Origin of the sequence: Brevibacterium permense (assembly GCF_025506275.1) — a bacterium.
Taxonomy (GTDB): domain Bacteria; phylum Actinomycetota; class Actinomycetes; order Actinomycetales; family Brevibacteriaceae; genus Brevibacterium; species Brevibacterium permense_A.
Genome location: NZ_QYCP01000086.1, coordinates 1 through 57,671 on the forward strand (window position 1 = coordinate 1; position 57,671 = coordinate 57,671).

At 64.3% G+C, this 57,671-nt stretch carries 51 protein-coding genes and 2 tRNA genes; 26 read left to right on the plus strand and 27 right to left on the minus strand.

What is annotated here, in order from left to right; translation table 11 throughout:
- The 7 genes from D3I60_RS08925 to pknB form a co-directional block, all read left to right on the plus strand.
- Positions 1–350, plus strand: a 350-nt coding sequence (locus D3I60_RS08925) for an FHA domain-containing protein (RefSeq protein ID WP_262775779.1), incomplete at its 5' end; no start/stop codon positions are given.
- On the plus strand, positions 347–856 hold the full coding sequence (locus D3I60_RS08930) for an FHA domain-containing protein FhaB/FipA (RefSeq protein ID WP_262775780.1): 510 nt from the start codon (positions 347–349) through the stop codon (positions 854–856). The genes D3I60_RS08925 and D3I60_RS08930, both read left to right, overlap by 4 nt.
- Positions 853–2,277 carry a protein phosphatase 2C domain-containing protein gene (locus tag D3I60_RS08935; protein ID WP_262775781.1) on the plus strand — a complete coding sequence of 475 codons (1,425 nt, stop codon included), beginning with the start codon at positions 853–855 and terminating at the stop codon, positions 2,275–2,277. The genes D3I60_RS08930 and D3I60_RS08935 overlap by 4 nt, the downstream gene beginning before the upstream one ends.
- Positions 2,277–3,869: an FtsW/RodA/SpoVE family cell cycle protein gene (locus D3I60_RS08940; RefSeq protein WP_262775782.1), complete on the plus strand. Its 1,593-nt coding sequence runs from the start codon at positions 2,277–2,279 to the stop codon at positions 3,867–3,869. Before D3I60_RS08935 ends, D3I60_RS08940 begins: the two co-directional genes overlap by 1 nt.
- Positions 3,866–5,335, plus strand: a complete 1,470-nt coding sequence (locus tag D3I60_RS08945) for a peptidoglycan D,D-transpeptidase FtsI family protein (protein ID WP_262775783.1) — start codon at positions 3,866–3,868, stop codon at positions 5,333–5,335. The genes D3I60_RS08940 and D3I60_RS08945 overlap by 4 nt, the downstream gene beginning before the upstream one ends.
- On the plus strand, positions 5,332–7,149 hold the full coding sequence (locus D3I60_RS08950) for a protein kinase domain-containing protein (RefSeq protein ID WP_262775784.1): 1,818 nt from the start codon (positions 5,332–5,334) through the stop codon (positions 7,147–7,149). The genes D3I60_RS08945 and D3I60_RS08950 overlap by 4 nt, the downstream gene beginning before the upstream one ends.
- Positions 7,150–7,266: 117 nt before the next feature.
- Complete coding sequence (gene pknB / locus D3I60_RS08955) at positions 7,267–9,165, plus strand: Stk1 family PASTA domain-containing Ser/Thr kinase (protein WP_262775785.1); 1,899 nt, start codon at positions 7,267–7,269, stop codon at positions 9,163–9,165.
- A 70-nt stretch (positions 9,166–9,235) separates the two neighbouring features.
- Here pknB and D3I60_RS08960 read toward each other — a convergent pair whose 3' ends face one another.
- From D3I60_RS08960 to D3I60_RS08975, 4 genes are all read right to left on the minus strand, one after another.
- Positions 9,236–9,748 carry a GyrI-like domain-containing protein gene (locus tag D3I60_RS08960; RefSeq protein ID WP_262775786.1) on the minus strand — a complete coding sequence of 171 codons (513 nt, stop codon included), beginning with the start codon at positions 9,746–9,748 and terminating at the stop codon, positions 9,236–9,238.
- Between the two features lie 159 nt (positions 9,749–9,907).
- Entirely contained in the window at positions 9,908–10,552 is a 645-nt protein-coding gene (locus D3I60_RS08965; protein ID WP_262775787.1) for an anthranilate synthase component II, read from the minus strand.
- Positions 10,549–10,716: a hypothetical protein gene (locus D3I60_RS08970; protein ID WP_167443994.1), complete on the minus strand. Its 168-nt coding sequence runs from the start codon at positions 10,714–10,716 to the stop codon at positions 10,549–10,551. Before D3I60_RS08970 ends, D3I60_RS08965 begins: the two co-directional genes overlap by 4 nt.
- 1 nt (position 10,717) lies before the next feature.
- Positions 10,718–11,863: a class E sortase gene (locus D3I60_RS08975; protein WP_262775788.1), complete on the minus strand. Its 1,146-nt coding sequence runs from the start codon at positions 11,861–11,863 to the stop codon at positions 10,718–10,720.
- A 264-nt stretch (positions 11,864–12,127) separates the two neighbouring features.
- Here D3I60_RS08975 and D3I60_RS08980 point away from each other — a divergent pair, with 264 nt between their 5' ends.
- Positions 12,128–12,799 (plus strand): cell division protein CrgA, encoded by a 672-nt coding sequence (locus tag D3I60_RS08980; protein WP_262775789.1) that lies wholly within the window; start codon positions 12,128–12,130, stop codon positions 12,797–12,799.
- A gap of 407 nt (positions 12,800–13,206) precedes the next feature.
- Here the strand turns inward: D3I60_RS08980 and D3I60_RS08985 are convergent, their stop codons facing one another.
- Both D3I60_RS08985 and D3I60_RS08990 read right to left on the minus strand, forming a co-directional pair.
- The gene (locus D3I60_RS08985) at positions 13,207–13,908 is read right to left on the minus strand and encodes a rhomboid family intramembrane serine protease (RefSeq protein WP_262775790.1); all 702 of its coding nucleotides are present in this window, start codon (positions 13,906–13,908) and stop codon (positions 13,207–13,209) included.
- A 38-nt stretch (positions 13,909–13,946) separates the two neighbouring features.
- On the minus strand, positions 13,947–14,489 hold the full coding sequence (locus D3I60_RS08990) for a peptidylprolyl isomerase (RefSeq protein WP_262775791.1): 543 nt from the start codon (positions 14,487–14,489) through the stop codon (positions 13,947–13,949).
- 175 nt (positions 14,490–14,664) lie between these two features.
- On the opposite strand from D3I60_RS08990, the gene D3I60_RS08995 reads away from it, so the two are divergent.
- Positions 14,665–15,405, plus strand: a complete 741-nt coding sequence (locus D3I60_RS08995; protein WP_262775792.1) for a hypothetical protein — start codon at positions 14,665–14,667, stop codon at positions 15,403–15,405.
- A gap of 204 nt (positions 15,406–15,609) precedes the next feature.
- Here D3I60_RS08995 and D3I60_RS09000 read toward each other — a convergent pair whose 3' ends face one another.
- Positions 15,610–16,896 (minus strand): MFS transporter, encoded by a 1,287-nt coding sequence (locus D3I60_RS09000; protein WP_346659559.1) that lies wholly within the window; start codon positions 16,894–16,896, stop codon positions 15,610–15,612.
- Positions 16,893–18,632, minus strand: coding sequence for an arginine--tRNA ligase (gene argS / locus D3I60_RS09005; protein ID WP_262775793.1), 1,740 nt, complete (start codon positions 18,630–18,632; stop codon positions 16,893–16,895). The genes D3I60_RS09000 and argS overlap by 4 nt, the downstream gene beginning before the upstream one ends.
- 87 nt (positions 18,633–18,719) lie before the next feature.
- Between argS and D3I60_RS09010 the strand changes: the two genes are divergently transcribed.
- Entirely contained in the window at positions 18,720–22,046 is a 3,327-nt protein-coding gene (locus D3I60_RS09010; RefSeq protein WP_262775794.1) for a S41 family peptidase, read from the plus strand.
- Positions 22,047–22,217: 171 nt separating this feature from the next.
- Here D3I60_RS09010 and D3I60_RS09015 read toward each other — a convergent pair whose 3' ends face one another.
- Complete coding sequence (locus D3I60_RS09015) at positions 22,218–22,823, minus strand: hypothetical protein (RefSeq protein WP_262775795.1); 606 nt, start codon at positions 22,821–22,823, stop codon at positions 22,218–22,220.
- Positions 22,824–23,232: 409 nt separating this feature from the next.
- On the minus strand, positions 23,233–23,577 hold the full coding sequence (locus D3I60_RS09020) for a Dyp-type peroxidase (RefSeq protein WP_262775796.1): 345 nt from the start codon (positions 23,575–23,577) through the stop codon (positions 23,233–23,235).
- 236 nt (positions 23,578–23,813) lie between these two features.
- Between D3I60_RS09020 and D3I60_RS09025 the strand changes: the two genes are divergently transcribed.
- The 4 genes from D3I60_RS09025 to D3I60_RS09040 all read left to right on the plus strand — a co-directional run bounded on the left by D3I60_RS09025 (position 23,814) and on the right by D3I60_RS09040 (position 26,860).
- Positions 23,814–24,293 (plus strand): DUF488 domain-containing protein, encoded by a 480-nt coding sequence (locus D3I60_RS09025; protein ID WP_346659560.1) that lies wholly within the window; start codon positions 23,814–23,816, stop codon positions 24,291–24,293.
- A complete protein-coding gene (locus D3I60_RS09030; protein ID WP_262775797.1) occupies positions 24,290–24,808 on the plus strand; it encodes a DinB family protein in 519 nt (172 codons plus the stop codon). The genes D3I60_RS09025 and D3I60_RS09030 overlap by 4 nt, the downstream gene beginning before the upstream one ends.
- 115 nt (positions 24,809–24,923) lie before the next feature.
- A complete protein-coding gene (locus tag D3I60_RS09035) occupies positions 24,924–25,574 on the plus strand; it encodes a TetR/AcrR family transcriptional regulator (protein ID WP_262775798.1) in 651 nt (216 codons plus the stop codon).
- Positions 25,571–26,860, plus strand: coding sequence for an MFS transporter (locus D3I60_RS09040; protein ID WP_262775799.1), 1,290 nt, complete (start codon positions 25,571–25,573; stop codon positions 26,858–26,860). The genes D3I60_RS09035 and D3I60_RS09040 overlap by 4 nt, the downstream gene beginning before the upstream one ends.
- A gap of 30 nt (positions 26,861–26,890) precedes the next feature.
- On the opposite strand, the gene D3I60_RS09045 is transcribed toward D3I60_RS09040, so the two are convergent.
- Positions 26,891–27,385, minus strand: a complete 495-nt coding sequence (locus tag D3I60_RS09045) for a winged helix-turn-helix transcriptional regulator (RefSeq protein WP_139909554.1) — start codon at positions 27,383–27,385, stop codon at positions 26,891–26,893.
- 76 nt (positions 27,386–27,461) lie between these two features.
- Between D3I60_RS09045 and D3I60_RS09050 the strand changes: the two genes are divergently transcribed.
- A complete protein-coding gene (locus D3I60_RS09050) occupies positions 27,462–28,844 on the plus strand; it encodes an MFS transporter (protein WP_262775800.1) in 1,383 nt (460 codons plus the stop codon).
- A gap of 18 nt (positions 28,845–28,862) precedes the next feature.
- Here the strand turns inward: D3I60_RS09050 and D3I60_RS09055 are convergent, their stop codons facing one another.
- Positions 28,863–29,240 carry a VOC family protein gene (locus tag D3I60_RS09055; protein ID WP_262775801.1) on the minus strand — a complete coding sequence of 126 codons (378 nt, stop codon included), beginning with the start codon at positions 29,238–29,240 and terminating at the stop codon, positions 28,863–28,865.
- A 101-nt stretch (positions 29,241–29,341) separates the two neighbouring features.
- Here D3I60_RS09055 and D3I60_RS09060 point away from each other — a divergent pair, with 101 nt between their 5' ends.
- Positions 29,342–30,715, plus strand: a complete 1,374-nt coding sequence (locus D3I60_RS09060) for an aldehyde dehydrogenase family protein (RefSeq protein WP_262775803.1) — start codon at positions 29,342–29,344, stop codon at positions 30,713–30,715.
- Positions 30,716–30,951: 236 nt separating this feature from the next.
- On the opposite strand, the gene D3I60_RS09065 is transcribed toward D3I60_RS09060, so the two are convergent.
- The 5 genes from D3I60_RS09065 to D3I60_RS09085 all read right to left on the minus strand — a co-directional run bounded on the left by D3I60_RS09065 (position 30,952) and on the right by D3I60_RS09085 (position 38,359).
- Positions 30,952–31,626 carry a metal-dependent transcriptional regulator gene (locus tag D3I60_RS09065; protein WP_262775805.1) on the minus strand — a complete coding sequence of 225 codons (675 nt, stop codon included), beginning with the start codon at positions 31,624–31,626 and terminating at the stop codon, positions 30,952–30,954.
- A gap of 10 nt (positions 31,627–31,636) precedes the next feature.
- Positions 31,637–32,944, minus strand: coding sequence for a sodium:proton exchanger (locus tag D3I60_RS09070; RefSeq protein ID WP_262775806.1), 1,308 nt, complete (start codon positions 32,942–32,944; stop codon positions 31,637–31,639).
- Positions 32,945–33,084: 140 nt separating this feature from the next.
- Complete coding sequence (locus tag D3I60_RS09075) at positions 33,085–35,646, minus strand: excinuclease ABC subunit UvrA (RefSeq protein ID WP_262775808.1); 2,562 nt, start codon at positions 35,644–35,646, stop codon at positions 33,085–33,087.
- Positions 35,647–35,791: 145 nt separating this feature from the next.
- Positions 35,792–37,240, minus strand: coding sequence for an MDR family MFS transporter (locus D3I60_RS09080; protein WP_262775908.1), 1,449 nt, complete (start codon positions 37,238–37,240; stop codon positions 35,792–35,794).
- 249 nt (positions 37,241–37,489) lie between these two features.
- Positions 37,490–38,359 (minus strand): endo alpha-1,4 polygalactosaminidase, encoded by an 870-nt coding sequence (locus D3I60_RS09085; RefSeq protein WP_262775809.1) that lies wholly within the window; start codon positions 38,357–38,359, stop codon positions 37,490–37,492.
- An 80-nt stretch (positions 38,360–38,439) separates the two neighbouring features.
- Between D3I60_RS09085 and D3I60_RS09090 the strand changes: the two genes are divergently transcribed.
- Entirely contained in the window at positions 38,440–38,643 is a 204-nt protein-coding gene (locus tag D3I60_RS09090; protein WP_262775810.1) for a hypothetical protein, read from the plus strand.
- Entirely contained in the window at positions 38,640–38,849 is a 210-nt protein-coding gene (locus D3I60_RS09095) for a hypothetical protein (protein ID WP_262775812.1), read from the plus strand. The genes D3I60_RS09090 and D3I60_RS09095 overlap by 4 nt, the downstream gene beginning before the upstream one ends.
- An 82-nt stretch (positions 38,850–38,931) precedes the next feature.
- On the opposite strand, the gene D3I60_RS09100 is transcribed toward D3I60_RS09095, so the two are convergent.
- From D3I60_RS09100 to dnaA, 9 genes are all read right to left on the minus strand, one after another.
- Positions 38,932–39,004, minus strand: a tRNA-Ala gene (locus D3I60_RS09100).
- A gap of 171 nt (positions 39,005–39,175) precedes the next feature.
- Positions 39,176–39,249: transfer RNA gene (locus D3I60_RS09105), tRNA-Ile, on the minus strand.
- A 149-nt stretch (positions 39,250–39,398) separates the two neighbouring features.
- On the minus strand, positions 39,399–40,256 hold the full coding sequence (locus tag D3I60_RS19170; protein ID WP_262775813.1) for a DUF3566 domain-containing protein: 858 nt from the start codon (positions 40,254–40,256) through the stop codon (positions 39,399–39,401).
- Positions 40,253–42,820: a DNA gyrase subunit A gene (gyrA, locus tag D3I60_RS09115; protein ID WP_139467609.1), complete on the minus strand. Its 2,568-nt coding sequence runs from the start codon at positions 42,818–42,820 to the stop codon at positions 40,253–40,255. Before gyrA ends, D3I60_RS19170 begins: the two co-directional genes overlap by 4 nt.
- A 141-nt stretch (positions 42,821–42,961) precedes the next feature.
- The gene (gene gyrB, locus D3I60_RS09120; protein ID WP_262775814.1) at positions 42,962–44,959 is read right to left on the minus strand and encodes a DNA topoisomerase (ATP-hydrolyzing) subunit B; all 1,998 of its coding nucleotides are present in this window, start codon (positions 44,957–44,959) and stop codon (positions 42,962–42,964) included.
- Between the two features lie 219 nt (positions 44,960–45,178).
- On the minus strand, positions 45,179–45,691 hold the full coding sequence (locus D3I60_RS09125; RefSeq protein WP_101546518.1) for a DUF721 domain-containing protein: 513 nt from the start codon (positions 45,689–45,691) through the stop codon (positions 45,179–45,181).
- Positions 45,688–46,824, minus strand: a complete 1,137-nt coding sequence (gene recF / locus D3I60_RS09130) for a DNA replication/repair protein RecF (RefSeq protein ID WP_262775815.1) — start codon at positions 46,822–46,824, stop codon at positions 45,688–45,690. Before recF ends, D3I60_RS09125 begins: the two co-directional genes overlap by 4 nt.
- Positions 46,825–47,964 (minus strand): DNA polymerase III subunit beta, encoded by a 1,140-nt coding sequence (dnaN, locus tag D3I60_RS09135; protein WP_262775817.1) that lies wholly within the window; start codon positions 47,962–47,964, stop codon positions 46,825–46,827.
- A gap of 556 nt (positions 47,965–48,520) precedes the next feature.
- Entirely contained in the window at positions 48,521–50,206 is a 1,686-nt protein-coding gene (gene dnaA / locus D3I60_RS09140; RefSeq protein ID WP_262775819.1) for a chromosomal replication initiator protein DnaA, read from the minus strand.
- Positions 50,207–50,622: 416 nt separating this feature from the next.
- Between dnaA and rpmH the strand changes: the two genes are divergently transcribed.
- From rpmH to D3I60_RS09175, 7 genes are all read left to right on the plus strand, one after another.
- A complete protein-coding gene (gene rpmH, locus D3I60_RS09145; protein ID WP_039211706.1) occupies positions 50,623–50,760 on the plus strand; it encodes a 50S ribosomal protein L34 in 138 nt (45 codons plus the stop codon).
- 2 nt (positions 50,761–50,762) lie between these two features.
- Entirely contained in the window at positions 50,763–51,128 is a 366-nt protein-coding gene (gene rnpA / locus D3I60_RS09150; protein ID WP_101546515.1) for a ribonuclease P protein component, read from the plus strand.
- The gene (gene yidD / locus D3I60_RS09155; protein ID WP_262775821.1) at positions 51,112–51,468 is read left to right on the plus strand and encodes a membrane protein insertion efficiency factor YidD; all 357 of its coding nucleotides are present in this window, start codon (positions 51,112–51,114) and stop codon (positions 51,466–51,468) included. The genes rnpA and yidD overlap by 17 nt, the downstream gene beginning before the upstream one ends.
- Before the next feature lie 132 nt (positions 51,469–51,600).
- Positions 51,601–52,554 carry a membrane protein insertase YidC gene (gene yidC / locus D3I60_RS09160; protein WP_262775823.1) on the plus strand — a complete coding sequence of 318 codons (954 nt, stop codon included), beginning with the start codon at positions 51,601–51,603 and terminating at the stop codon, positions 52,552–52,554.
- Between the two features lie 8 nt (positions 52,555–52,562).
- Positions 52,563–53,120: a Jag family protein gene (locus D3I60_RS09165; RefSeq protein ID WP_262775824.1), complete on the plus strand. Its 558-nt coding sequence runs from the start codon at positions 52,563–52,565 to the stop codon at positions 53,118–53,120.
- Positions 53,113–53,811, plus strand: coding sequence for a 16S rRNA (guanine(527)-N(7))-methyltransferase RsmG (rsmG, locus tag D3I60_RS09170; RefSeq protein WP_262775826.1), 699 nt, complete (start codon positions 53,113–53,115; stop codon positions 53,809–53,811). Before D3I60_RS09165 ends, rsmG begins: the two co-directional genes overlap by 8 nt.
- A gap of 67 nt (positions 53,812–53,878) precedes the next feature.
- Entirely contained in the window at positions 53,879–54,775 is an 897-nt protein-coding gene (locus tag D3I60_RS09175; RefSeq protein ID WP_262775827.1) for a ParA family protein, read from the plus strand.
- A gap of 408 nt (positions 54,776–55,183) precedes the next feature.
- Here D3I60_RS09175 and D3I60_RS09180 read toward each other — a convergent pair whose 3' ends face one another.
- Complete coding sequence (locus D3I60_RS09180; RefSeq protein WP_262775828.1) at positions 55,184–55,333, minus strand: hypothetical protein; 150 nt, start codon at positions 55,331–55,333, stop codon at positions 55,184–55,186.
- 217 nt (positions 55,334–55,550) lie between these two features.
- Here D3I60_RS09180 and D3I60_RS09185 point away from each other — a divergent pair, with 217 nt between their 5' ends.
- The gene (locus D3I60_RS09185) at positions 55,551–56,783 is read left to right on the plus strand and encodes a ParB/RepB/Spo0J family partition protein (RefSeq protein WP_262775829.1); all 1,233 of its coding nucleotides are present in this window, start codon (positions 55,551–55,553) and stop codon (positions 56,781–56,783) included.
- The last annotated feature ends 888 nt before the right edge of the window (positions 56,784–57,671 follow it).

Genomic DNA, 57,671 nt, shown 5'->3' on the forward strand with positions numbered 1-57,671 from the left:
CCGCGACCTCGCGACCGAACCCTGCCGCCCGGCCCACACCGGCGCCGGCACCCGCGCGCTCAATCGAAGCCAGCGTCACCATCGACGGTCGCACACAGATGCTGCGCCAGGGCACGAACACCTTCGGCCGATCCTCGTCGAGCTCGGACTTCGTCATCGACGATCCCGGCGTCTCACGACGTCACTTCGAGATCGTCGTCGAAGGCGACCGCGCCGTGGCCAATGACCTCGGGTCGACGAACGGCACGCTTCTGCACGGACGCAAACTGACATCGGCGACCCTGTCCGACGGCGATGTCCTCCTCGCCGGAGAGGCCGAGGTCCACTACAACGAGCGGGATGCCCAGTGAGCGAATTCACCGTCACCGTCTTCCGGTTGGCATTCTTCGTCATCCTATGGCTCTTCGTCCTCGGAGTCGCCGGAGTCCTCCGCCGCGACATCTTCGGCCCCCGGAAAGCCCGGGCCGGAAAGAAAGCTCGCCGAGGCGGCTCCAAGTCCGCCCCGCCGCCACCGTCGCGGCCGGCTCCCGCACCTCGCCCGTCGGCTGCCCCGGTCGCCCACGCTCATCCGGGCACCATCCGCATCACCGACGGCCCCTTGGCCGGGCAGACGCTGATGCTCTCGGGAGCGCCCGTGACCTTCGGCCGAGCTCCGGACAATACGATCATCATCAATGACGACTTCGCCTCCAGCCATCATGCGCGGATCTCGGCGAAGAACGGAGCCTGGATGCTCGAAGACCTCGGGTCGACGAACGGCACCATCGTCGACGGCTCGCGCATGACCGGGCCCATCCAGTTGGCCATCGGCACCCGGATCACCATCGGACATACGACCCTGGAGACCCAATCGTGACGACCGGCGGTACCATCACTCTCCGTTCGGCAGCCCGGTCTCATACCGGGCTGGTTCGTAAAAACAACCAGGACTCCGGCTACGCGGGACCCAATTTCCTGCTCATCGCCGACGGAATGGGCGGTCACGCCGGCGGAGACGTCGCCTCGGCGATCACCGTGTCCCGCTTGGCCGAACTCGATCACGAGCCCGGAGGCGAGGACGCCCTCGAAATCCTGCGGACCTCGATCCTCGAGGCCAATGACCGCATCTGCCGCGGCGTCGGCGAACAGCCCGAACTCGCAGGAATGGGCACCACCGTCACCGCCGTGCTGCGCGCTCCCGGCAACCGCTTCGCTCTCGCCCATATCGGAGACTCCCGCGGCTATGTGCTCCGCGATGACAGACTCCAGCCGATCACCCACGACCACACGTTCGTGCAGATGCTCGTCGACGAAGGCCGGATCACCGCCGAGGAGGCCGAGACACACCCGCAGCGCTCGGTCGTGATGAAGGTCCTCGGCGATGTCGGGGCCTCCCCCGACCTCGACCTGTCCCTGCGTGAGGCCCAGGTCGGCGACCGTTGGATGCTGTGCTCGGACGGTCTGACCGGATTCGCCGATATCGACGACATCACCCGCGTACTCAAAGAGGTGGCTGACCCCGACGAGGCCTGCCGTCAGCTCATCGACCTGGCGCTGGCCGGCGGCGGAGCCGACAATGTCACCGTCGTCGTCGGCGACGTTCTCGAAGGCGAGGTCGAGACCACCGAAGGCGTGTCCGTCGGCTCCGTCCACCTCAACCCCCGCTACGCCGCGATCGGTGCGAACCCCGACGCCGAGGCGGCCGTGGACACCGAAGCCCATGCGACCTTCGCCGAGGACGACGTGTCCGCCGACACCGCACCGATCCAGACCGTGGACGGCGAGGACGTCGGAGCACGGGACGGAACCACTCAGCAGCTGCGGACGAACACCGCGGCAGACGAGGAGGCCGACCTCGACGATGAGGTCGAGAAAAGGTCCTACCTCGGATGGATAATCACCGCCATCGTGATCGTCGCGCTGGCCATCGGCGGATTCTTCGCCTACAACTACGTCAGCCACCAGTACTATGTCGCCGATGACGACGGCAAGGTCTCCCTCTATCGCGGTCTTGACACGACGCTCGGGCCCATCGAACTCAGCCGCCTCGTCGACACCACGGACATCGAGGTCGGCAGCCTCAACAGCTACTCCCAGGACCGTCTGCGCGGATCGATACCCGCCGGGTCACGCGATGAGGCCGATCGCATCATCGACAATCTGCGCAAGGAATCCGATCGCTCCTCCGGCATGTCCGGCGATGTCGAAGACTCGACGAGTCCGAGCGACCCGGCCCCCTCACCTCCGGATTCGAAGTCTGCCGACCCCAGTGACGCCATCACCCGGGAGTCGCAGTGATGAACCAGGCTCCCTCGCAGACCGCGCGCCCCAGAACCTACCGGTTGGCCGAGCTCGGTCTCCTGATCCTGGCTATTGCCGTCGCCACCACCGCATACGCCCTAGTCGGCCTCGGCGTCGAAGACACCATCCCGGCCAATGTCTACGGCTATGCCGCATGGCTGGCGGCCCTCGGCGTCATCCTCCACATCATCGTGTGGATCAAGGCGAAATACGCCGATCCAGTGCTCGTGCCGATCGCGGTGCTGCTCAACGGCCTCGGCCTGGCCATGATCTACCGCGTCGATCTCGGCCGCGACGAATACCTCGGTTCGGCGATGACCCAGCTGGTGTGGATGACACTCGGCGTGGGCCTGGCCATCGCCGTGATCTTCGTCGTCCGCGACCACCGCTGGCTGCGCCGCTACACCTATGTCTCGGGCTTCGCCGCCCTGGTCTTCCTTCTGCTGCCGCTCATCCCCGGCATCGGCAAGACCATCAACGGCGCCCGGATCTGGATCGGCGTCGGCTCTCTGTCCTTCCAGCCCGGCGAGATCGCGAAGATCCTGCTGGCCATCTTCTTCGCCGGCTACCTCGTCACCTACAAGGACCAGCTCGTCGCCGCCGGGCCGAAGATCCTCGGCATCCGGTTCCCCCGTCTGCGCGACTTCGGACCCATCGTCGTCGCCTGGGTCGCCAGCGTGGGCGTGCTCGTCTTCGAACGCGACCTCGGCACCTCGCTGCTCTTCTTCGGCCTCTTCGTCGCCATGCTCTACGTGGCTACCTCGAAGGTTTCGTGGATCATCCTCGGCCTCGGGTTCTTCTCCGCGGGCGCGGTTGCGGCGACCTTCCTCTTCTCCCACGTGGGACAGCGTGTGTCCGGTTGGCTCAATGCGCTGACCGCCGAGGAGTACAACAAGACTCCCGGTGGTTCCTACCAGCTCGTGCAGGGCCTGTTCGGCATGTCCAATGGCGGACTCATCGGCACCGGCTTCGGTGAGGGCCGACCGAATATGGTCCCCTACGCCGAATCCGACTTCATCTACGCCAGCTTCGGAGAGGAGATCGGACTGGCCGGACTCTTCGTCATCCTGCTGTGCTACCTCTTCATCTTCCAGCGCGGAATCCGCACCGCTCAGCAGCTGCGTGACGGCTTCGGCACTCTGCTGGCCACGGGACTGTCGTTCACGATCGCCCTGCAGGTCTTCGTCGTCGTCGGCGGCGTTACGCGCCTCATCCCGCTGACGGGTCTGACCACGCCGTTCCTCGCACAGGGCGGTTCCTCGCTCATCGCGAACTGGATGATCATCGGCCTGCTGCTGCGGATCTCGGACAATGCCAGGCGCCCCGTGGAGGAATTCCACACCGGAGTGCTCAGAATCACCGAGGATTCCGAACCCGTTCCCGCGGTTGCTCGCGCCAACGATACGCCCTCATCGGCGCTCACCGTCGACGAGGATGCCCCCACGACGAACCTGCCGCCGGCGGACTCCCGCGTGTTCGATGGCGAAGCCCCGACCACGAATCTGCCACCCGCGGGCGCACGGCCCCGCGGCCAGGCACCGAACGACACCGATGCCACCGACCAACGACCCACCGGAGGTGAACGATGAAGAAGCCATTGACGCATATCGCCGTCGTCGGATTCGTCATGTTCGCGCTCCTGTTCGGGTCGACGAGCTGGGTGCAGTACGTGACCGCGGATTCGCTGAACAACAATCCGCTGAACAACCGGCGGATCCTCGACCAGTTGGCTCGTGATCGCGGTCCGATCCTCGTCGACGGCACACCGATCGCCTATTCGGAGCCCGTCGACGACAAGTACAAGTACCAGCGCAAATACGGTTCGGACAACCTCGATCCGCGCGCCTACGCCTCGCTGACCGGCTACTATTCCGTTGTGTCCGGCGCCTCGGGGATGGAGCGCGCCGCCGGCGATTACCTCTCCGGCGATTCCGACGCCCTGTTCTATGACAAGGTCGGCAGCTTCTTCACCGGTGAGCAGCCGCGCGGCGCCGCCGTCGAGCTGACGATCGACCCGAAGGTGCAGCAGGCCGCGTGGGACGGGCTGGGCAACCAGAACGGCGCCGCCGTGGCTCTCGACCCGAAGACCGGGAAGATCCTGGCCATGGCCTCGACCCCGGGCTGGGACCCCAATGCCCTGGCCAGCCACGACTCGACCGAAGCCAGCCAGGCCTTCAAGAACCTCGAAGCCGCCGACGGAAAGCCCGCCTACAACCGCGCTATCGGCGGCAACCTGTACCCGCCCGGCTCGACGTTCAAGGTCCTCGTCGCCGCGGCCGCCCTGGAATCAGGCGACTACGAGCCCGATTCCCAGCTCAACGGACCCGCCACGCTCGATCTGCCGCAGACGACGGCCACGATCGGCAACTCGCATCCCGGTGCCTGCCGCAACGGGGGCAAGCCGACGCTGGCCGATTCGCTCGCCGAATCCTGCAACACCTCATTCGCCTCCTTGGGAATGGACCTCGGAGAAGACGCAATCGCGAAGCAGGCCGAGAAGTTCGGCTTCGGCGAGGATCTCGAGATCCCTCTCAATGTCACCCCGTCCTCGTTCCCGTCCGACCTCAATCCGCCGCAGCTGGCTCAGTCCTCCCTCGGTCAGTACGAGGTCAGGTCGACTCCGCTGCAGATGGCGATGATGACCGCGGGAATCGCCAACGGCGGCAAGATGATGAAGCCCCAGCTCGTCGACAGGGTGCTCAATGCGAACACCCTCGAGCCGATCTCCGAGACCCGCCCGAGCCAGATGTCCCGCCCCGTGTCCGGAGATACGGCCGACAAGCTCACCGACATGATGACCGGTGTGGTCGAGAACGGCACCGCCTCGGTGGCGAAGATGGGCGATACGAAGGTCGCAGCGAAGACCGGCACCGCCCAGCATGCCAAGGGCGCGGCACCCCATGCCTGGTTCATCTCCTTCGCCCCCGCCGACGACCCTCAGGTCGCGGTCGCGGTCGTAGTCGAGAACGGTGGAAACGCGGGCAATGAAGCTTATGGTGCGACGGTCGCAGGACCGATCGCGAAGAACATGATGGAAGCGGTGGTCGAGAAATGAGACCCGTCGAAGGCACCCTGTTGGGCAACCGTTACAAACTCACCTCCCGCATCGCCGTCGGCGGCATGGGCGAGGTCTGGAAGGGTGTGGACTCCGTGCTCGGCCGCGAGGTCGCGGCGAAGATCCTCAAGGACGAGTACCTCTCCGAATCGACCTTCCTCGCCCGGTTCCGTGCTGAAGCCCAGAACATGGGCCGAGTCTCCGACCCGGGAATCGCCGGCGTCTACGACTACGGTGACGAGCAGGGTTCGCCCTACCTCGTCATGGAATACGTGCCCGGTGAAGCTCTGTCGGCCATCATCGAGCGCAGTGCTCCCCTGTCCGAGACCGATACGCTCTCCATCGTCACACAGGCCGCTCAGGCCCTCGGCGCCGCACACAAGGTGGGCGTCATCCACCGTGACATCAAGCCCGGCAACATCCTCATGACCCCGGACTTCCGGGTCAAGATCACGGACTTCGGCATCGCCCGAGTCACCGATCAGGCACCGCTGACGAAGACCGGGCAGGTCATGGGCACCGCCCAGTACCTCGCCCCCGAACAGGCCACCGGAAAGGGTTCGGGACCCGGTTCCGACCTCTATGCTCTGGGCATCATCGCCTATGAGGCCCTGGCCGGCCAGCGTCCGTTCACCGGAGACTCACAGGTGGCCATCGCCATCGCCCAGGTCAATCAGCAGCATCCGCCGCTGCCGGACACGGTCTCCGAACCGCTGCGCCGCTTCGTCGACTGCCTGCTGGAGAAGAAGCCCGAACGCCGTCCCTCCGATGCCTTCAAGGTCGCCAAGGCCGCCGAGGCGCTCTCGGCCGGGGACATCGCCGGCGCCGAGGAGCTCGTGCCGCAGATGCGGCACGGAGCCGCGGCGTCCGAAGCTCTGACCCAGGTCTTCAACAACCCGGAACCGGCAGCAACGACGAAGACCCTGCCCGTCACCTCCTCGAACGATGCGACCCAGGTGTACCCGAACGGTGCCGCCGGAATCGTCGGCGCTGGTGCCGCCGGTGCCGGAGCCGCCTCGGCGAACTCGGGACAGATCGATCCCAACGATCCGCAGAATCAGGATCTGGAAAAGGACAAGCAGTCGAACAAGGGCCGCGTCCTCATCTGGATCCTTGCGATCATCGCCCTCATCGCGGTCGGTTCCCTGTTGTGGTTCTTCCTCGGCGGAGGCAATGCCGAACCCGAACCGGAACCGTCGACCTCGGCCCCCACCTCGGAGGCGGCGAAGACGATCGAGATCGATAAGAACGATTACATCGGACTCACGGAATCCTCGGCGACGCAGAACCTCGAGAACAAGGGACTCGAGGTCGAGACGACCGACATCAACTCGGATCGGGCGGCCGGAACCGTCGCAGACGTCGGCGAGGGCGACAACGGTTACACCTTCGAAGAGGGTGACACCGTGACCCTCTACATCTCCGCCGGTCCCGCCGAGCAGCCCGAAGAACCGGCCTCGGACTCCGGATCCGATTCGGGTCTGGGCAATGACTCGGAGTCGAGCTCGAATTCCGGTTCCTCATCCGATTCGCAGGATCAGGGTTCGAACTCCGGTGACAACGGTTCGTCCTCCGATCAGGAATCCTCGAGCTCGTCGAGTTCGTCGTCGGACTCCGAGACCTCGAGCGAATCGGACTCCACGTCGTCGACGGACACGTCAGGCGAGTCGGAAACCTCGGGATCGACCGATTCGGCCGACACCTCCGGCAGCTCCAACCCGAACAGCGGCAACGACGGGGCGGGCAGCAATCCGGGCTCGGCGAGCAGCTCGGAGGCCGGCGGCAACCAGAACGGAAACAACGGCAATGACTAGACAGTGATCGATACAGAGCATCGATTAAGAGAAGCGAAGAGTTTGAGATACTGAAACTCGACCCGGTTCAGGTGAGAATGAAGCCTGAAGCTCGGGTGAGACAAGCGGAGGACATACATGAGTGAACCCAAGGTGCTGTCGGGGCGTTACGAAGTTCGTGCGCTCCTCGGCCGTGGGGGCATGGCAGAAGTGCATGAGGGCGTCGACAATCGCCTCGGCCGTCGCGTGGCCATCAAACTTCTGCGCTCCGATCTCGCCCGCGATCCGTCGTTCCACACCCGCCTCAAGCGCGAGGCCCAGTCCGCGGCCGGTCTCAACCATCCCGGGATCGTCTCCGTCTATGACTCCGGCGAAGAGGAATTCGTCGAATCCGGCGGCTCGTCGGTGTCCGTCCCGTTCATCGTCATGGAATACGTCGAGGGCCAGACCCTGCGCGAAGTCCTCAACGAGCACGGCACCCTCACCGTCGACGAGGCGCTCAACGTCATCGCCGGGGTCCTGGCTCCGCTCGAATACTCCCACCGCAACGGCATCGTCCACCGCGACATCAAACCCGCGAACGTCATGCTCACCCCTGAGGGCGACATCAAGGTCATGGACTTCGGCATCGCCCGAGCGCTCAAGGACAATTCGGGACTGACGCAGACCCAGTCGGTGGTGGGCACCGCCCAGTATCTCTCCCCCGAGCAGGCCCGCGGCGAAGTCGTCGACGCCCGTTCCGACCTGTACTCGACCGCCTGCCTGCTCTACGAGCTGCTGGCCGGTCGTCCCCCTTTCGTCGGCGACTCCCAGCTGGCCGTGGCCTACCAGCACGTGGGAGAGACTCCTCAGCCGCCGAGCTTCTATAACTCGAACATCCCACCGGCCGTCGACCGGCTCCTCCTCCACGCTCTGCTCAAGGACCGCGACGCCCGCTACCAGGACGCCTACACCTTCCGCGAGGACGTGCTCGCCGCCCGCGACGGCCGTCCCATGAGCTTCGAGGACGGTGTCGAGGCCACGCAGGCGTATCCGATGATGGCCCCGCCCATGACCGCTCCGCTGGCTCATGCCAACGAGGCCGAGCCCACTCCCGAAACCGGGCCCGTATCGGCGATCATGACCAATCAGGAGGAACGTCCGCCGCAGAAGCGGTCGCGCGCCTGGGTCTGGATCGGCAGCATCTTCGTCCTCCTCGCGCTGGCCGCCGTGGCCCTGTGGGTCTATGAGATCAACAAGCCGCCTGAGGTCATCGAGGTCCAAGTCACGGATGTGGCGAACATGGACGCCGATGAGGCCGAATCCGCGCTCATCCAACAGGGTCTGCGAGTCGACCGCGACGAGAAATACAGCGCAGAAGTCGATGAGGGCAAGGCGATCGAGACCGATCCTCCCGGAGGTCAGACCGTGGAGAAGGACAGCGTCGTCAAGCTGATCATCTCCTCGGGCCCCGAGTCAGTGAAGGTCCCCGACGTCTCCGGCAAGACCGAGGAGCAGGCGCGGAAGATCATCAACGACGCGAAGCTGCAGGCCGGCACCCATATCTCCCAGAACTCCCCGGACGTGGAGAAGGGCGTGGTCATCGAGACCAAGCCCGGCGACGGTCAGGAGGTCGATGTCGATTCGAACGTCGATCTCGTCGTCTCCTCGGGCATGGTCGAGGTCCCCGATGTCACCGGCCAGACCGCCGAGGAGGCCTGCCAGACGCTCGAGGGCGATGAGTACCAGCTCACGTGCAAGACCGAAGAGGTCGAGACCGACGAACACAATGAGAAGAAGGTCTTCGAACAGTCCGCGACCGGCGGAAGCGAGGTCAAGCAGGGCTCGGAGATCACCGTGAAGGTGGCCAAGAAGCCGCCGGAGCCGTCTCCCTCGATCCCCTCGATCCCCGGTGGCATCCCGACCGCTCCCGGTGACGACGGCGGCAGTGACAGCGGAGACGACGAGAAAGACAAGAAGGACAAGGATAAGAAGGACAAGGACTCGATGGGCGGAGGGCTCTTCGACAACTGGTCCGAAGGCATAATCGGCAACTGAGCGCCATGGTCCTCGAACGCACAGCGGTCGGGTCAGTCTTCGACTGGCCCGGCCGCTGCGTCGGTGTTTCTCATTCCAAGGTGAGGAACAGGTCGGTGCGCATATCGGCGGGGTCCTCCTCGGGGCTGGGCTCGGTGACATAGAGTTCGATGAACGGCAACCCCGGATGGTGACCGGCCGCCATCACGTCCTTGAGCAGCTGCGCCCAGGATTCACCGAGCCCGTCATATCCGCCGAGATGGCTGCGCACGGCCATGGATCCGCCGGGCAGCTCCGCAGGGATGACGAGTCGACCGCCGGCGATCGGCTGCGCACTCTTCAGCCCCGCCGAGGTGGGGATACCGACCTGCAGATCCACCGTTTCGCTCGGCTGTCGAGTGTAGAGGGCGAAAGCCGGTCCCGCGGGTTGGAGGCCCGCTTCGGAGAGCACGGGGAAGAGACCGGAGAACGAGGCGTCGAAGAGTTCCGGCAGGTCTGACATGTGCACTTCACGCGCCTCGACCACCGCCGCCGGAGTGGCAGGGACCTCGATGACGGTGAGTTCGGTGAACGGTTCGTCGCGCAGATAGGTCGGCTCTGACATCGTCGGTGTCTCCTGTTCGTCGGCAGTGCACGGCTCCTGAGGCCATGCACGGATCCCGGCGCGGATTCGGATCATCTGAGCACAGGGATCACTGTGCTCACGATCATAACGATGGGCCGCCTCGGCGAGAACCCTGAGAACAGGGATCGGCGGGAATTCTCAGGCGATCGCGGTCGCCAGCGGCGACATGCCCGCCGCCGCCTGGGCGGCGCCTTCGAGACCGCACACCTCAAGCCAGTTGCCGAGCATGAGGTAGCCGCATTCCGTGAGCACGGATTCGGGGTGGAACTGGACGCCGAACAGGGGCTTCTCCCGATGTTCGATGGCCATGACGATGCCGTCGTCGGTGCGGGCGGTGACGGCGAACTTCTCGAGGTCGAGGGTCTCGTCGACGATCGCCAGCGAATGGTAGCGGGTGACTGTCAGCGGGCTCGGACAGCCGAAGAAGATGCCTTCGCCGTCGTGGGTGATGACCGAGGTCTTGCCGTGCATGAGCACGGGAGAGTGGGTGACCTCGGCGCCGAACACCTCGCCGAGTGCCTGATGGCCCAGGCAGACGCCGAACACGGGCATGCCGGCCGTCTCCGCCCAGGACAGAAGGGGCGGGCAGACCCCGGATTCTGCGGGCACGCCGGGGCCCGGGGACAGGAGCACGCCGTCGTAGGCGCTCACGGTCTCAGCGATCGCGGAGGCGGGGATGTCGTCGTTGCGGACGACGTCGACATCCGCGCCGAGCTCACGCAGATAGGACACGAGCGTGTAGACGAAGCTGTCGTAGTTGTCGATGACGAGGATCTTTGTCATTGTCCGCCTTCGGTCACTGTGGCGTTGTTGAAGGGCATGTACGGGGCGATCACGGGGAAGACGTACTGCATGAGCAGCAGCACGACAGCCGCGATGAGGATGAGGGCGAGGATGAGCTTGACCACCCAATTGCCCGGGAGGATCCGCCAGATGAATGCGTACATATCAGGCACCGCCGTTCTTGCTGACCTTGTCATAGGCCTTCGAGTCCTTGATATTGTCCGGCGCTCCGTCGCCGGCCGGCGTCCAGTCCGTGAGTTCGGCGTAGGCGACGTAGCGCTCCCGGGCGGAGAACATCGGGTTGCAGGCCGTCATCGTCAGGATCCGGTCCTTGCCCTTGAAGTCGGGAGCGTCGGGCACGGGTGAGAGCACTTCGACGGCATCGGGGAGGATGATGTCGAAGTTGCGGAAGGTGTAGGTGTAGAAGCCGTCCTTCGTCTGGACGATGATCTCATCGCCCGGGCGCAGATTCGCGATCTGGTTGAGCGGCTTGCCGTAGGTCACGCGGTGGCCGGCGATGGAGAAGTTCCCGACTTCGCCCGGCATCGCCGAGTTCGGATAGCGGCCCACACCCATCCGGTTGAGCACGGGTTCGAGGTCGACGCCCTCGGCGACGGTGCGGTAGTAGTCGTCGCCGAAGCGCGGGATGTAGAAGATGCCGAAGGCCTCGTTCTTGCCCACAGGGTCGGAGACCACTGGTTCGTCCGGGTCGTCGGGCAGCTCGTTCGGATCCTGGTTCGCCCAGTCCTGAGTGAGTTCGTCGGCGAGCACTTCGTTGTCGCGGTTCGCCTGGATATCCGTCCACCACAGCTGCCAGACGACGAAGAGGATGAGGACGAGACCGGCCGTGATGCACAGTTCGCCGAAGGTGCGCACGGTCCCGCGGATCGGGCCCAGCGGTTCCTTCTCCACGGGCTGGCGTCGCCGCTGGCGGCGGGTCTGAGGCCGGCCCTGAGGTTGGGGTGCGGCCTGCGGTTGGCGTTGATCCTCGCCGACGTGGCCGTGCGTCTGCGGTCCACCGTGACCCTGGGGGACCGCGGGCATGGCCTGTGTAGCCTGCGCGTGCGTCGGGTGGGGCTGTTCGTAGACGGGTGGGGCGTCGGAGTAGACGGCGGTCGGTTCGCCCTGGGCTGCGGCGGCTTCGGCTTCCCTACGTCGCAGCTCGCGTCGGCTGGGCAACGGCTGATCGCCGGCGGCACCGGAACCACCTGCAGACTGATCGGCGGAGTGACCGAGCTGCTGGTCACCGTAGTCAGATGGAGCCTGCCGTCTCTGAGCAGGACGGATAGTGGGTCGCGAGGGCGGATTCACGCCCGGTTCGTTACCCGAGGAGGAACTATTCACCACTTCTGCTCCGTGACTGTCACTGCATTGTCGGGGGCCGTCGAAGAAGACAGGCGGGGACACCCCTATGCACTTTATCCTATGAGAATCATTGTTCGGGGCGCGCTCGGGGCGCTTTCAGGGTAGTCGGAGTTTTTCACTGTGACCCCCGCCCCGAGTAGACTGGTCTGCGATCGTCCCCAACCATTCATTCGGCGACCTCAACGACGGTCGGCCGACAAAGGAGTACTTGTGGCCAAGTCCAAAGGACGCCCCCAGCGCACTTCTCGCACTTCGTCGGCGGCCAAGGCGAAGCAGGCCGAAACCGCAGAAGCGGTCGAAGCGACCGAGGCCGAGGAACTCGAGACCGAATCGCTCGACACCGATGCCGCCGAGGTAGCTGACACCGAGTCGGATGCGACGGAGTCTGCTGCGGATGATCTGAAGGACGATTCCGCGAAGGACTCAGCGACCGCGGCAGCCGGGAAGAAGGACAAAGCGTCGAAGGAAGAGAAGTCGGCCACGAAGTCCGACTCGACCAAGAACGAGAAGTCGGCCAAGGATGCCAAGTCGTCGAAGACATCCGACTCGAAGGCCTCTGATTCCAAATCATCGGCCTCCAAGACAACCGGCTCGAAGAGTGCGGCCGCCAAGCGCACGTCCCGCTCGGGCAATCCCGCCAAGCGCCCGCAGGGTCGCAAGACCGCGAGCTATACCTCGACCTCGGGCCAGCAGACCATCAAACCGAACCCGAGCTGGTTCCTGCCGGTCCTCATCGGCCTCCTGCTCATCGGCCTGATCTGGCTCGTCACCTTCTACATCACCCAGGGCGCTTTCCCCGTCGAAGCGTGGGGCAACTGGAACATCCTCATCGGCTTCGCCTTCTTCGTGGCGGGTCTGATCATGTCCACACGCTGGCGGTAGCCGACCCCGGCCGCAATCGCTCCGATTGTCTGGTCGATCCGCGGTGATTCCGAGCTCTGAATCACCGCGGATCGACCAGACAATCTGCATTCACCGGTCCCCCTCGCTCCGACAGCGGCGCCCCGGTATCAACAATCCACAAGCGACGAGTTATACCCAAGCTGGGTGAGTCGCTTGTGGAAAACTTATTTTGAGCCTCTGACCAAGCTAAACACACGAGTGTAAGTTATCCACGTTGTGGATAGAGCTTGTGGACAAAGAATTTTCCACTGCAGAGTGCACACAAAACGGCTTTTGTCTGGTAGAAGCCTGATAGCACCTGTGCGACTCCGCCCAGCAGTCGAAATCGTCGCACTCTGCGACTGAGTCCAGGGGCCTCAGCCGAGTTCGGAATCCGAGCTCCGAGCTCAGGGCAGGGCTGAGAGGCTGGCCAGCTTCCACGCTCCGCCGGCCGCCAGGAGCACCACCAGACCAACCGAGGTCGACGTGAACACGAGCGTCCGTGAGCGCTGCGGCCCGAGCAGCCCCGCACAGCCGAGCACGAATCCGGTGAGCAGACCGCCGAGGTGGGACTCCCAGGACACGCCCGCGACGAGGAATCCATAGCCGAAGTTGAGCGCGACGAACACGAGCACTCCGGCGATGTTCCGGTCGAGCCGACGGGTCGGGGCCAAGAGGACACCGACGATCGCGAACACTGCGCCCGAAGCACCGATATGATGCGTCACCCAAGCGACGCTGAGGGGATCGGCCAGCAGGAGCACCACGGCCGAACCGCCCGCAGTGCCGATGATGTAGACGGTCAGGAACTTCCAATGCCCCAACGCCCGCTCGACGAAGGATCCGAAGAAGAACAGTCCGATCATGTTCGCCAGCAGGTGAAACGGTGAGGGCTCTTCGTGAACGAGGGCGACCGTGAGCACCCGCCACGGCTGTTCGAGCGTGAGTGCAGGCACGAAGCTCAGCCGGCGCAGCAGGTCGAGGCCGGGAATGAGCTCCGCGAGGAACGCCACGATGGTGACGATGAGGAGCGTGCGGGTGATCAGCGGCGGGGATGCAGAGAGGGCCCGGCCGGTTTCCCGTGCCGAGCCCTCCTCAGGTGTGTCCATCACACCATGGTACTCAGCGGTCCTCTACGGACAGTGACTCACTTCGCGGTGACGTCGACCTTCTCGATGACGACCGGCTCGACCGGCTTGTCCATCGCAGCGGTGCGCACACCCTCGATCTCGTCGACGACCCCCTGCGAGGCTTCGTCGGCAACCTCACCGAAGATAGTGTGCTTGCCATTGAGCCAAGGGGTCTCGGCGGTGGTGATGAAGAACTGCGAGCCGTTGGTGCCGCGTCCCATCTGCTTGCCGGCGTTGGCCATGGCCAGCAGGTACTTGCGGTCGAACTGCAGTTCGGGGTGGATCTCGTCATCGAAGGTGTAGCCGGGTCCGCCGGTGCCGGTGCCCAGCGGGCAGCCGCCCTGGATCATGAAGTTCGAGATGATGCGGTGGAAGCCGAGTCCGTCGAAGAACGGGCGCTTGGTCGGCTCGCCGGTCGAGGGATCGGTGAACTCACGCTCACCCTGGGCGAGTTCGACGAAGTTGGCCACGGTCTTCGGAGCATGATTGCCGAAGAGGTTGATGGTGATGTCACCGTGGTTGGTGTGCAGGACTGCGGTATGTGTCGAAGCTGTAGTCATGCCTTCATTCTTCCACGCCGAGGCGGCGAATGCAGTTTCGCACCAGGTCCATTGCCCAACCTGTCAGGCGATCCGCAGACAATTCGATGACGTCCGCTGTCCACAGGGTTGCCCCTAGGCCGTAGACTGGTCAATGATCACCTGACCACAGACATCTAAGGATTGGGAACTGTTTATGTCGAAGAAGCCCACTCGAGATCAGCTCACTTCGAAGCTCGATTCCGCGAAGCAGACGTCGCTCCGAGTCCTGGCAGATGCCAGCGAGAACGCAGCCCCTAAGCTGCGTGAGGCCGCAGACAAGGCTCGCCCCCAGGTCGAGGCTCTGGCCGGCAAGGCCGAAGAGTTCGCTGAGAAGGCGCGTCCGCAGGTCGAAGCTCTCGCCGACAAGGCCAATCATCGGGTCCACGACTGGGCCGACAAGCTCGAGTCCTACCGCCCCGAAGCCACCGAACGCGCCGGCAAGTTCGCATCGAACGCCGCGACTTCGCTGTCCGCTGCCGAGACCCCGAAGCTCATCGATGACCTGGCTGTCCGCCTCACCGGTGACAAGAAGGCCATGAAGAAGGCCCGCAAGGCTCTCGCCAACGCCGGCAAGCGCATCGAGAAGGACACCGCTCGCAAGTCCGGTGGCGGAAAGGCCGCACTTGTGTGGACCCTCGTCATCGGTTCGGCCGCCGGAATCGGCTACTACGTGTGGAAGAAGGCCCAGCCGGTCGAGGATCCCTGGTCGACCCCGCTGCCGAACAACCGTCCCGCCGATGCCCGTCCGGTCGGTTCCACCCCGGCTTCGCGCCAGGCCGCGGCCACCGAGGTCTCGCAGACCGCTGTGCCCTCGACCAAGGCTGAGGCCGCGGACGAGGTCCCCGCACCGAAGCCGGCCGTCAAGCCTGCCGAAGGCTCCGACGCCAAGCACTGAGTCACTGACGACTGATCAGTCACGCTGGTCAGTCACCAGGCGAATCCACGGATTCGCATCACCGTCGCCGAGGCGGCCCACCATTACGGTGGGCCGCCTCGGTGTTTCTGTGGGTGTTGCCTCCTTCTTGCTACCCGACGGCGGCCCAGCAACCTGGCGCGAGGTTGCTGGGCCGCCGTCGGGTAGCAAGAAGGGAGGGAGAGCCTATTCGGGGTCGAGGACCTCGCGCCCGCCTCGGGGGAAGCCTCCGGCACGGCGAGCGGCCACGAGACCGGTGATCGTGAACGCGAGGGTGGCGGCGAGGATGAGCAGCAGCGGTGCCGTCCACCCGCCAGTCGCGGTATTGAGCCAACCGGCGAACGGCGGGGCCAAGGTCGCTGCGAGGTACCCGCCGAACTGCACGCGCGCCGATGCTGACGCGGTCTGGGCGTCGCTGCCGGCGGTACGGGCGATGATCGAGAAGATCGCCGTGAACCCGCCGCCCTGGGCGATGCCGCCGGTGGTCGCCCACAGCCAGTACGCGCCGGGGGCCGCCAGCAGACCCACAGGCAGGGACAGCCAGAGCGCGGCGACGATCGCCACGGGCACCCACGGCTTCGCCTTCACAGCCAGCAGCGGCACTCCGAAGGCGCCGAGGATCGCCGCGATCTGGAACAGAGATGCCGTGCCTCCCGCGGCGGTCGGGGCGAGCCCGATCGTGTCGCCGAGGTAGCTCGGCAGCCAGGTCGTCGTCACGTAGTAGGCGGTCGACTGCCCGGAGAACGTGATGATGAGCAGCGCGATGATCACTCGGAAGGAGCCGGGAGCCTCGGCCCACGACTGCTTCGCGGCGGGGGCGGCCGCCTCGGCGAGTGAAGGGTCAGTCGAATCGACGGCCTCCGCGGCAGCTCGGGCGGCTTCCCCCTCGCGGCGCACGCGCACGCGGATGAGCACCATCCAGAAACCGAGCCCAGCGAGGGCGAGAACGCTCCATGCGGCCAGCGCCCAGCGCCAACCGAAGGCCGCGGCCAGCGGGCCGGTGCCGATGAGGGTGGCCATCGACCCGACGTTCATCATCGCCGAGTACAGGCCGGTGACCATTGACACCTGTTCCCACGGGACCTCGCGGCGGATGAGGACGGGCACGACTATATTGCCCAGGGTGATCGCGAGGCCGATGATTCCGGTGCCCACGAGCACGAGCCAGGACGGACCGACCGACCTCAGAACTGTGCCCAGCAGGACACCGGACAGACAGGCGAGAACCGTGGCTTCGGCCCCGAGGCGGGTGATGAACTTCCCCGCCAGCGGCGTGGCCAGGGCGAACAGCAGAACCGGCAGACCGGTGAGGAGACCGAGTCCGGCCGCGCTGAATCCCGTGCCCTCCTGGATGTCGGGCAGGATCGCCGTCGGCGCGATGATCGGGGTGCGCAGGTTGAGGGCGAGGATGACGATGCCCAGAACGATCCAGGGCAGCATCCTCTTCGCGGAGGGCCGGTGAGGCGAACTCACATCCGCTCGGGAACGCGGATGCCGAGCACACCGAGACCGGCCTGGAGGACCTCGAGCACGATCGCCGAGAGCCGCAGCCGGGAGTCGCGCAGCTCTTCGGTCTCGGCGATGAGCACCGGGCACTGCTCGTAGAACGAGGTGAATGCCTGGGCGAGATCGAACAGGTAGGTGCACAGGCGGTGGGGCGTCGACCCGGCGGCCACCTCGGTGACCACATCGGCGAAGCCGAGGATCGACAACGCGAGTTCACGTTCGGCAGCCTCACCGAGGCTGATCGCAGCATTCGCGACCTGGGAGGCATCGACGCCTTCTGCCTCGGCTTTGCGTCCGATCGAACGGATGCGGGCACCGGCGTACTGGAGGTACGGGGCGGTGTTGCCGATAGGGGCGAGCATCCGGTCGAGGTCGAAGGTGTACGAAGTGTCGTGAGCCACGGAGAGGTCGGCGTACTTGACCGCACCGATGCCGACGATGCGCGCGACCTCGTCGGCCTCCTCGGGGCCGAAGTCAACGCTCGACTCTGACAGGGTCGTCTTCGCCCGGGTCACGGCCTCTTCGAGGAGTTCGGCCAGGCGCAGCGGGGCACCGGAACGGGTGCGCAGGATCTTGCCGTCGGATCCGAGCACATTGCCGATCTTCACGTGTTCGGGGCTGAAGGTCTCCGGCAGCCAGCCGGCCGCGCGGGCGACGGTGAAGACCATCTCGAAGTGCATGGCCTGCGGGGTGCCGACGACGTAGAGCGCCCGGTTCACACCGAGGTTGATCGCCCGGTTGCGGACGGCCGCGAGGTCGGTCGTGGCGTAGCCGTACCCGCCGTCGGACTTGCGGATGATGAGCGGCAGGGGTTCGCCCTCACGGCCGGTGAAGCCTTCGGGGAACACGCACAGCGCTCCATCGGAGATCGTGGCCAGACCCTTCGCCTCGAGCTCGTCGCAGACCTCGGCGAGCATATCGTTGTAGGTGGACTCTCCGGCGAGGTCGGCGTCGGTGAGGGTGACGTCGAGGAGGGAGTAGATGCGGTTGAAGTACTCGCGGGAGTAGCCGACGAGCGTCGTCCACAGTCCCAGGGTCTCTTCGTCGCCGCCCTGGAGTTTGACGACGCGGGAACGGGAGCGGGTGGCGAAGGCTTCGTCGGAGTCGAACTTCGCCCGGGCCGCCTGGTAGAAGGCGTTCGGGTTCTCGGACACTTCGGAGGCCTCGTCGGAGTCGACTCCCACGTCGATGAGGTGCTCGATGAGCATGCCGAAGGGGGTGCCCCAGTCGCCGATGTGGTTCTGGCGGATGACCGTGTTGCCGAGGAATTCGTGGGTGCGGGCCAGGGCGTCGCCGACGACGGTGGTCCGCAGGTGCCCGACGTGCATCTCCTTGGCCACGTTCGGGGCCGAGTAGTCGATGGCGATCTTCTGTGGGGCCTCGTTTGCCGGTGCCGCTGCGGCATCCCCAGTTTCGAGGGTGGAGGCGAGGAAGTCGGGGGTGAAGGTGAGGTTGATGAACCCGGGTCCGGAGATCTCCGGGGTCTCGCACACGCCCTCGAGGTCGAGATTCTCGACGATCTGTGCGGCGATATCGCGCGGCTTCGACTTCAGCTCCTTGGCCAGCGGCAGGGCCACATTGGCCTGGAAGTCTGCGAACTGGCTGCTGCGGATGACGGGGTCACGTCCGGCGAAGTCCTCACCGAAAGCCTGGGAGAGGGCGGCGGAGAAACGGTCCGTGAGCACAGAAGTCAGAGATGGCATGTGCCCATTCTATTGCCGGGTGCAAGTTGCCTGGGCATCGGTTCCGGCCCGCGGTCGCCGCACAGTCGAGCTTGTAATGTGGGTCACGTGACTTATCTTCGCTATCCCCATATCCAGTCCGATCTCATCACCTTCACCGCCGACGACGATGTCTGGCTCGTTCCCTCCGCCGGCGGTCGCGCCTGGCGCCTGACCTCTGATCATGCGCCGGTCCGGTCACCGAGGATCTCCCCAGATGCAGCGCACGTCGCGTTCGTCTCCTTCCGCACCGGCCAGGCAGAGCTCATGGTCGCCGAGGTGGCCACCGGGTCCCTGCGTCGGCTGACCTGGTTGGGGTCGAGCGCGATGACGATGCTCGGGTGGGCCGATGCCGCCCGTGTCCTCGTCGGTGCGAATGCCGGGGAGTTCGAGGTCCGCAACCATGTTGTGAAGTCCGTGAGCCTCGACGGTGAGGTCGATCGGCTGTCGTTCGGTCGTGCCTCGGGTCTGGCCAGGCATCATTCGGGAGTGACAGCTCTGTCGACGCCGTTCTCCCGTCCGCCCGCGCACTGGAAGCGCTACCGGGGTGGGACTGCGCCGAGGCTGTGGCTCGATCGGGTCGGCAACGTGAACGCTGCCGGCATCGGAGATGGGTCCGGGGCCCGGTGGCAGCGGCTGCTGCGCGAGGACGGGGCCTCTCTGACCGATCCGCTGTGGGTCGGCGATTCGCTCGTGTTCACCTCGGACCGGGCAGCGACCTTCCCTCACCATGCCGATGAACAGGCGAATCTGTGGATCATCGACGGACTGGCCACCTCGGCGAGTTCGGGTGATGACTCGGTCGAACCACGGCAGCTCACGCACCAGGTCGAGGCCGAGGGCTATGTCCGTGACGCCACGACCGACGGCACCCGCATCGTCTGGCACTCCCGTGGGGCGATCAAGATCCTCGACAGCCTCGACGCCGAGGTCCGCACCCTCGCAGTGACACTGCCGGGCACCCAGGTGCAGCCGCTCAGCCTCGACCCGAAGACCGGGCTCAACCGCATCAGCCCCGACGCGGAAGGCAATGCCTCGGTGGTGGAATGGCGGGGCAAGACCTTCTGGCTCGCCCACCGCGAGGGCCCGGCCCGGGCGCTGTGCGCGGATTCGTCGATCCGCACCCGCGAACCCCTCGTCCTCGGGGACACCGGGTTTGCCGCGTACATCACGGATGTCGAAGGGGAGGACGCGATCGAGGTCGCGTCCGTGACCGGGGACAAGCCGCCTCGGCGAATCGGGGCCGGAGCCCTGGGACGGGTCCTGCATCTGCAGGCGGATCCGGCGGGGAAGATGCTCGCCACGATCTCCCACGACGGGTCGATACGGACCGTCGAGGTGGGCAACGGACGGACGCGGCTGGTCGGCCATTCGGGTCACGGCGAGGCGCGCGATCCGCGGTTCTCCCCCGATGGGAAGTACCTTGTGTGGTCACAGCCGACGCAGGGCGAGGAGCTGCTTGCGCAGCTGATGATCGCCGAGGTGAAGTCGGATCGCGAGGCCCGGCCGCTGACGACGGGCAAGTTCAACGACTTCTCACCGACGTTCACCCGGGATGGGAAGTTCGTCGCATTCCTCTCCGACCGCACCTTCGATCCCTCGTACAACCAGCATTCCTTCGACCTGTCATTCAACGGCGTCACTCGACCGTGGCTGCTGCCCTTAGCCTCCGACGAGCCCGCACCGTTCGGACCGAGTGCCGCCGGGTGGGCGATCGGCGAGGTCGCCGAGGATGCGAAGTCCGAGCGTGGCCGCGGGGACAAGCCGGCCGACACCGTCGAAGTCGAGCTCGAGGGAGCGGAGGAGCGCATCGTCCCGTTCCCCGTCGCCTCGGGGGTCTTCCGGGATCTCGAATCCGCCGAGGGCGGTCTCGTCTGGCTGCGCACCGGGGATGTCGAAGCCGGTGAGCTCGGCACCGGGCGGGCGGGAGACGCCGGTGACAAGCCCGCCGAGGTGATCCAGTTCTTCGATTTCGCGAAGCGGAAGGTCACCACCGTCGTCGACAAGGCGGATGAGTATGCGATCTCCGGGAACGGCAAGCTGCTCGTCGTGCGCAGCGACGATGCGATCAGTGTGGTCCCGGCGAACCGGAAGGTCGAGTCCGACGATGATGAGTTCGTCTCCGTTGACATCTCACGTCTGCGGTTCGAGCTCGACCGTCGGGCCGAATGGCTGCAGATGTTCGAGGAAAACTCGCGGATCATGCGCGACCACTACTGGCGCGAGGACATGAACGGGGTGGACTGGGAGTCGGTCACGCTGCGCTGGCGTGCCGTGGCCGCAAAGGCACTGACCCATGACGACCTCGTCGACGTGCTGTGGGAGACCGTGGGCGAGCTCAACACCTCGCATGCCTATGTCAGCCCGCCGACCGGTCTGGGAGATGCGTCGAAGAAGCTCGGCTTCCTCGGCGCGGATTTCGAACGCACAGCCGAGGGGTGGACAATCTCTCGCATCTTGCCTGGTGAGAGCAGTGAACCGGAGGCAAGGTCGCCGCTGCGCCAGGCCGGAGTCGGGGCGCAGCCCGGCGATGTCATCGTGGCTGTCAATGGTCAGCCCGTCGACGAGGCGGCCGGTCCCGCCGCTCATCTGCAGGGGGCCGCGGACACGATCGTCGAGCTCACTCTGCGCCGCGGTCGCAAGGACCGCACAGTCGCCGTGATTCCGCTGCCCACCGAGGAGAAGCTGCGCTACCAGGATTGGGTGCGCTCCCGCCGGGAGTATGTGGCCGAGAAGTCATCCGGCCGCATCGGCTATGTGCATGTCCCGGACATGACCTCCTACGGGTGGGCGCAGATGCACCGGGATCTGCGACAGGCCATGGCCTGCGAGGGCGTCATCGCCGATGTGCGGTTCAACCGAGGCGGGCACACGAGTGCTCTGGTGGCCGAACGCTTCGCCGACCAGGTGGTTGCCTGGGGTGCGGCTCGCAGCTATGACCAGATGGACCGGGACCCCGAAGATGCTCCGCGCGGGCCTGTGGTGTTCGTGGCCAATGAGTTCTCCGGCTCCGACGGCGACATCATCAACGCGCGCGTGCAGGCCAGGGGCATCGGCCCGGTGATCGGCGTGCGCACGTGGGGCGGAGTCGTCGGCATCGATGGTCGCTACGATCTCGTCGATGGCACCGGAGTGACGCAGCCGCGCTATGCCTTCTGGATCGACGGCAAGGGCTGGAGTGTGGAGAACTACGGCGTGGAGCCCGATATCGAGGTCGAGCACGATCCCGGTCAGCTCTTCGCCGCCGACGATCCGCAGCTCGACCGCGCCATCGCCGAGGTGTTCGCCGGGCTGGAGGCCCGTCCCGCCGCCCAGGCTCCGGAATTCCCGCCGCCGCGCGTGCAGCCGCTGAAGAAGGACGGAACCGGGGTCCCCGAAGCCCCCGCCGAAGACTGACCTCCCGCCCCGCCGAGTGGCCACGAGCGCACGCGAAGCGACGTGAGCGGCTGCTTCGGCCCGGCCACGTCGTGGGGAGCCATCGGGTTCTGATCCAGTCATCGAGTTTTATTCCGATGACTGGATCAGAACCCGATGACGAACAGAACGAAACTCAATGCGTGCCGGGCTCTACCGTTTGGTCGGGACCAGGGCCCACATGGCGAAGGCGAGCAGCACGAAGCCCGAGATGACGCCGCTGATGACCGGGATGAACGCCGGAGCCGCGGCGAAGAAGGCGATGAATCCGCCGATTCCGCAGAGGGTGACGACGGTGGCGAGCACGTGGAAGCGGTCGAGCCCGAACACGCGGCCGAGCGCGAAGAAATGAGTGCCGACGACCACGGCCACCCATGCCACTCCGAGCTCCGGATGGCCGAGGCTCGCCAGCAGTCGGGCTCCGGCGAACAGGAGGACCGCCTCGATGAGCACGATGATCCAGTAGGCGCGACCGAACGGCGGTTCCCGACGACCACGTGTCCCCGATTCGCCGAGGCGGCCGCCTCTACCACGGTTCCGCCGCAGTCCGCGAACCGCGAGGACCGCGATGCCGGCGAAGACGATGACGCCGACCGCGATGACAAGCGTGCGCCCGAGGGTCGAGAACTGTCCGGTGTTGATGATGAGAAACAGCAGCCCGAAGCCGGCGCCGATGAGCGCCCCGATCTCCGCACCGGCAGCTGTCTGCTTGCCCTTCGGTGACATCGAGCCGTTCGGCCCAGGTTCTACAGCGGTCATCATCGTCCGTTCGTCCGCTCTATCTGCCCCCGGAAGAGTACCGAGGGTCCGGCAAAGCCATTTTCCACCACGAGGTCTGCGACAACATCCCTTACAGCAGTCTTCCCAGCGAACTCACGTGTTTCCACCCGAGCAACGTGGAGAGTCCATCGAATACGCCGCTTCCACTCCCCGTTAATGAGTCATCGGGTTCTGTTCCAGTCATCGGGAGAAAACTCGATGACTGGAACAGAACCCGATGACGAAGTGGCCGAAACTCGATGACGGACACTGTCGAACTCCGCGCCCCGGCGGGGCAGAAGCCTGCACACCAGCGGCTCGTCGGTCATTCCGACAACCTCACCACGAGTGAAGGCGACCCGACCGTGAGTGAAGGCGGCCTCATCACAGGTGCAGGGGGACGCTCGATTCATCGGCGAGCGCGGATGTGGAACAGCAGGTCACCCGGGGTGGACGGTGCCGCGTGGACGTCTCCGCGCTGTTCGATGAACGGGTGGAGACCCCGGGGGCGGGGCGCGGTGAACATGCGGTCCCAGAGGTCGGCGCCGATGCCCGTGACACAGCTGAGGTCGGCTTCGCGGGAACGGAAGCCGACGGTTCGGGTCAACCCTGCAGTCTCGGACAGGAAGTCCTTGACTCTGCTCTCGAATCCGGGGCGGACCGTGAGGACGAGGAAGATCGCAGACGGCGACGGTGGGACCAGCACCCGTTGCGGACTCTTCCCATTGGGGACTGCCTGTTGCCAGACGGTCACTGGATCATCTCCTCCGCTCTCGAATCCGGAACGGTGCACCGAGGGACACCAAGGTGACCTACGTCTCGGAGTCTACGCCTCACCGGGCGCGAGTGGCCACGGTGTTCATACCGACAGCCGTCAAGTGCAGCTGTTGTCAGGAACAGCTGTCGACAAGAGCGGCAGAGGCAAGCGGGCACTGCCGCTGTCTTCGCGTCGTAGACTCGAAGGGAAGCGAGCGAAAGGAGCATCCGCCGATGTCCGAGAAGAAGAGCTCCGCCAAGAGCAGCACACACATGGTCCAGGTCCGCCGCATCTACGACGAAGCGCAGACGTCCGATGGGGCCCGGATCCTCGTCGACCGAGTCTGGCCGCGCGGGGTCAGCAAGGACAAGGCCGAACTCGACGACTGGGTCAAGGACGTCGCGCCCTCGACCGAACTGCGCAAATGGTATTCCCACGATCCGGAGAAGTTCGACGAGTTCGCCCGCCGCTTCCGCGAGGAACTGAAGAGCGATGAAGCCGAGCAGGCCCTCGATGAGCTGCGCGAGCTCGCGCAGAAGGGGACCTTGACCCTGCTCACCGCGGCCAAGCGCGATGACATCAGCCAGGCCACCGTGCTCGCCGAGATCCTCAATGACGGCAAGAAGACGAGTGGCAAAAGGTCCCGAAAGAACTCAACCGGGACCACCAAATCCGGAAGCAAGAAGTCGAGCTCCAAACAGGACAGCGAATGAGCGAGATCACCCCTGACGCCCGCGACTGGACCGATGTCCTCGCCGCGGGCTGCTCCGAATGCGGCTTCACCGGCACCGAGGACCCGACCGGCGTCCCGACCACCCTCACCGAGGCGGCCGCCACCTGGCAGACGGTTCTGACCAGGGATGACGCCACCGAACGGCGCAGTCCGGACCGGTGGTCGGACGTCGAATACGCCGCTCATATGCGCGACGTCCTCGACGAATTCCGCCGTCGCACCGAGCGCATGTTGGCCGAGACCGACCCGACCTTGGACAACTTCGACGGCGATGCGGTCGCCGTCGAATCCGACTATGCCCACGCCGATCCCGCCGAGGTGGCCCCCGCCCTTTGTGCGGCCGCGGAGTCCTACGCCGGCCTCCTGTCCCAGGTCAGCGGGGAGGAATGGGAGCGTCGGGGTTTCCGCTCCGACGGTCACGCCTTCACCGTCGCCTCGCTCACGCTCTACGGACTCCACGAAATCCGGCACCACCTCGGCGACGTCGGGGCCTGAAGGCACGACCGTCGAGACCGGCCAGGAGATACGACCGGCTCGACGAACGAGGCGGATCGACTCCCCCGTGAAATAATATTGGACACTGTTGTCCAAAATGCTTTAGTCTCGTCACATGGGCAGGAAGAAGAGCTTCGACGAGCAGTCCGTCATCGATGCCGCCATCGCCGTGTTCAGCGAGCATGGCTATGCGGGAACCGATGTCGGACTGGTCTGCGAACGCGCGAACATCGGCCGCTCGAGCTTCTACAACACCTTCGACAGCCTTGACGCCGTCTTCCTCCGCGCCCTGCGTGACTATACGGCCACAGGCATCCCGCTCAGGGAGGAACTCGAGCACAGCCTTGAACCCGCGCCCGTCCTGCTCATGCACCGCCTCGGCGGCGAGCTGAAGAAGCAGTGCGACGACGAGAACCGGACCGGGTGCCTGTCGGCGAACACAGCTGCCGAGCTCGGCCGCGAAGTCGATGCCGTGTGCTCGATCCTCGACGCCGACCGCGCCGCGTGGCTCGACACCTACTCAGGCATCATCGAGCGCGGTCAGACCGCGGGCCATATCCTCGCTGACCTCGACCCCCGAATCCATGCCCCACTCATCCACAGCGTGCTCGCCGGCCTGCGCATCGCCGCCCGCGTCATGACCACAGAGGACGTCCTCGCCCAGGCCCGAGCCTTCGTCGCAGGACTGTGCACTCCGGCAGGCAAGGCCACGCTCGAAACCGGAGGTGCTCCAGGCGCCTCGACGAAAGGCAGCCCCACCCCATGACCACTTCAACACCGCCTTCCCAGAGGCCTCGGGTCCCCGGTCAGGTCTATCTGTTGGCCGCCGTGATCTTCTGCCTCGGCACCAGCGAGTTCATGATCGCCGGAATCCTCGAGCCCTTGAGCGCTGACTTGAGCGTGACGATCCCGCAGGCGGGCCTGCTCATCACCGGTTTCGCCATCGGCATGATCGTCGGGGCACCGGCCATGACGCTGCTGACGCTGACCCTGCCCAGGCGGGCGACGATGATCGTCATGATCATCGGCTTCTCCGCCCTCCACATCCTTGCAGCGCTGTCACCGAGCTACGGAGTGCTCATGGTCTCACGGGTGCTGTCGGCCTTCGCCTGCGGAGGGTTCTGGGCCGTCGCCGCCGTCCACACCTCGGCCATCGCTCCCGCCGCCGTGCAGGGCCGCGCACTCGCCAGCCTCGTCGGCGGGCTCACCGTGGCCAACCTCGTCGGAGTGCCGATGGGAACATGGATCGGCACCCAGTTCGGGTGGCGATCGACCTTCTGGGCGGTCGCCCTCGTCACCGCCCTGGCCGCCGTTCTCATCGCCGTGACCACCCGGTCGAGCGCGAAGTCCGCCGACTCAGCGCAGTCCGCCGACTCAGATGAAGCAGAATCGCCTGCTCCCGCCGAGGAGGCCCCCAGCCTGCGTACGCTGCTGCGTGCCGAGATCGCCGCGTTCAAGGGACCCCGAATCTGGTTGGCCCTGGGCACGACGGCGCTGTTCCAGGCATCGGTGTTCGCGTCCTTCTCCTACTTCTCCCCGCTGCTCACTCAGGTGGCCGGCCTGCCCGCGGACCTCGTTCCCGCAGTCCTCGCGGCCTTCGGCGTCGGTGCCTTCATCGGTGTCGTCGTCGGCGGGCGCTTGGCCGACAGGAACATCTTCGGCAATATCGTCGGCAGCCTCGCGGCACTGGCGCTCAGTCTCGGCGCCCTGTGGCTGGTCGCGGACAATGCGATCCTTGCCGTCATCATGATCGTCCTCGTCGGCGCCAGCGGTTTCTCCATCGCCGGGGCGCTCAATGCCCGCGTCTTCCAGATCGCGACTCAGGCGCCGACCCTGGCCGCCAGTGTCAACACTTCGGCCTTCAATGTCGGCAATGCGGTGGGACCTGCCGTCGGCGCCTGGGTCATCGCCGCCGGGTTCGGCTTCACCTCCACGGTCATCGCCGCCATCGTCCTCGCGCTCGCTGCACTCGTCGTGGTGGCCGTGGCGATCCGCGTCGAACGGACGTGGGTACGGCGATCAGAGCCCATCCTCGCCGAGGCGGCCTGCTAGTCCCAACAGACCGTACAGTCCGGTCAGGGCTCAGCTCAGAGTCCCGGCCGGCTGCAGCCGTTCGCGCGCGTCCTTCCACGGCTTGACCCAGGTCATCTGTTCGGGAACCAGAGTCTCGCCGCAGGCACTGCACACCTCGCCCTGAGTCGTCTCCTGCCCGCAGGCTTCGTGGATGAGTCCCATATGGCCTCCGCCGGCAGGCAGTTCGGTGTGCTTCTCTGCCCACAGCGACAGCTGCTGCAGGATCGGCAGCAGATCGGCCGCGGCCTCGGTGGCCGCGTAGCCCTGCCGGATCCGGGCCCCATCGGCGTAGTCGACCTTTGTCAGCAGCCCGGCCTCGATCATCCCGGACAACCGCCGGCTGAGCACGGCCTCGGAGATTCCGAGATTCTCGCGCAGCTGATCGAAACGCCCCCGACCATGGAGGACGTCGCGGACGATGAGCAGCACCCACGGATCGCCGAGCACGTCGAGGGACCGTTTCACCGGGCAGAACTCCTGCGACCAATCCGAACGCAAAGCCATCTCGACTACCTTTCTTCGACGAAGTCTGCTTATACTTCCCCCAGTTTAACTTCTTTGAAGAAAGTCCGAGGGATCGATGTCGACCACTCCACCCGCGCAGCGGCGGCACCGCCGCATCCACCCCGCCTGGTGGGTCGCTGCCGTCGCCTTCATCGCCCTGCTCGCCGCCGCCGGATTCCGAGCTGCTCCCGGAGCACTCATGGTCCCGCTCCACGCGGACTTCGGGTGGTCGATGAGCAGCATGTCCCTGGCGGTGAGCGTGAATCTGCTGCTCTACGGACTCACGGCCCCCTTTGCCGCGGCACTCATGGATCGCTTCGGCATCCGCCAGGTCGTGGCCGCGGCTCTGGCTCTCGTCGCCCTCGGCGCCGGAGGCAGCGTGCTCATGACCGCGTCGTGGCAGCTGCTCATATTCTGGGGAGTGCTCATCGGTCTGGGCACTGGTTCGATGGCCCTCGTCTTCGCTGCCACCATTGCCGATCGCTGGTTCGTCGCCCGCCGCGGGCTGGTCATGGGCATCCTCACGGCCGGGTCGGCCACCGGTCAGCTGATCTTCCTGCCGCCGGTCGCGACGATCGCAGAGTCCACGGGGTGGAAGCCGGCATCCCTGCTCATCGGCATCGCGGCGATGGCCGCCGTGCCGCTGGTCTGGTTCATCCTCCGCGATCATCCCACCGACCTGGGCGTCCTGCCCTACGGTGCGGCTGATGCGAACACGGATCTCGCGACCGACCTCGACTTCGAGACAGGTCCTGACGGCGACACCCAACCCACGGCAGGGGCCGCCCCGACCACGCCCGTCGAACGCCGCGGCACCGGCGCCACCCGACGCGCCCTCGCAGGCCTCTTCTTCGCCGCCCGTCATCGCTCGTTCTGGGCTCTGGCCATCGCCTTCGCGATCTGCGGCGCGACGACGAACGGACTCATCGGCATCCACTTCATCCCCTCGGCCCACGACCACGGGATGCCCGCGTCGACGGCGGCCGGCCTGCTCGCGGTCGTCGGGATCTTCGACATCGTAGGCACCGTGTTCTCCGGTTGGCTGACCGACAAATTCGATCCCCGGATCCTCCTCGTTGCGTACTACACGTTCCGCGGGGTCGGCCTGCTGCTTCTGCCCTGGCTGCTCTCGGACACGGTCCACCCGAGCATGATCCTCTTCATCGTCGTCTACGGCCTCGACTGGGTCGCGACGGTCCCACCGACGGCCGCTCTGTGTCGGGAGATCTTCGGTGACAACGGCACCATCGTCTTCGGCTGGGTCTTCGCGGCCCATCAGATCGGGGCCGCCGCCGCTGCTTTCGCCGCCGGAGCCGTCCGTGACGCCTTCGGTGAGTACACCTACGCCTGGTGGGGCGGCGCGGCCATGTGCGTCATCGCCGCGGTCCTGTCGTTCGCGGTCAGACGCCGTCTGATCGATGATCGCAGGCAACCCGCCACCGCCGAGGCGGCCGCGTAGTCCCAGCTCAACCGAGGTTCAGCCCTGTTCCTCCGGTTCCCACAGCTCGATCCGATTCCCTTCGGGATCGGTGACCCAACCGAACCGGCCGATCCCCTCCATGTCCTCGGTCTCAGGAGCCACCTCGGCGCCGGCTTCGCTCAGCTGCGCGATCATCGCGTCGAGGTCGGATACACGGAAGTTCAGCATCGTCTGCTGCCGGTCCTGACCTTCCGGCCGCGTCCCGAAGTAGTCGGCGTCGGCTCCGAACATCGCCATCACGGTCGGTCCGGCCGGCTGCTGCCACAGCCCGTGATCACCGAAGTCGACGCCGAGGACGTCGCGGTACCAGGCAGTCATCGACTCGGGGTCGGCCGCCCGCAGGAAGTATCCGCCGATTCCATTCACTCTCTCCATGGATGAATGGTAGTCCCAGGGATGGACTCAAGTGTCGCGGAATGACGGGAGACTGTAGTTTGTTACAGGGCACAGATCGTCAACCCGTGAAAGGACGTTCCATGAGCAAGTTCGCTGTCACCAATGCCAACACCGGCGAAGTCGAGGAGGAGTTCGCCTCGGTTCCCAAAGAGGAGATCCCCGCCTACATCGATCGTGCCCACGAGGCACATCTGGCGTGGAAGGAGACGCCGCTGCATGAGCGCGCGGCGATCCTGCGCAAGTTCGCCGATCTCGTCGATGAGAATGCCGATGAGATGACCGACATCATCGGCCGTGAGATGGGCAAGATCAAGAAGCAGGGCCTCGGCGAGGTCGACAAGGTCGCCCGCACCGCCCGCTGGATGGCCGACAACGCCGCCACCCATCTGTCCACGACCCACCTGGCCGCCGCCGGTGCGGCCAGCAGCTATGTCGAGCACCAGCCGCTTGGCGTGCTGCTGGGCATCATGCCGTGGAACTTCCCGTACAACCAGATCGCCCGCTTCGTGCTGCCCAACCTCATGGTCGGCAATACGATCATCATGAAGCAGGCGTCGATCTGCCCGAAGTCCTCACAGTACTTCGAGGACCTCCTCACCGAGGCGGGTCTGCCGAAGGGCGTGTACCAGAACATCTACCTCGATTCCTCCCACGCCGAGGAGGTCCTCAAGGACTTCCGCGTCAAGGGCTTCTCACTCACCGGTTCCGAGGGTGCCGGTGCGTCGGTGGCCGCGATCGCCGCGAAGTACTACAAGCGCGCGGTCCTCGAGCTCGGCGGAAACGACCCTGCCGTCGTCCTCGACTCGAAGGACGTCGCCTCGGTGGCGCAGAAGCTCGTCGGGATTCGTCTGGCGAACGCCGGCCAGGTCTGCACCTCGCCGAAGCGCATGATCGTCGTCGATGAGCTCTACGACGAATTCGTCGCCGAGGCGGTCAAGGCCGCCGAAGCCATGAAGATCTCCGACTTCGACGACCCGGAGGTCGGCATGGGACCCGTGTCCTCCGAAGGTGCTCGCGACGAGATCATCGAGATGATCGAGAAGGCCGTGGCCGATGGTGCGACCCTGCACACCGGCGGTAAGAAGCTCGACCGCCCGGGCTGGTTCATGTCCCCGGCCGTGCTCACGGACATCGACCCGCACTCGGACCTCGGCTGCAATGAGCTCTTCGGCCCGGCCGTGATGATCTACCGTGCCAAGGACGAAGAGGATGCTCTGCGTCTGGCCAATGATTCCGAGTACGGCCTCATGTCTTCGGTGTGGACCGACGACCTGGAGAAGGGCCAGGAGTTCGGCAAGAAGATCAACGCCGGCATGACGCTGATCAACAGCCACATGGAGTCCGGACCGGAGTATCCCTTCGGCGGCATCAACCGCTCCGGCTACGGCCGCGAGAACGCTCAGTGGGCGTTCCAGGCGTTCACCAACGAACACCTCATCCGCGTCCACGCCTGATGAGTCGCACCTGGTCTCAGGTGGATCTGATCGGCTGAGTTCTGCGCCCTAGCGCAGGATCACCATCGCCGAGGCGCCCGAAAAGGCCCGATCGACAGCGAATTTCCGCTGTCGATCGGGCCTTTTCCTTTGGGTCAGCTCTGCCTCTGCGGTCAGAGTGAGTCAACTCGCAGCAAGCACCGAGGCCAGCGCGGATCTCGAGCGGGAATCGCAGTCGGTCTGAGGCTCTGTCTGCCTCAGCCGATGCCGGGTCCGACGCGGATCGCATCGGCGGCGTCGAGGGCGAGTTCGATGCTCTCGTCGCCGACGCGGACCGCGATCGCAGAGGCGGCCGAGCTGATCGATCTCACCTGCAGCTTCGTGCCGATGACGATTCCACGATCGGTGAGGTAACGCAGCAGTTCAGGCGAACGGTCGGAGACGCGCACGACCTCGACCTCGACGCCTGGGGTGGTCTCCTGCAGCCGCCGGCTCGGGAAATCGGCTGTGTGCCCGTCGGCATCGGGGATCGGATCTCCGTGCGGGTCACGCTGCGGGCTTCCCACCGCTGCGTTCATCCGTTCGAGCACGAGATCGGAGACGGCATGTTCGAGCCGATCCGCCTCATCATGGACCTGATCCCAGGTCAGGCCCAGAGCCTCGACGAGGTAGGACTCGACGATGCGGTGGCGTCTGACGATCTCGACGGCGATCTGCCGGCCCACATCGGTGAGCACGATCTGCCCGTAGGGTTCGTAGTCGATGTAACCGTCGCGAGCGAGCTTCTTGAGGTTCGCCGACACCGTCGAGGCGGTCACTCCCAGCTGTTCGGCCATCTCGGTGGTGGCGGGGCGACCGCCAGGCCATTCGTAGGCCTTCCAGATGAGGGTGACGTAGTCCTCGACCATGCGAGTGACAGCGGGGCGCGGCATGATCGTCATTCTACGCGCGAGTGCCGGCCGACTTCGGGTCGACGGACATTGCGACTGTCGATTCGTGCTCCGGATCGGTCGCCTCGGCGGGGTCTGCACCGTCTTCGCCGCGCTGCGGCCTGCGGAACGGGGCAGCGAGCGTGGGGAGGATGTCGCTGCGGTGGAGGATGAGGAAGACGATCGCGAGGATCGCCTGGATCGCGGAGAGGACATAGCGGCCGGACGTGTCCGTGACGAAGAACTGCAGCCCGAAGAGCGCGGCGAGTCCCAGCGCTGGTGCCCAGTGGAAGCGCAGGGCCAGGATGATCGCCACACCGAGGATGGTCTGCGTGGCCGTGAGCGTGAACTCCTCGATCTGCCGCCCGTCCAGGGGCAGCCCGAGACCGCCCCCACCGGCGAAGTGGGCAATCGGCAGGGAGCCGACGAGCAGGCTCCACTGGTTGACCTTCGAGGCGATGAGCGTGCCGATGGCGGCACCGCCCAAGCCGCGCAGGGCGAACATCGCGGCGATGATGAACTCGGGGGCCTCCGAGGCCAGCGGAGCCAGCCACTGGACGAGGAAGTAGCTGTCGATTCCGAACGCCGAGCCCGAGGCCACGAGCGCCTCCGCGAACGGTTCGGCCGACGTGAGGATGATCGCTGCCGATACGACGAACATCGTCACGACAGTGATCCGACGGGCTCTCTGCGGCATGGCGACGATGAGAGCCGCGGCGCCGACGAACTCCTCTTCGTCATCGCCGGTCGTCTGCCCGGCCCGCCACAGATAGGCGACGAAGATGAGCGCGAGGGCTGAGCCGAACCAGATGGGGATGCTTCCGAGCAGCGGAATGGCGAAGGCGATCACACCGAGGATGACGAGGAAGCCGATGTCCATCCGGCTGCCCGAGTCGATGCGCAGGGAATGCTGAATAGGGGACTTCGTCCGCTTGGCCATGCGTCGGGCGACGAGCAGGGCGATGATGACGACGAGCGGCCACCCGAATCCGAGCAGCAGTCGGTTCGATCCGGTCATATTCGCCGCCGCGAAGTGCAGGTAGTCCGGATCCGTTCCAGAGCGGAACGCGTAATAGAGGTCCACGGCGTACTCAGGAAGGACTGCGATGAGGGCGAGCAGGGCGATCGCGAGAGCGCCTGAGATGTCCTTCTGCGCCGCCTCGGCTGCCCAGGCCAGGAGGAAGGCGGCCGCGACGATGGCGGCGCCGAACGCGAGCAGCTCGAGAACCGGGGCGAGTTCGACACCGGTGACGCGAAGCACCACGGCGGGTGCGGCGATGACGAGGCAGATCGCGATGCGGCGAAGGATTGCGGTGGGCATGTCTCAAGACTTCCCGCCGCGAATCGGGTGTGTCTACGCACAACTGAGACTTAGACGTCTCCAACATTTGCGGAAGATGCCGGGATCGTCTAGTTTCCGCGGATCGCGCAGCCCGCTGAAACGGGTACGTGTGCCTCAGATCACCGGAGTTCGGAGAGCGCCGCGGCGAGGTATTCTGCAGACGGTCCTTGCCCGGCGTCGACGATGTCGGCGGGGGTTCCGGTCGCCACGACCCGGCCGCCGTCGTCACCGGCGCCGGGGCCGAGTTCGACGACGTGGTCGGCGACGGCCACGACGCGCATATCGAGTTCGACCATGATGACCGTGTTGCCGGCATCGACGAGGGTCTGCAGGTGTGCGACGAGCCGGTCGGTATCCGCGCAGTGCAGTCCGGAGGTGGGTTCATCGAGGACGTAGAGGGTGTCGCCGCGCTGGGAGCGCTGGAGCTCGCTGGCGAGTTTGACCCGCTGCGCCTCACCGCCGGAGAGTTCGGTGGCGGGTTGGCCGAGGAGCAGGTAGTCGAGGCCGACGTCGATGAGTGCGGTCAGGGAGCGCATGATGTCGAATTCGCCGGTGAAGAAGTTGTGGGCTTCCTCGACGCTCATTCCCAGGATCTCGGCGATATTGCGTCCGCGCCAGAGGATCTCCAGTGTGCTCGACTGGAAGCGGGTGCCGTGGCAGTCGGGGCACTCGGTGTAGACCGAGGGCAGGAACAGCAGCTCGACCATCACCGATCCCTCACCCTCACAGGTCGGGCACCGTCCACCGGCGACGTTGAAGGAGAAACGACCAGGCTTGTAACAGCGTTCCCGGGCCTCGGGGGTCTCGGCGAAGCGGCGACGCACATGGTCGAACAGGCCCGTATAGGTGGCGACGTTGGACCGGGGCGTGCGGCCGATGGGCCTCTGATCGATGCTCACCACCCGTCGGATCCCGGTGAGTTCCCCGGTGACGGTGCCCTCGAGCTCCTCGGGTTCGTCGGTGAGCAGGAGCTCGTCATCATCGGACGCGGGTTCATCAGCAGTCGTGGAGGTGCCCAGCTGGTCGCCGACGAGGGCCGGGAGTACCTGGCTGACGAGGCTGGACTTGCCCGATCCCGATACTCCGGTCACGGCGGTCAGTGAGCCCAGCGGCAGGTCGAGGGTGATGTCGTGGAGGTTGTTGCGGCGGATGTTCGTCAGTTTCATCCAGCCTCGTGGCTGCCGGGGTTCGTGGGGTTCGAGTCTGCGTCCGCCGAAGACATAGCCCCTGGTCACGGATTCGTCGATCTCGGCGAGTCCGGACGTAGGTCCGCTGTAGAGGACGTCTCCGCCGCGTTCGCCGGCGCCGGGCCCGATGTCGACGAGCCAGTCGGCATGCCGCATGATGTCCACGGAGTGTTCGACGACGAAGAGGCTGTTCCCGCGGTCCTTCAACCCGTCGAGGATGCCCAGCAGAGCATCGACGTCCTGCGGGTGGAGGCCGGCGGAGGGTTCGTCGAGCACATAGACGACGCCGAAGAGGTCCGAGGTCAGCTGGGTGGCCAATCGCAGCCGCTGCAGCTCACCTCCCGACAGCGTCGGTGTGGTCCGATCGAGCGAGAGGTACCCGAGACCGAGGTCGACGATCGGTCTGAGCCGATCGATGAGACCCTCGCCGAGGCGGACGAACGCGGCGAGCTTGTCCGCCGCCGGGTGATCGTCCGTCGCCATGCTCGCCTTCGCCGAGGCGGCCTCATCGCGGAGGACGGACATGAGTTCATGCAGCGGCAGCGCGGAGAATTCGGCGATGTCGAGACCGGCGATCGTCACCGACAGAGCCTCGGGTCTGAGTTTCTTTCCGTGGCATACGGGGCAGGGACAGGCACTGAGGAATTCGGCGACGCGCCGCTTCATCGCGGCACTCTTCGTGTTCGCGAACGTGTCGAGCACGTATTTCCGGGCTCCGACGAAGGTTCCCGAATAGGTCGGTTCGGCGCCTGCTGCGATCGCTTCGCGCGCCTCGTCCAGCGTCAGCCGGGAGTGGACGGGAAGGTGCGGAGTCTCTTCCGTGTAGAGGATCCAATCGCGGTGTTCGCGCGGCAGGTCCTGCCAGGGGACGTCGACGTCGTAGCCGAGGGCGACGAGCACATCGCGCAGTTGGTGGCCGTGCCAGGCCTTCGGCCAGGAGGCGATGGCGCGCTCCCGGATCGTCAGCGTCGGATCCGGGACCATCTTGTCCTCGGGCACCTCGTAGACGCGGCCGATTCCGTGGCATTCCGGGCAGGCCCCTTCGACGGTGTTCGTCGAGAAATCCTCGGCTAACAGCATCGACTGCCCCTCCGGGTACCGTCCCGCCCGTGAGTAGAGCATGCGCACGAGGCTGGACACCGTGGTGATGCTGCCGACGCTCGAGCGCGCGCTGCGCCCGCCGCGCTGCTGCTGCAGGGCGACGGCCGGTGGCATTCCGGTGAGCGAATCGACGTCAGGAACGCCTGCCTGGTCGATGAGCCTGCGGGCATACGGTGCCACGGATTCGAGGTAGCGGCGTTGGGACTCGGCAAAGAGGGTGCCGAAGGCCAGGGAAGATTTGCCCGATCCGGACACTCCGGTGAACACGACGAGCGCATCCCGGGGCACAGTGAGATCGACGTTGCGCAGGTTGTGTTCCCTGGCCCCGCGGACCCGCACGTCCGGCTGGATCTCGGTCGAGGATGTCGGATCCGAGGGCACAGAGGAGGTCATGAGGTCACCGTACCAAGGTCGGGACCTCCGATCACCGAGGTAGCCGACGACAGAACCCCTCGTTCCGGGAAATTCGGAACGAGGGGTTCGACGTGCCTCAGCCGGCCGCTGTCAAGGGTCGACCATCATTCGGCGGGGCTGGCCGTCATTCGGCGGGGCTGGCCTCGGTCGGTTCGACCACCTCGGCGGGGTGGTCGTCCTGGTCCTCGGGCTTGCGGATGAAGAACGCAAGGACGATCGGGACGATCGCGATGACCGTCGCCAACAGGAACGCGGCGTGACCGCCGGGGGCACCCGCCTCGGGGACGGACTTGCCCTCCGCCTGACCCGAGTGCAGGGCCGCGGAGTAGATCGAGATGAGCAGCGCGGTGCCTGCTGCTCCCGCGACCTGCTGCAGGGTGTTGAGCGCCGCCGAACCATGGGAGTACAGGTGGCGCTCCAGCGATCCCAGCGAGGCGGAGAACAGCGGAGTGAACGATGCGGCCAGGCCCAATGACATGACGATCTGGACGATGATGAGCAGCCAGATCGGCGTTCCCACGCCGGCCGTCGAATACGCGAACATCGAGCACGCGATCATGATCGTGCCGGGCACGAGGAGCGTCTTCGGTCCGCGGGCGTCGTAGATCCGACCCATCACCGGACCGAGCAGACCCATGATCACCGAACCGGGCAGAAGTACGAGACCGGACTGGGTGGCACCGAGTCCGACGACGCTCTGCAGGTACAGCGGCAGCAGGGAGAATGTGCCGAACATGGAGAGGGCCACGACGGCCATGATGATGACAGAGAAGACGTAGTTCCGCGAATTGAACACACGCAGGTCGAGCAGGGCGCGATCGCCCTTCTGCAGGACGAGCTGACGCCACACGAAGAGCGCGAGGAAGACGACTCCGCCGCCGATCGTCGCCCAGGCCAGGGTGCTCGTCGATCCGCCGCCTGCCTCACCGCCGTGGCCTCCGCCGAACTGGCTGAGGCCATAGACGATGCCGCCGAAGGCGAAGACGGACAGGACGATGGAGATGACATCGATCGGGGCGTGCGTCGACTCGCCGAGGTTGGTCATCCATTTCGCACCGAGACCGAGAGCGATGAGCGCGATGGGCAGGATGATGCCGAAGAGCCAGCGCCAGCCCAGCGAATCGAGGACGATACCTGACATCGTCGGTCCGATAGCCGGGGCCAACGAGATGACGAGTCCGACTCGACCCATCATCCGGCCGCGCGAATGTGCCGGGACTACATTCATCATGGTGGTCATCAGCAGGGGCATCATGATGCCGGTGCCTGCGGCTTGGACGATACGTCCGATGAGGAGCAGGATGAATCCCTGCGAGACGAGGCAGATGAGTGTGCCCGCAGAGAACAGGACCATCGCGGCCAGGAAGATCTGGCGGGTGGTGAAACGCTGCAGGAGGAAACCGGTCGTCGGAATGACGACGGCCATGGTGAGCATGAAAGCGCTGGTCAGCCACTGGCCGAGCTCCGGCGGGATGCCGAGGGCCTTATTGAGCTCGGGGATGGCGATGGCCATCGTCGTCTCATTGAGAATGGCCACGAAGGCGGCCACCAGCAGCAGCCAGATGACCTTCATACCGGCGGGGTCGATGGTGTCGTGGTGCTGTGTCTGCGCGTGTGCGGGTGAGCTGTCGCTGGACAAAACGGTGCTCCGTTCGGATGTGTCTGTGGGGCCCGGGGTGTGGGCGGAGGTCGCACGCAGATGCCGAATCGACGCGCAGACGAAAGTGTCAACAGCATCTCAGACTAACGTATTCCCGTTTGCCGCCGACAGTGGGGAGAACCCGAAACTGCGGCGATCTTCGTCACTGCTCGCCCGATCGCCTCAACAGGTATCGTACCGGTACCCTGGAACGCTGGCTGCGACGAGATCGCGGTCGCGCAGGATCATCAGCGGTGGGCGATCGGGGACGGTACAGGCGTCCGCGAAGTCCAGCCCCGCCTCGGCGAGGGTGTCGGGATATTCGATGGCGAGGACACGATCGCCGTAGACGGAGGTGAACCGGTCGCATTCGTCGTAGACGGCGCATTCCTCGGTCACGGCGAAGTCGAAGCCGAGCTGAGAATGAGCGGTTTCGGCGAGTTCGGCCGCGTTCTTCTGCGCGATCGACAGGCCCTTGGCGTGGGCGCGGTCGACGTACGCGGCCGCGAGTTCCAGGGCACCGCTTCGGTCGATGTCGGGGAATCGGTCGGCCGTGTCGAGATTGTCGATCTCCACAGCGTCGAATCCGGACTCGGCGCAGCCGTCGATGACGGGGCCGATGATGTCGAGGATCCGGGATCGTCGGTCTGCGGTCGAGGGATCGAGGATGTGTTCGTCGGGCCAATCGGGGTCGACAACCGGGTTACCGGCTGCATCGTGGAGCAGCAGGTCAGCGTGGTCGCGCCAGTCCGCAGCCTCGCCGGGTTGGGTCTGGAAGCCGTTGACGTTGCAGACGGAGTAGGCCCCGTTCAGCGGTGCGGCTCCGGCATCTCGGACGACGATATCGATGCGGCCCTGCGGATCCGGCAGAGAGTCATAGGTTCCGCCGAGCTGGTAGTCGAAGGTTCCTGAAGTCGGCAGCGACGGTGGCTCTGATGACCGTATCGACGGCGACGAAGCGTTCACTGAGCAGCCGCCCATTGCCACGGCGATGCCGAGAACAGCCGCAGCCGCCATCCACCGCGGTGGGATCGGGCTCAGCGGAGGTCTCATGGACACACTGTAGACGGAGGCGGATCGTCTCCAGACAAGTCAGTACCAGTCACACAGTCAAGCGGAACGAACGGATGAGAATGACTCTGAAGAACGTCACCACGAAGACCATGACAGCTGCGATGATCGCCGGAGCCGCCGTGCTCGGCGCCAGTTCGATCGCCTCCGCCGCCCAGCCGGCGGCACCGCCCGCCGCTTCCGCAGGGGTCGCCTCCGCGGCGGCCGAGAACTCGGCTGCGGACTCCGGCACCGCCTCGGCGAGCCCGGAGGCGGGGACAGGATGAAGGCGAACGGCTTCACCTGGCACACCGACCAGAAGTCCGAGAGCGGCGACATCCTCGTCTGGGGCGACGGCGACAACACCACCGCCTGCGGTCACATCGGCATCTACTGCGAAGGCCAGGTGTGGCACCAGAACTTCAACGGCGACCGCAGCCTGCACACCTATCACGGCCTCATCGACGGCTACCTAGGCTACTGGCGCGCCTGATAGGTTTTCGCAACGACGAAGGCTCCGAACCAAGGTGGTTCGGAGCCTTCGTGTCACGAGTGCTGTCTCAAAACTACTCGAGTGGAGGTAAGGGGACTCGAACCCCTAACCCTCTGCTTGCAAAGCAGATGCGCTACCAATTGCGCCATACCCCCGAAACGGGTTCACACCCTCACACCGAATCGGTGTGTTCGGACCATTCGGCTTGGGCACTCTGGTTCTGGTGCCGCCACCCGAAGAACACTCCCAGTCCCACTAACGTGAGACCGCTGAGAATCCATCTTCTCATGATCCTCCTCGAAAGGAAATCCTGTTGTGACAGGACGTGGGCCTACCTGGACTTGAACCAGGGACCTCTTCGTTATCAGCGAAGCGCTCTAACCGCCTGAGCTATAGGCCCTTATCGGGTGAACCCGAAGTAAAACAATACCCATCGACCGCAGCCAAACACAAATCGACGCCCAGTGACCCCTCTCACACCCTCCCAGAACTAACTGACGGCGGCCCAGCAACCTCGCGCGAGGTTGCTGGGCCGCCGTCAGTTAGCAATCAGTCGTCGGTGAGGGTGAGGCTGAATCCGCCGGCGATGAGGGAGCCGATGTTGTAGATGAAGGCCGCCAGCGTCGACAGCGCCGTCATCAGCACGATGTTGATGACCGCGATGATGAAGCCGGCCGCGACGACTCGGCCGAAGCCGAAGATGCCGACGATCCGCTCGGCCGACTCTGCGCCGGCGAGCTCACTCATCGTCGATTCGAGGCCGCTCATCACACCGGTCGCCTGCAGCACGACCCACAGGACGATGAAGGCGACGATCGTGGCGATGCCGATCGCCACGGACATGAGGAACGACATCTTCATGACCGACCACGGGTCGACTGCGGAGACGGTGAGGCGGACGGTGCGGGGGCCCTTCTTCTTGCCCTTCCCGCTGTCGACCATGTTCTTCACACCCATCTTCACGCTGCCGGAGCTCGCGCGGACGGTGTTCGCGGCATTTCCCATCACCGAGGTGGCGCCGCGGTTGCCGTCGCCCGATCCCTGGGAACCTGTTCCCTGTGAACCGGAAGTCGGTGCGCCGGATCCCCGGGACCCGGTCTGAGCACCCGATCCCTGAGATCCGGTGTGTGCCGACGGCGTCGAGCCCGCCGAGGGTGCCCGATTGGGCTTCGGCGAGGCCTTCGGAGCGGGAGGTGCGACGACGGTGGCGTTCTGGCTGTTCGGTCCCGAAGAGCCGCGACCGGAGCCGGATCCCTGTTTCGCGCCGGTTCCCGAACCGGAGTTCGAGCCTGAACCGCTTGCTGCAGCCGACTTGTCATCCGACTTCGACGATCCGGCCGTCAGACGGGTCGAGCCGCTCGACGTGCGTATGATCTTGCCTGAGCCTGGCTGTTTGCTATCGCTCACTCTTCCACATCCTCGTTGCCGGTCTGAGGCTCCGCGACCTCACCTTCCGGGACCTCGGCATCGTCTTCGCTTTCGATCTCGTCTTCGACCTCGGCTTCGGGCCCACGGGTCACTGCGATAATACGATCTTTCTTATCCGGTTTCGCGAACACCACACCCATGGTGTTGCGTCCCTTCGCCGGAACTTCATCGATGCTCGACCGAACGATCTTACCGCGCTCCATGACCACGAGGACCTCCTCACCGTCTTCGACGATGAGTCCGCCTACCAAGTCTCCGCGCTGTTCGGTGATCTTCGCAACCCGGATTCCCAGACCTCCGCGCCCCTGCAGACGGTACTCGTCGACCGGGGTGCGCTTGGCGAACCCGGCTTCCGTGACGACGAAGACGTAGGTGTCCGGCCGAACGACGTCCATCGTGAGCAGCTCGTCGTCGTCCTTGAACTTCATACCGGTGACGCCACCGGTGACTCGGCCCAGGGGACGGATCGACTCGTCATCGGCGGCGAAGCGGATCGACATGCCCTTGCGCGAGATCAGCAGCAGGTGATCCTCGGCACCGACGATGCGGGCCGAGACCAGCTCATCGGGCTGACCCTTGTATTCGCGCAGGTTGATGGCGATGACACCGCCGGTGCGGTTCGAGTCGTACTCGCTCAGGCGGGTCTTCTTCACCACACCGGAACGGGTGGCGAGGATGAGGAAGTCGGCTACTTCATAGTCCCGGATCGACAGCACCTGTGCGATCGTCTCACCCGGTTGGAGGGCGAGCAGGTTCGCCACGTGCTGGCCCTTGGCGTCCCGTGAGCCCTCGGGCAGCTCATAGGCCTTCGCCCGGTACACGCGACCGGTGTTCGTGAAGAACAGCAGCCAGTTGTGGGTCGAGGTGACGAAGAACTGTTCGACGACGTCGTCGCCGCGCAGTGCCGCGCCCTTGATGCCCTTGCCGCCACGGTGCTGGGCCCGGTAGAGGTGAGTCTGGGTCCGCTTCGCGTAACCGCCGCGGGTGATTGTGACGACGACCTCTTCCTCGGGGATGAGGTCCTCCATGGACACATCACCGTCGAATCCGGCGAGGATCTTCGTCCGGCGATCGTCACCGTAGCGCTCGACGATCTCGTCGAGTTCCTCGGACACGATCTCACGCTGGCGAGCCGGGGTTGCCAGGATGTGGTTGTACTCGGCGATCTGCTGCTCGATCTTCTCGGCCTCTTCCTGGATCTTTAGTCGCTCCAGTGCGGCCAGTCGGCGCAGCTGCAGGTCGAGGATCGCATTGGCCTGGAGTTCGTCGACCTCGAGCAGCTCCATCAGTCCGCTCCGCGCCTCGTCCGAGGACGGGGAGCGGCGGATCAGGGCGATGACCTCGTCGAGGGCGTCGAGGGCCTTGAGGTAGCCGCGCAGGATATGCGCGCGTTCCTCGGCCTTGCGCAGACGGAACTGCGTGCGACGGACGATCACTTCGATCTGGTGTTTGACCCACAGACGCAGGAAGGAGTCGATGCTCAGTGTGCGCGGCACGCTGTCGACGAGGGCCAACATGTTCGCGGAGAAGTTCTCCTGCAGCGACGTGTGCTTGTACAGGTTGTTGAGCACGACCTTGGCCACGGCATCGCGCTTGAGCACGATGACCAAGCGCTGACCGGTGCGGCCCGAGGACTCGTCGCGCAGATCGGCGATGCCGGCGACCTTGCCGTCCTTGACGTAGGAGGCGATCTTCGCGGCCAAGGTGTCCGGGTTGACCATGTACGGCAGCTGAGTGACGACGAGGCAGGTCCGGCCCTGGATCTCTTCGACCTCGACGACGGCGCGCTGGGTGATCGATCCGCGACCGGTGCGGTAGGTGTCCTCGATGCCCTTGCGACCGAGGACCGTCGCGCCCATCGGGAAGTCGGGTCCCTTGACGATGCCGAGGAGGGCTTCGAGCGCCTCTTCCTTGCTCGCCTCCGGATGGGACAGCAGCCACTGTGCGCCCTGGGCGACCTCACGCAGGTTGTGCGGAGGAATGTTCGTGGCCATACCCACGGCGATGCCGGCCGAGCCGTTGACCAGCAGGTTCGGGAACCTGGAGGGCAGGACCATGGGTTCCTGGTTGCGACCGTCGTAGTTGTCCTGGAAGTCGACAGTGCCTTCTTCGATGTCCCGGACCATCTCCATGGCCAGGGGCGCCATCTTGCACTCGGTATAACGCGGTGCGGCCGCTCCGTCGTCGCCCGGGGAGCCGAAGTTGCCCTGACCGGCCACGAGCGGGTAGCGCATCGTCCACGGCTGCACGAGGCGGACCATGGCGTCGTAGATCGCCGTGTCACCGTGCGGGTGGTACTGGCCCATCACATCGCCGACGACGCGCGAGCACTTGGAGAAGTTGCGGTCGGGGCGGTACCCGCCGTCGAACATCGCGTAGAGCACGCGGCGGTGGACGGGCTTGAGTCCGTCACGGACGTCGGGCAGGGCACGTCCGACGATCACGCTCATCGCGTAATCGAGGTACGACCTCTGCATCTCGAGGTTGAGATCAACCTGTTCGATCCGGTTGATTTCTGTTCCGATATCGTTCTCGTCGGCCAATGTGGGCTCTTCCCTTGTGTTCGAACCGTGTCCGGCTGGATCTCAGCCGTGTGCGGCGGCGATTGGTGCGTGCAAAGAATAGGTGCGGTGCATCCGATCTCCCACCCTCACCGAGGCGGCTGCCCCGGTGAGGACGGATGATCAGATATCGAGGAAGCGGACGTCCTTCGCATTCTCCTGGATGAAGCGGCGACGCGAATCCACGTCATCGCCCATGAGGACTGTGAAGATCTCGTCGGCGACGATCGCATCGTCGAGCGACACCTGCTTGAGCAGCCGGTGGTCGGGATCCATCGTCGTCTCCCACAGCTCCTCGTAGTTCATCTCGCCCAGACCCTTGTAGCGCTGGATCGCGAGATCCTTGGGCAGTCGCTTGCCGGCGGCCCGCCCGGTCTCGAGCAGTCCGTCGCGTTCCTTGTCGGTGTAGGCGAACTGGTGCGGGGCGTTCGACCACTTGATGCGATAGAGCGGCGGGGTGGCGAGGTAGACGTAGCCGTGTTCGATGAGCGGCTTCATGTACCGGAAGATCAGCGTCAGCAGCAGGGTCGTGATGTGCTGACCGTCGACATCGGCATCGGCCATGAGGACGATCTTGTGATAGCGCAGCTTCTCGAGATCGAACTCCTCACCGATGCCGGTGCCGAAGGCCGTGATCATCGCCTGGACTTCGTTGTTGCCCAATGCGCGGTCGAGCCGAGCCTTTTCGACGTTGAGGATCTTTCCGCGCAGCGGCAGGATCGCCTGAGTGTTCGGATTGCGGCCCTGAGTCGCCGAGCCGCCGGCCGAGTCACCCTCGACGATGAAGACTTCGGATACGAAAGGGTCCTTCGACTGGCAGTCCTTGAGCTTGCCGGGCATACCCGAGGACTCGAGCAGTCCCTTGCGGCGAGTGGCCTCACGAGCCTTGCGAGCGGCCAAGCGGGCCTGCGAGGCCTGCAGCGCCTTGCGCACGACGTCCTTGGCCTGGGCCGGGTTCGACTCGAACCAGTGCCCGAGTTCGTCGCGGACCACGCGCTGGACGAAGCCCTTGACCTCGGAGTTGCCGAGCTTCGTCTTCGTCTGACCCTCGAACTGGGGATCGCCGAGCTTGACGGAGATGACGGCCGTGAGTCCCTCGCGGATGTCATCGCCGGTGAGGTTCGGGTCCTTGTCGCGCAGCAGCTTCTGTTCCTTCGCATACGCATTGACCAGCGAGGTCAGAGCCGTCCGGAAGCCCTCTTCGTGGGTGCCGCCCTCATGGGTGTTGATGACATTGGCGTAGGTGTGAACCGACTCGTTGTACGACGTCGTCCACTGCATCGCGATCTCGAGCGCGAGAGTCTGTTCGCCCTCTTCGGCTTCGAAGACGATGACATCGGGATGGACGAGATCGGCCTTCTTCGTCGAGTTGAGATACTCGACATAGTCGAGCAGACCGTTCGCGTATTCGTAGGTGACGGTGCGCGGCCTCCACTCGGTTGCCTCGTCCTCGTCGATCTGGACATCGTCGTCATCGACTTCGTTGTGGCGCTCATCGGTGAGGCTGATCTTCAGGCCCTTGTTGAGGAAGGCCATCTGCTGGAAGCGCGCACGGAGGTACTCGTAGGAGAAGTCCGTGGTCTCGAAGATCGAACCGTCCGGCCAGAAGGTCACGGTGGTGCCCGTCTCATCGGTGGCTTCGCCGCGCTGCAGCTCACCGGTGGGTACACCGCGGACGAAGTCCATCGTCCACACATAGCCATCGCGCCTGACCTCGACCTCGAGTCGTTCGGACAGTGCGTTGACGACGGTCGAACCCACACCGTGGAGACCGCCTGCCACGGCGTATCCGCCGCCGCCGAACTTACCGCCGGCGTGGAGGATCGTGAGGATCACCTCGACGGTCGGCTTGCCTTCCGTCGGGTGCATCGCCACCGGCATTCCACGGCCGTCATCGGCGACACGGACGCCTCCGTCGGCGAGGATGGTGACCTCGATATGATCGCAGTAGCCGGCCATCGCCTCGTCGACTGAGTTGTCGACAATTTCCTGGACGAGGTGATGGAGACCACGTTCCGAGGTCGAACCGATGTACATGCCGGGCCGCTTCCGGACTGCCTCGAGACCCTCGAGCACAGTGATGTCGCCGGCATCATAATGAGGCTGATCCTCGGTCGTCATATGACTCCTTGTTCGGATGGTCGTTATCAGCTCCCCATTCTACCGCGCCGCACGCTGAAATGCCCGTAAGCGGCCTGTGAAGGCGTATTTCCCGAATTTTCGTGCCGCAGATGTACCCCCGGACAGGTGAGGGAGCGGCTATGGCCGTTTAAGGCCCTCTGTGTTCTTCTCAGAAATGCAGGGATACTTCCCGTAATTTCGCCGAGGCGGCTGCCCACTTCACCCGAATGTGTCCCGAGGTCCGCGGCCTGCCACCGATCGTCGACCGCGTTTGAAGCTGCGTCCCTGTGGCCCCTTGATCTCGATCTCGGTGATCGTCGCCGAGCCCAGCCCTTCCTCGAGTCTGCGCAGGATCGTCGGTTTGAGCACCCGCAGCTGGGTTGCCCAGGTCGTCGAGTCAGCGGCGATGACGAGCAGGGGAGGAGAGAAGTCGACGGGAGTCGCGTGCTGGGCCACCTGGGGTCCGACGAGGTCGGGCCACCGGCCGAGCACCTTGCCGATGTCGAGTGAGGACGACCAGCCGCGGTCCGTGATGAGCGAACCGAGCACGGATGACACGGTCTTCGGGTCTCGACCGTCTCGACCCGATCCGGAGTAGACGGCTTCGCCGCGCAGGCGGGAGCGGCGACGACTGCGAACGAACTTCGCTTCGGTGACCTCCATCCGTCGGACTCGGTCGAGGGCTTCGAGTGCGGCGACGGGAGTGGAGTAGTCCCGGTCGATGCCGCTCATGAGGTGCCGCTCTGCAGGAGTCGGGACTGGTCGATCCGGATTCCTTCGAGACCATCGGGCAGATCGGAGTCGACGGCCGCGGTGATGAAGACCTGCTCGGCCGATGTCACTCTGGACGCCAGACGCTGCCGCCGACCGGTGTCGAGTTCGGCGAAGACGTCATCGAGGACGAGGATCGGCTGTTCGGCGGCGCTTCCGGCATCGGCGGAGAGCAGGTCCCAACCTGCCAGCTGCATGGCCAACGCCAGCGACCAGGTCTCTCCGTGAGAGGCGTAGCCCTTCGCCGGATGGGTTCCGATCATCAGGGACAGATCATCGCGACCGGGTCCGTGCAGGGTCAGTCCGCGCTCGATCTCCGTCGTCCGGCGACGATCGAGGGCCGCCAGCAGCAGCTCCTTGCAGTCGGCAGCGGATGCTGCCTGCGAGTAATCGATGCGCGAATCGTAGGCGATGTGGGCGCCTTGCCGTTCCAGCCGGGCATCGGCTGCGATATAGGCGAAGTTCGTCTGCAGCGGTTCGACGATATCGGCGAGGATCCGCTGTCGCCCGAAGACGAGTTCGGCGGCGGAGTCCGCATAGGCCATATTCCAGATGTCGAGTGTCGCCTCGAGGCCGGGATCGCGGTCCTCACGGAGCCGTTTGAGCAGAGCATTGCGCTGTTTGAGTGCCCGTTCGAAGTCCGTGATGATCGAGGCGAAGCGAGGATTGCGCGCCACGACGAGCGTGTCGATCCACGACCGGCGTTCGGCCGGTTCACCGCGGACCAGACTGAGATCCTCGGGAGCGAAGACGACACAGGAGACGAGGCCGAGGATGTCCTTGAGCTTCACCGCATTGCGGTTGACCCGGGCCCGATTGGCGCCCTTGGCCTGAATCGTCACCTCGACGGTGGCATGCCGCTGATCCCGGTTGACCAGTGCGGACACCGTTGCAGCCGGTCGCCCCTCGTGGACGAGCGGAGCGTCGAAGGCCACCCGATGGGAGCGCTGATGAGCGAGGTACCCGATCGCCTCGACGATATTGGTCTTCCCGGTCCCATTGTCGGCCACGAACGTGGTGACTCCGGGTGAGAACTCGAGGTCGAGCTCCGGATACGACCGATAGTCACGCAGGGAGAGTCGGGATATCCACATTCAGATGCGCGTGGGCATGAGCAGATAGCGATAGGACTCGTCGGCAGGACCGTCGAGTTCCTTCTGCCCGGAGATGATGACAGGCTTCATCGGCTGCGTGAAGGAGAAGTTCACGTACGGGCTCTCGACAGCGGCGAGACCTTCGGCGATGTAGTGAGGGTTGAAGCCGACTGTGATCTCGTCGCCCTGGAGGGTGGCTTCGACGGCTTCGGAGGCCTGAGCGTCGTCACCGGTGCCGGCGTGGAGGGTGAGCATGCCGTCGGTGACCTCGAAGCGCAGCGGGGTGTTGCGTTCTGCCACGAGTGAGACGCGGCGAACGGCTTCGCGCAGCACGGCGGTCTCGACGATGGCGTGGATCGGAACCGAATCCGGGAACAGCGACCGGACCTTCGGGTACTCGCCCTCGATGAGCAGCGAGGTGGTGACTCGACCCGCCGAGGTGAAGGAGATGAGGTCCTTGCCGGCATCGGTGCTGAGGCCGATCGTGACATCGCCGCCGAGGGACTTCGAGACATCGGAGAGCGTACGTCCGCGCAGCAGAGCCACGGCCGAGACGTCGGGGCGTCCCGGGTTCCAGGTGAACTCGCGAACGGCCAGACGATAGCGGTCGGTGGCGAGCATCGTGACCTTTTCGCCCTCGATCTCGACTCTCACGCTGGTGAGGATCGGCAGGGTGTCGTCCTTCGAGGTCGCGATGGTGACCTGTGAGACGGCGTTCTGGAACTCACCGGCCGAAACGGTGCCCGAGTCGTCGGGGATCTGCGGCAGCGCGGGGTATTCGGCTACAGGCATCGTCATGAGTGAGAAGCGCGAGGATCCGCAGGTCACGTCGACCTTCGCATCGATCTGTTCGAGGGTGACCTCTTGGTTCGGCAGAGCCTTGGAGATGTCGGCGAGCAGACGTCCGGAGACGAGGACCGTTCCTGCGGAGGCGACGTCGGCAACGATCTCGACGCGAGATGAGACTTCGTAGTCGAAGACGGCCAGACGCACTGTGCCGCTGGCTTCGGCGGTGATGAGAATACCGGTGAGGACCGGAGCGGAAGGACGGTTGGGCAGAGTCTTGGTCGCCCAGGCAACAGCGTCAGCGAGAACGTCGCGATTGACTTTGAACTTCAAGGGGGATGCTTCCGCGTTCACTTTACTCCTTCGGGGTGGCCACCCGACCTGCACTGGGCATCTGGTACGAGATTCCGGGTTGCGAGTCACAGGCTCGATACTGCTCGGAAAACTTTACACAGCCTATCCGATTTGTGCCCACCTCAGGAGTGCCGACCGAAAAGGGATGCAGGGGTGATCAGTGAGCGAATCTCGCATTCGAGAATCAGCCGAGATCCTGTGTTCGAATATTCTGCAGGTCCATGACTCTCTCGACCTTGAGCTCGTGAGCTCGAAGTTCATCCACCGCAGCAGTCGGTGGCGGTCGCCCTCTTAAGAGTTGAATTCACTTGGTAGAAGTATCAGCACATGTGGAGACTGTGGACAAGTGCCGCTTACCCCAGAGTAATCAAGGGTTCTGAGCCACTATGGGCTTGTGGATGCCATGTGCACCGTGACCGAGGCGTCGGTGGGCGCTTGGGTAAACACAAGCATGTAGTTCACATCTTTCCACCCGTGGCGCAGTTCTGTCCACCGCTCTGTCCCCAAGCTGTGAGCAATTGTCCCCAGGGTTATCCACAGATGTGTATGACGTCTTCTATAGGCGGTGCTGTTGTTTAATGCGGTTTGTGAGTTCGGTGACCTGGGTGTAGACGGCCCGTCGTTCGGCCATCTGAGTTCGAATCTTCTTGTTCGCGTGCATCACGGTGGTGTGATCGCGTCCACCGAACGCCTGTCCGATCTTCGGGAGGGAGAGGTCGGTGAGCTCGCGGCACAGATACATGGCGATCTGCCTGGCCGTCGTCAGCGTCCTGGACCGGGAGGTTCCGCACAGGTCATCGAGAGTGAGGCTGAAGTAGGCAGCGGTCTGGCCCATGATGTCCGCGGCCGTGACCGCAGGGGTGTCATCGGGGGTGATGAAGTCCTTGAGCACGGTCTCGGCCAAGGAGACGTCGATCTGCTGATCGTTGAGGTTGGCGAATGCCGTGACCCGGATGAGGGCGCCTTCGAGTTCGCGGATGTTCGAGGATACACGGGAGGCGATGTATTCGAGGACATCGTCGGGAACATCGAGCTGCTCGGCTGCGGCCTTGCGGCGCAGAATCGCGAACCGAGTCTCCATGTCCGGCGGCTGCACGTCCGTGAGCAGACCCCATTCGAATCGGGAGCGCAGCCGCTCTTCGAAGCCCTTGAGCATCTTCGGCGGCTGATCGGAGGTGATCACGACCTGTTTGGCCTCATTGTGCAGGGCGTTGAACGTATGGAAGAACTCTTCGACGGTCGCATCCTTGCCCTGCAGGAATTGGATGTCGTCGATCATGAGGATGTCGACCTCACGGTAGCGGCGCTGGAAGGCAGGACGCAGAGCATTCGACGTCTTCGACGATCCGATCGTATTGATGAAGTCGTTGACGAACTCTTCGCTGGAGACGTACTTCACTCGGATCTCCGGGAACAGCTGAGTCGCGTAGTAGCCGATCGCATGGAGCAGATGGGTCTTGCCCAATCCCGAGTCCCCATAGATGAACAGAGGATTGTAGGCCTTGGCCGGTGCCTCGGCGACAGCGAAGGCCGCTGCATGGGCGAACCTGTTGGAAGCGCCGATGACGAAGGTGTCGAAGGTGTACTTCGGATTGAGCTGAGCGACGCCGGGAGCATCGACGGGCGGGCCCATCGGGGCGGCGGTCGCCTCGGCGATCTTCATCTCACGGTCGGTCATCCCGGAATCGTCGGGAGCCTGCAGCTGCGAGGCTCGCGTCTGCGTTGCCGGCGGTGCCGATGCCTGCGCCTGCGGCATCTGGGTGTCCGAGGTCTGCGCGGCCGGCTGGCCCTGGTTCGGCTGGGCGGATTCGGGCGTCGAATGATCGGCGGGGACCGGTCGGACCGGTTCGGCCGCCTCGGTGGGGATGGGTTCCGGCGATTCCGTCGCCGAGGTGGAGGTGGCCGGATCGATGGGAACCTGAGTTCCCGGTGTCGGCTCTCCGATGAGTTCTTCGAAGCGGATCGGCACGTCGAGTTCGGGATCGACGACGAAGCCGAACGTCACTTCGAACCCGAGGACCTTGGAGAACTCCCTGGTCAGGGGGCCGAGCAGTCGAGTCTCGATGGTGCGGCGGGTGTGTTCTTCGCGCACGGCGAGAAGGATGAGGGCATTGTCGACGAGGGCCTTCGGCACGGCGAGGGAGAGGAAACCCTTCTGGTGCGACGTGAGGTCCGGGTCCCTTTCCAGGTTTGAGACCACCGTGTGCCAGCGGCTGATGAGCTCATTCTTGGAATTCGACACCGTCACATTTCCTCAGCTTTCAAAAAAATTCGTTCTGGCATGATCCACACCTGTGCATGACTTCCACATAGTTTTCCACAGAATGTGGATCAGTGCCGACTCAGCCCAGTGAATCTCCACACTCGTGGATAAGCTTGTGGAAAACTACATGGGTGTGACTTGTGGACGAGGGTTGGTGACAGAAGCGCGAATGGCGATGAATTTCGGGCGAGCGTGACGTGAAACATGCAGGTCCCGTTTGACCGGTCCGATTCCGCCTCGCTAAGATGGAGTGTCCTGTGTACCGGGCTTCATCCGATTATCCTGATTATCTTTTGGCTCTTATGCACAGGAGTGCTCGGCGGTCGAGACTCGCACCGCCGTTTTTTGTGAGAACGCACCGGCGTTCACCCGCAACCTAGAAATCGGAGACTGAAGTGAGCAAGCGTACATTCCAGCCCAATAACCGTAAGCGCGCCAAGAAGCACGGCTTCCGTCTGCGTATGCGCACCCGCGCGGGCCGCTCGATCCTGGCTGCACGTCGTCGCAAGGGACGTTCCGACATTTCGGCCTGAGCATGCTTGACGCGGCACATCGGATCCGCAGCGGCGAAGACTTCAGACGAATCTTCAGGGCCGGGGTCCGGGTGCGCACAGAGCATCTCATGGCGCACAGCCTGAGAGACACCGATGATACCCACGCTGCACGCGTGGGTTTCATCGTATCCAAGGCCGTCGGGAATGCCGTGGTGCGCAACCGCACCAAACGTCGGCTGCGCGAGATCATGCGTGCGCGCCTCGGTGAGCTGAGAGCAGGAGATCTGTTCGTCATCCGGGCACTGCCGCATGCCGGACAGGCCGACTTCGCTGTTCTGTCCGCCGAGGTCGACGAGCTGCTGGTCAAGGCAGAGAAGAAGCTGGAACGTCGTGGACGCCGAGCATGATCTGAAGCATGTCTCCGAGGTGCCCCGTCGGCCGGCAGGTTTCTGGCCGACACTCGGCTGGATCGTCCTGATCGGACCGAGGATGCCGTTCGTCTGGTTCATCCGCGCCTATCGGATCGTGATCTCACCTCTCTACGGCCAAGTGTGTCGCTACTATCCCAGCTGCTCCATGTACGGTCTCGAGGCGTTCGAGATACACGGAGTTCTCAAGGGCGTGGTGTTAACTGGGTGGCGCATACTGCGCTGCAATCCGTGGTCGCACGGCGGTGTCGACCATGTGCCGGGTTCCGCTCGGGAGGCCAGGTCGAAGGACATCCACCGCGGTCAGGCACACACCTGAATATATTGAACTTGCAGTCCGCGCACGAGCGTGGAGAAGCGGACTGCCTCGGGGCACACGTCGTGTCGCGCAGACCTGTGAACAATGGCAAAATGAACTTCGCGCAAGAATCGGTGTAACGAGGAGAACTGAATGGACTGGATGGACAAGCTGCTCTACCCGCTGCAGTGGGTAGTTGCTTGGATCCTCGCGATCTTCCACGAGATCTTCACCGCAATCGGTCTCCCGGCCGACAGCGGTTGGACCTGGGTGCTCTCGATCGCCGGACTGACCGTGGTCATCCGTGCTCTCCTCATCCCTCTCTTCGTCTACCAGATCAAGTCGCAGCGCAAGATGCAGCTGCTGCAGCCGGAGATCCAGCGCCTGCAGGCGAAGTACAAGGGCAAGAAGGACCAGTACTCGCGCCAGGCCATGGCCGAAGAGCAGATGGCGCTGTTCCGCGACAACAAGACGAGCCCGTGGGCATCGTGTCTGCCGCTGCTCGTGCAGATGCCGATCTTCTTCTCGCTCTTCCGCGTCATCCACAACATGCCGAAGGTCGCCTCCGGTGACATCGGAGCCATCGGCGGTTTCACACAGCAGTTGGCGATCCAGGCTGAGAACTCCTCGATCTTCGGCATCCACCTCTCCGAGACATTCACAAGCCCGGGATTCGCAGTCAAGCTGCTGACTGGTGTGCTCATCGTCGTCATGGCCGCCACCATGTTCATCACCCAGAAGCAGATGATGGCGAAGAACATGTCGGAGTCGGCAATGGCCAATCCGATGATGCAGTCGCAGAAGATGCTGCTCTACGTGATGCCTCTCGTCTTCGGCATCGGCGGCATCTACTTCCCGCTCGGTGTCCTCATCTACTGGTTGGTCTCGAATACTTGGACGATGGCCCAGCAGCACATGGTCATCCGCAATATGCCCGCTCCCGGCTCGAAGGCCGAGAAGGAGATGCTTGAGCGCAAGGCTCGCAAGGGAAAGACTGTGAAGCAGGGTGAGCTCAAGGGATCGACCGTCACCGAGGAGGCCCCGAAGAAGAGCGGCCAGCGGCAGCAGCCCGTGAGCAAGAACCGTAAGAAGAACAAGAAGCGCTGAGGACAGACATGACCGAAGAGAAGATCGACGAGACCTCCGAACAGACACCGGAAAAGACTCCGGAGGAGACCTCGCCGAAGCCGAGCCGTGCCGAACTCCTCGAAGAAGAGGGTGAGATCGCCGCGGACTACCTCGAAGAGCTGATGGATCTGGCCGACATCGATGGCGACATCGATATCGATGTCGCCGACGGCCGTGCACAGCTGTCTATCGTCTGCGAGGACGACGAGGACTCTAACCTGGGCACCCTGGTCGGCCGCGAGGGCCGCACCCTCGGTGCGCTTCAGGAACTCAGCCGTCTGGCGGTGCAGACCCAGACCGGTCAGCGGTCATGGCTGATGCTCGATATCGACGGTTTCCGCAACAGCCGTCGCGAAGAGCTGATCAAGAAGGCCAAGCGCGCGATCGCCGAAGTCAAGGACGGCGGCGAGGAGTTCGCTTTCAAGCCGATGAACAGCTTCGAGCGCAAGATCATCCATGACCAAGCAGCTCGTGCCGGCCTGGTCTCGGAGTCCGAGGGTGAGGGCGACGGTCGTCATGTCGTCATCCGGCTCGCCGATGACTGATCAGCCCGAGAACGACCTCGAGCTCTCGACCGAGGCGGAGCTCTCGAACGAGACGACGACAGCGGAGATCGAGTCGCCTCCGGCTGGCACTGAAGAGTACTTCGGTGCGGCTTATCCTGCCGCGCAGCGGTATGCCGAGCACTTGGCCACGACCGGAATCGAGTGGGGGCTCATCGGTCCGCGCGAGGTCGATCGGTTGTGGACTCGGCATATTCTCAACTGCGCTGTGGTTGCCGAATACATCAATGATGATGATGTCGTCGGTGATGTCGGCAGCGGTGCCGGATTGCCGGGTATTCCGATCGCACTGCTGCGCCCCGAGGCGAAGATCGTCCTCATCGAACCGATGGAACGCCGCGTCGAATGGCTGAATATGGTCGTCGACGATCTGGGCCTGAAGAATGTGCGAATCGTGCGTGCACGCGTCGAGGAACTCGTCGACGAGGAGATGTTCACGGTCGTCACCGCACGAGCGGTCAAGGCGATGACGACTCTCATCGAATGGACCCGCGAGGTGATCAGCCCCGGGGGCCGGATCCTCGCCCTCAAGGGAGCTTCCGTCGAAGGCGAGCTGGTCAAAGCGAGGAAACTGATCAAGCGATATCGACTGTCCCAACCTCAGATCCACGTCGTCGATGGCGGCGGCATGCTCGAGGTCCCGAGTCGTGTCGTCGAGATCGTCAAGAAATAGTACGAAGTAGAGTTGGTCTAGGCTGGATGAGAGCCTTGTGAAACCGATGGATGATGGAGTGCGCCCTATGCCGATCATGGATGAGTCGTCTCCCATTGGTGCCGCGATTGCACGGGACAACCGGCGAGCGGATCGACTGTCGCAGTCAACCTTTCCACGGCCGGACTCTACCCGTATCTTCACGATCGCGAACCAGAAGGGTGGCGTCGGAAAGACCACGACGGCGGTGAACATCGCAGCGGCTCTGGCCAATCAAGGTCTCAATGTGCTGCTCGTCGACATCGATCCGCAGGGAAACGCGAGCACTGCCCTGGGAATCGACCACTATTCCGAGGTCACGAGCATCTATGACGTCCTCATCGATGACGTTCCCATGCGCGAGGCAGTGGCGCAGTGTCCGGACTTCGATACTCTCAAATGCGTACCGGCCACCATCGACCTCGCCGGCGCGGAGATCGAACTCGTGTCTCTCGTCGCTCGTGAACAGCGACTGCAACGTGCCTTGGGCATCTACCTGAAGGAGGAGGAAGCAGCGGGAGACCGCGTCGACTACATCATCATCGACTGCCCGCCCAGCCTCGGTCTGCTGACGGTGAACGCTTTCGTGGCCGCTCGCGAGGTCCTCATCCCGATCCAGTGTGAATATTATGCACTCGAGGGTCTCAGCCAGCTGCTGAAGAACATCCAGCTCATCCAGAAGCACCTCAATCCCGAATTGGCCATCACGACGATTCTGCTGACGATGTATGACGGACGGACGAACCTCAGTGCTCAGGTCGCTGAGGATGTGCGCACTCACTTCCCGGAGCAGGTTCTCGGAACTGCCATTCCGCGTTCGGTGAGGATCTCCGAAGCACCGAGCTATGGCCAGACCGTGATCTCATATGACCCAAATTCCAGCGGTGCCCTGTCCTATCGGGAAGCCGCCGAAGAAATTGCGAATCGAGGAGTAAGTCGTGGTTGAACGCAAAAAGAGGGGCCTGGGGCGCGGGCTCGGAGCATTGATTCCCGACGCGAACTCCAATGATCGTCCGGTCGATGTGTTCTTCTCCGGCGGGAACTCGGAAGACGGCAAACGTGAGAGCGAGACGAAGTCGTCACGCACTGCGCGTACGGACCCAGCTGCGTCGATGCAGTCGTCCCGACGACGCAAGCCGAAGGCATCCGGGACAAATCGATCGCCGTCGACCACTACCGGGGCAGATACCGAGACTGAGGCAGCTGCCTCGAAGACAGAGTCCTCGAAGGTCGGGTCGACGAAGGCCGGGTCGACGAAATCGGGAACGGCCAAGGCTGCGTCGTCCACGTCGTCCAAGACTCCTGGGTCCAAGCCCGCGGGTTCGAAGTTGACCGCCTCTAAGTCGACCACGTCTCAGTCGACAGGGACGAAGACGACGGCCTCGAAGACGACGGGAACGAAGGCATCGACGGCGAAGTCGAGCGCAGCGAAGACGAGTTCACCGACGACGAGTGCACCGAAGGCAGCCGGGAGAGGTTCTTCCAGAACTTCCGCTGCCGCCAAATCGACGTCTACTAAGTCGAAGGCTGGGTCTTCTGCTCAACCGCGGTCCGGTTCCTCCTCTGCCTCCCCAGTTGAAAGCGCAGAGAAGGTGTCTGCAGCGCCGAAGAGGACGACTCGAAAGTCAGCGTCCCCCGATGCGGTTTCTGACACGGCAGACGGCTCAGCCAATGTCTCGACTTCAGTGGCGAGTTCGTCTGTTGAATCCAATTCGGTTCAGGTGGCTGACAATGAGGCTGTTGACGCGAGTTCTGACCTCGTCAATGACACTCAGGTCCCAGCGGCCACCTCGGCAGTTGCGTCGGCATCGCCGGCCGATGATGTTGTTCGGGAGACGCATCCCGGCGTATACACGTCGTCTGGGCGAAGCGATGCTGACAATGAGGCGGATGAAAAGGGCCAGTCTGAACGCCGCGGAGTTGACGAGCATGCCGCCACTACGAATGTAGTTGAACCTGAGTCAGTGGATGATGAAGGCGAGAGTCGTCCGGCGGTGACCTCGGAATCAGATGTTTCGACAGCCTCCGAACCAGATATGGGAGAGAGCACTTCAGCTTCAACCGAACAGTCGGGTGACTCCGACACCGCGAAGTCCGACGATGACGGCGAACTCGACGATTTTGAAGGCGTCGAGTCGATTCCGGATACCGAATTCGGTGAGATTGACGTCGATCTCATCGATGCGAACCCCAGGCAGCCGCGAACCGTCTTCGATGAAGATCTGCTGGCGGAGTTGGTCCACAGTATTCGTGAGATCGGTGTCCTTCAGCCTGTCGTCGTCAGGCAGAAGCCGAGCGACCGCTCGCGCTTCGAGCTCATCATGGGCGAGAGGCGTCTTCGTGCGACAAAGGACGCGGGCCTGTCGACGATTCCGGCAATCATTCGGTATGTCGAAGATACAGCCCTTCTCCGTGATGCGCTTCTGGAGAACCTGCATCGAGCAGAGCTCAATCCGCTTGAAGAGGCAGCGGCCTATGGTCAGCTGCTCGAGGACTTCGGCTGTACTCAGGAAGAGCTCTCCGAGCGTATCGGACGATCTCGTCCTCAGATCTCCAATACTCTTCGTCTGCTGCGCCTTCCTCCTCTGGTGCAGAGGCGGGTCGCTGCCGGCGTCATCTCGGCCGGTCACGCTCGAGCGATTCTTGGCCTGCGTGATCCGGAGCATATGGAAGTGCTTGCGCAGCGGATCGTTGCAGAGGGACTGTCCGTTAGGGCATCGGAGGAAGCTGTTGTATTGCTCAACCGAGGCGACTCCATCAATGTTTCACGTGCAACGACGAAGGTGGCCCCGGAGTTTCTGGCGGTAGCTGAACGTTTGGGCGATCGTCTCGACACCAAGGTGAACATCTCCGTTGGCAAACGCAAGGGCAAGCTGAGTGTGGAGTTCGCGAACCAAGACGACCTCGACCGTATTCTCGGTCTTTTGGGAGTATCGAACGAAGACGGTCTCTGAACGCAACACAATAGGTGCTGATGGGCTTCGGGGTGATCGCCCCGAAGCCCATTTCTTTTGGCGCGGACCTTGGTTGAGACGGTCTGTGAGATTCCATGCGTCTGTTCCCTCATATCACTATCGACGATCTCCCGATATGACTTCGCTGATAGGACGGCGGTGCCAGCGTTTCACGTGAAACGAGATAGCTGTAGATCAACGTGAGACGTTCGCACCAGTGATTGAGGTTGTGTGGAGATTCTGGCCCGCTACGGGCAACCAGCTCGAAGTATTCAGATACTAGTTAATATGAACGTGAATAACGATAGGTCGCTTAGCGGGTAGGAGTGCGTTGGTGAAATGGGGAGTTCCAATGTCTATCCGTGGACTCCAGGGATGGATCTCCTCGTAGATGTGGGCAGAGTGCCTGGAACGCTTGCGCTGGGCTCGTGTCAGCTGCACATTGCCTGAAGCGCTGTTTCACGTGAAACAGTCAAGTCAGATCGGTTGCTGGAGATTCTCCTGGAGCACCTCGGTTCTGCTTGAAGACGTGGAGCAGTTCCTGGTGGAGGCTAGACATTCACGAGTGCACTGGTCCTTGTTTCACGTGAAAAGGGGTGCTGCAATTGTTGGGCGATAAGGGACGCGCTAATCTGAAGTCACGTCGTGTCATTACTGAAACTGCTTATATCCATACGCGCCTTGTTGATTCTGGTTTGTCGACATCATTCCCCCTGCTATACGACATGAGTTACTGTTTCACCTGAAACCAGGATTGACGGGTGAGCGAGACTCTGGTGACGACGGCAGTGATGTTCGATCTAGAACGCTGCTTGTGCTCTGATCGCAACGTTCCCCGGACATCGAATTGGGTGGTGATCTGCGGGTTATTAGCTCTCAATTGTCTCT

Excerpts from the sequence above, each read along its gene's own strand:
- D3I60_RS09085 (WP_262775809.1), bottom strand. The coding sequence starts at position 38,359 with ATGAGACCTCCGCTGAGCCCGATCCCACCGCGGTGGATGGCGGCTGCG.
- D3I60_RS09035 (WP_262775798.1), top strand. The coding sequence starts at position 24,924 with ATGGGCAGGAAGAAGAGCTTCGACGAGCAGTCCGTCATCGATGCCGCC.
- D3I60_RS09175 (WP_262775827.1), top strand. The coding sequence starts at position 53,879 with ATGCCGATCATGGATGAGTCGTCTCCCATTGGTGCCGCGATTGCACGG.
- D3I60_RS08990 (WP_262775791.1), bottom strand. The coding sequence starts at position 14,489 with ATGACTACAGCTTCGACACATACCGCAGTCCTGCACACCAACCACGGT.
- D3I60_RS09015 (WP_262775795.1), bottom strand. The coding sequence starts at position 22,823 with ATGACCGCTGTAGAACCTGGGCCGAACGGCTCGATGTCACCGAAGGGC.
- rnpA (WP_101546515.1), top strand. The coding sequence starts at position 50,763 with ATGCTTGACGCGGCACATCGGATCCGCAGCGGCGAAGACTTCAGACGA.
- gyrB (WP_262775814.1), bottom strand. The coding sequence starts at position 44,959 with ATGACGACCGAGGATCAGCCTCATTATGATGCCGGCGACATCACTGTG.
- D3I60_RS09090 (WP_262775810.1), top strand. The coding sequence starts at position 38,440 with ATGACTCTGAAGAACGTCACCACGAAGACCATGACAGCTGCGATGATC.
- D3I60_RS08970 (WP_167443994.1), bottom strand. The coding sequence starts at position 10,716 with ATGTACGCATTCATCTGGCGGATCCTCCCGGGCAATTGGGTGGTCAAG.
- D3I60_RS08960 (WP_262775786.1), bottom strand. The coding sequence starts at position 9,748 with ATGTCAGAGCCGACCTATCTGCGCGACGAACCGTTCACCGAACTCACC.
- D3I60_RS09060 (WP_262775803.1), top strand. The coding sequence starts at position 29,342 with ATGAGCAAGTTCGCTGTCACCAATGCCAACACCGGCGAAGTCGAGGAG.
- D3I60_RS09030 (WP_262775797.1), top strand. The coding sequence starts at position 24,290 with ATGAGCGAGATCACCCCTGACGCCCGCGACTGGACCGATGTCCTCGCC.
- D3I60_RS09125 (WP_101546518.1), bottom strand. The coding sequence starts at position 45,691 with ATGAGCGGCATCGACCGGGACTACTCCACTCCCGTCGCCGCACTCGAA.
- D3I60_RS09025 (WP_346659560.1), top strand. The coding sequence starts at position 23,814 with ATGTCCGAGAAGAAGAGCTCCGCCAAGAGCAGCACACACATGGTCCAG.
- D3I60_RS09080 (WP_262775908.1), bottom strand. The coding sequence starts at position 37,240 with ATGAAGGTCATCTGGCTGCTGCTGGTGGCCGCCTTCGTGGCCATTCTC.
- D3I60_RS08985 (WP_262775790.1), bottom strand. The coding sequence starts at position 13,908 with ATGGACACACCTGAGGAGGGCTCGGCACGGGAAACCGGCCGGGCCCTC.
- argS (WP_262775793.1), bottom strand. The coding sequence starts at position 18,632 with ATGCCATCTCTGACTTCTGTGCTCACGGACCGTTTCTCCGCCGCCCTC.
- D3I60_RS09070 (WP_262775806.1), bottom strand. The coding sequence starts at position 32,944 with ATGCCCACCGCAATCCTTCGCCGCATCGCGATCTGCCTCGTCATCGCC.
- D3I60_RS09095 (WP_262775812.1), top strand. The coding sequence starts at position 38,640 with ATGAAGGCGAACGGCTTCACCTGGCACACCGACCAGAAGTCCGAGAGC.
- yidC (WP_262775823.1), top strand. The coding sequence starts at position 51,601 with ATGGACTGGATGGACAAGCTGCTCTACCCGCTGCAGTGGGTAGTTGCT.
- D3I60_RS08945 (WP_262775783.1), top strand. The coding sequence starts at position 3,866 with ATGAAGAAGCCATTGACGCATATCGCCGTCGTCGGATTCGTCATGTTC.
- recF (WP_262775815.1), bottom strand. The coding sequence starts at position 46,824 with ATGTGGATATCCCGACTCTCCCTGCGTGACTATCGGTCGTATCCGGAG.
- D3I60_RS08950 (WP_262775784.1), top strand. The coding sequence starts at position 5,332 with ATGAGACCCGTCGAAGGCACCCTGTTGGGCAACCGTTACAAACTCACC.
- D3I60_RS09045 (WP_139909554.1), bottom strand. The coding sequence starts at position 27,385 with ATGGCTTTGCGTTCGGATTGGTCGCAGGAGTTCTGCCCGGTGAAACGG.
- pknB (WP_262775785.1), top strand. The coding sequence starts at position 7,267 with ATGAGTGAACCCAAGGTGCTGTCGGGGCGTTACGAAGTTCGTGCGCTC.
- D3I60_RS09165 (WP_262775824.1), top strand. The coding sequence starts at position 52,563 with ATGACCGAAGAGAAGATCGACGAGACCTCCGAACAGACACCGGAAAAG.
- D3I60_RS09075 (WP_262775808.1), bottom strand. The coding sequence starts at position 35,646 with ATGACCTCCTCTGTGCCCTCGGATCCGACATCCTCGACCGAGATCCAG.
- D3I60_RS09050 (WP_262775800.1), top strand. The coding sequence starts at position 27,462 with ATGTCGACCACTCCACCCGCGCAGCGGCGGCACCGCCGCATCCACCCC.
- D3I60_RS08940 (WP_262775782.1), top strand. The coding sequence starts at position 2,277 with ATGAACCAGGCTCCCTCGCAGACCGCGCGCCCCAGAACCTACCGGTTG.
- rsmG (WP_262775826.1), top strand. The coding sequence starts at position 53,113 with ATGACTGATCAGCCCGAGAACGACCTCGAGCTCTCGACCGAGGCGGAG.
- D3I60_RS09055 (WP_262775801.1), bottom strand. The coding sequence starts at position 29,240 with ATGGAGAGAGTGAATGGAATCGGCGGATACTTCCTGCGGGCGGCCGAC.
- D3I60_RS09065 (WP_262775805.1), bottom strand. The coding sequence starts at position 31,626 with ATGCCGCGCCCCGCTGTCACTCGCATGGTCGAGGACTACGTCACCCTC.
- D3I60_RS08965 (WP_262775787.1), bottom strand. The coding sequence starts at position 10,552 with ATGACAAAGATCCTCGTCATCGACAACTACGACAGCTTCGTCTACACG.
- D3I60_RS08995 (WP_262775792.1), top strand. The coding sequence starts at position 14,665 with ATGTCGAAGAAGCCCACTCGAGATCAGCTCACTTCGAAGCTCGATTCC.
- D3I60_RS09040 (WP_262775799.1), top strand. The coding sequence starts at position 25,571 with ATGACCACTTCAACACCGCCTTCCCAGAGGCCTCGGGTCCCCGGTCAG.